The 57,334-nt window shown below is 59.2% G+C and carries 51 protein-coding genes and 1 tRNA gene (2 of these 52 cut by a window edge); 20 read left to right on the top strand and 32 right to left on the bottom strand.

The features are described 5' to 3' along the window. The 9 genes from QSJ36_RS10815 to QSJ36_RS10775 form a co-directional block, all read right to left on the bottom strand. Positions 1-850 carry the 5' portion of an ABC transporter permease subunit gene (locus QSJ36_RS10815; protein WP_253231779.1) on the bottom strand. 776 nt of this gene lie to the left of the window's left edge, so the window shows 850 of its 1,626 coding nt (coding positions 1-850); its start codon is at positions 848-850; its stop codon lies off the left edge, out of view. Then, on the bottom strand, positions 843-1,595 hold the full coding sequence (locus QSJ36_RS10810) for an ABC transporter ATP-binding protein (RefSeq protein ID WP_102728707.1): 753 nt from the start codon (positions 1,593-1,595) through the stop codon (positions 843-845). Before QSJ36_RS10810 ends, QSJ36_RS10815 begins: the two co-directional genes overlap by 8 nt. A gap of 54 nt (positions 1,596-1,649) precedes the next feature. After that, positions 1,650-2,741 carry a 2-aminoethylphosphonate--pyruvate transaminase gene (gene phnW, locus QSJ36_RS10805; protein ID WP_102728616.1) on the bottom strand — a complete coding sequence of 364 codons (1,092 nt, stop codon included), beginning with the start codon at positions 2,739-2,741 and terminating at the stop codon, positions 1,650-1,652. A 21-nt stretch (positions 2,742-2,762) separates the two neighbouring features. Next, on the bottom strand, positions 2,763-3,554 hold the full coding sequence (gene phnX / locus QSJ36_RS10800; RefSeq protein WP_022397882.1) for a phosphonoacetaldehyde hydrolase: 792 nt from the start codon (positions 3,552-3,554) through the stop codon (positions 2,763-2,765). A 136-nt stretch (positions 3,555-3,690) separates the two neighbouring features. Further along, a complete protein-coding gene (locus tag QSJ36_RS10795; RefSeq protein WP_285468657.1) occupies positions 3,691-4,956 on the bottom strand; it encodes a hypothetical protein in 1,266 nt (421 codons plus the stop codon). 193 nt (positions 4,957-5,149) lie between these two features. Further along, on the bottom strand, positions 5,150-6,580 hold the full coding sequence (locus QSJ36_RS10790) for a hypothetical protein (protein ID WP_285468656.1): 1,431 nt from the start codon (positions 6,578-6,580) through the stop codon (positions 5,150-5,152). 11 nt (positions 6,581-6,591) lie between these two features. Beyond that, positions 6,592-7,902 (bottom strand): 4Fe-4S binding protein, encoded by a 1,311-nt coding sequence (locus QSJ36_RS10785; RefSeq protein ID WP_285468655.1) that lies wholly within the window; start codon positions 7,900-7,902, stop codon positions 6,592-6,594. 288 nt (positions 7,903-8,190) lie between these two features. Then, on the bottom strand, positions 8,191-12,126 hold the full coding sequence (locus tag QSJ36_RS10780) for a TIM-barrel domain-containing protein (protein ID WP_345783938.1): 3,936 nt from the start codon (positions 12,124-12,126) through the stop codon (positions 8,191-8,193). A gap of 320 nt (positions 12,127-12,446) precedes the next feature. Beyond that, positions 12,447-12,523: transfer RNA gene (locus QSJ36_RS10775), tRNA-Met, on the bottom strand. A 351-nt stretch (positions 12,524-12,874) separates the two neighbouring features. Here QSJ36_RS10775 and raiA point away from each other — a divergent pair. Together raiA and QSJ36_RS10765 are read left to right on the top strand one after the other, a co-directional pair. Next, positions 12,875-13,468, top strand: a complete 594-nt coding sequence (gene raiA, locus QSJ36_RS10770) for a ribosome-associated translation inhibitor RaiA (RefSeq protein WP_022397875.1) — start codon at positions 12,875-12,877, stop codon at positions 13,466-13,468. A gap of 213 nt (positions 13,469-13,681) precedes the next feature. Next, positions 13,682-13,810 (top strand): hypothetical protein, encoded by a 129-nt coding sequence (locus QSJ36_RS10765; protein ID WP_012420041.1) that lies wholly within the window; start codon positions 13,682-13,684, stop codon positions 13,808-13,810. Positions 13,811-14,058: 248 nt separating this feature from the next. On the opposite strand, the gene QSJ36_RS10760 is transcribed toward QSJ36_RS10765, so the two are convergent. Next, positions 14,059-14,811, bottom strand: coding sequence for a hypothetical protein (locus QSJ36_RS10760; protein WP_146017931.1), 753 nt, complete (start codon positions 14,809-14,811; stop codon positions 14,059-14,061). A 131-nt stretch (positions 14,812-14,942) separates the two neighbouring features. Between QSJ36_RS10760 and QSJ36_RS10755 the strand changes: the two genes are divergently transcribed. The 5 genes from QSJ36_RS10755 (at position 14,943) to QSJ36_RS10735 (ending at position 19,928) form a co-directional block, all read left to right on the top strand. Continuing rightward, on the top strand, positions 14,943-16,553 hold the full coding sequence (locus tag QSJ36_RS10755) for an ABC-F family ATP-binding cassette domain-containing protein (RefSeq protein ID WP_102721317.1): 1,611 nt from the start codon (positions 14,943-14,945) through the stop codon (positions 16,551-16,553). Between the two features lie 67 nt (positions 16,554-16,620). Next, a complete protein-coding gene (locus QSJ36_RS10750) occupies positions 16,621-17,178 on the top strand; it encodes a hypothetical protein (protein WP_285468653.1) in 558 nt (185 codons plus the stop codon). A gap of 106 nt (positions 17,179-17,284) precedes the next feature. Continuing rightward, entirely contained in the window at positions 17,285-18,031 is a 747-nt protein-coding gene (gene fabG, locus QSJ36_RS10745; RefSeq protein WP_102721145.1) for a 3-oxoacyl-[acyl-carrier-protein] reductase, read from the top strand. A gap of 24 nt (positions 18,032-18,055) precedes the next feature. Next, positions 18,056-19,258 carry an SUMF1/EgtB/PvdO family nonheme iron enzyme gene (locus tag QSJ36_RS10740; protein WP_285468651.1) on the top strand — a complete coding sequence of 401 codons (1,203 nt, stop codon included), beginning with the start codon at positions 18,056-18,058 and terminating at the stop codon, positions 19,256-19,258. Between the two features lie 13 nt (positions 19,259-19,271). Then, on the top strand, positions 19,272-19,928 hold the full coding sequence (locus QSJ36_RS10735; RefSeq protein ID WP_102721144.1) for an N-acetyltransferase: 657 nt from the start codon (positions 19,272-19,274) through the stop codon (positions 19,926-19,928). Positions 19,929-20,070: 142 nt separating this feature from the next. Here the strand turns inward: QSJ36_RS10735 and QSJ36_RS10730 are convergent, their stop codons facing one another. Continuing rightward, positions 20,071-20,817, bottom strand: coding sequence for a PEP-CTERM sorting domain-containing protein (locus tag QSJ36_RS10730; protein WP_022397868.1), 747 nt, complete (start codon positions 20,815-20,817; stop codon positions 20,071-20,073). 300 nt (positions 20,818-21,117) lie between these two features. Here QSJ36_RS10730 and QSJ36_RS10725 point away from each other — a divergent pair, with 300 nt between their 5' ends. Next, positions 21,118-21,831, top strand: a complete 714-nt coding sequence (locus QSJ36_RS10725) for a PEP-CTERM sorting domain-containing protein (protein WP_285468650.1) — start codon at positions 21,118-21,120, stop codon at positions 21,829-21,831. A 425-nt stretch (positions 21,832-22,256) separates the two neighbouring features. Then, entirely contained in the window at positions 22,257-22,490 is a 234-nt protein-coding gene (locus tag QSJ36_RS10720; RefSeq protein WP_022395926.1) for a DUF1232 domain-containing protein, read from the top strand. A gap of 22 nt (positions 22,491-22,512) precedes the next feature. On the opposite strand, the gene QSJ36_RS10715 is transcribed toward QSJ36_RS10720, so the two are convergent. After that, on the bottom strand, positions 22,513-23,325 hold the full coding sequence (locus tag QSJ36_RS10715; protein ID WP_285468649.1) for a TatD family hydrolase: 813 nt from the start codon (positions 23,323-23,325) through the stop codon (positions 22,513-22,515). A gap of 5 nt (positions 23,326-23,330) precedes the next feature. Next, positions 23,331-23,603 (bottom strand): hypothetical protein, encoded by a 273-nt coding sequence (locus QSJ36_RS10710; RefSeq protein WP_022395924.1) that lies wholly within the window; start codon positions 23,601-23,603, stop codon positions 23,331-23,333. Positions 23,604-23,836: 233 nt separating this feature from the next. Here QSJ36_RS10710 and QSJ36_RS10705 point away from each other — a divergent pair, with 233 nt between their 5' ends. From QSJ36_RS10705 to QSJ36_RS10695, 3 genes are read left to right on the top strand one after another with little or no spacing between them, the layout of a single operon-like run. Beyond that, complete coding sequence (locus QSJ36_RS10705) at positions 23,837-24,505, top strand: succinate dehydrogenase cytochrome b subunit (protein WP_180973006.1); 669 nt, start codon at positions 23,837-23,839, stop codon at positions 24,503-24,505. Positions 24,506-24,526: 21 nt separating this feature from the next. Then, entirely contained in the window at positions 24,527-26,485 is a 1,959-nt protein-coding gene (locus tag QSJ36_RS10700) for a fumarate reductase/succinate dehydrogenase flavoprotein subunit (protein WP_022395922.1), read from the top strand. Between the two features lie 40 nt (positions 26,486-26,525). Further along, positions 26,526-27,293 (top strand): succinate dehydrogenase/fumarate reductase iron-sulfur subunit, encoded by a 768-nt coding sequence (locus QSJ36_RS10695; protein WP_022395921.1) that lies wholly within the window; start codon positions 26,526-26,528, stop codon positions 27,291-27,293. Positions 27,294-27,829: 536 nt separating this feature from the next. Here QSJ36_RS10695 and dtd read toward each other — a convergent pair. The 6 genes from dtd to QSJ36_RS10665 form a co-directional block, all read right to left on the bottom strand. After that, complete coding sequence (dtd, locus tag QSJ36_RS10690) at positions 27,830-28,282, bottom strand: D-aminoacyl-tRNA deacylase (protein WP_102728607.1); 453 nt, start codon at positions 28,280-28,282, stop codon at positions 27,830-27,832. Further along, a complete protein-coding gene (locus QSJ36_RS10685) occupies positions 28,279-29,055 on the bottom strand; it encodes a LysM domain-containing protein (protein WP_022396891.1) in 777 nt (258 codons plus the stop codon). The genes dtd and QSJ36_RS10685 overlap by 4 nt, the downstream gene beginning before the upstream one ends. Next, entirely contained in the window at positions 29,012-29,554 is a 543-nt protein-coding gene (locus tag QSJ36_RS10680) for a hypothetical protein (RefSeq protein ID WP_022396892.1), read from the bottom strand. Before QSJ36_RS10680 ends, QSJ36_RS10685 begins: the two co-directional genes overlap by 44 nt. A gap of 94 nt (positions 29,555-29,648) precedes the next feature. Next, a complete protein-coding gene (locus QSJ36_RS10675) occupies positions 29,649-29,891 on the bottom strand; it encodes an acyl carrier protein (protein WP_022396893.1) in 243 nt (80 codons plus the stop codon). 133 nt (positions 29,892-30,024) lie between these two features. Further along, positions 30,025-30,753: a type III pantothenate kinase gene (locus QSJ36_RS10670; protein ID WP_102721136.1), complete on the bottom strand. Its 729-nt coding sequence runs from the start codon at positions 30,751-30,753 to the stop codon at positions 30,025-30,027. 5 nt (positions 30,754-30,758) lie between these two features. Beyond that, entirely contained in the window at positions 30,759-31,886 is a 1,128-nt protein-coding gene (locus QSJ36_RS10665; RefSeq protein ID WP_285468648.1) for a glycosyltransferase, read from the bottom strand. 397 nt (positions 31,887-32,283) lie between these two features. On the opposite strand from QSJ36_RS10665, the gene fmt reads away from it, so the two are divergent. Then, positions 32,284-33,228: a methionyl-tRNA formyltransferase gene (gene fmt, locus QSJ36_RS10660; protein ID WP_022396896.1), complete on the top strand. Its 945-nt coding sequence runs from the start codon at positions 32,284-32,286 to the stop codon at positions 33,226-33,228. Next, the gene (locus tag QSJ36_RS10655) at positions 33,229-35,235 is read left to right on the top strand and encodes a UvrD-helicase domain-containing protein (RefSeq protein WP_022396897.1); all 2,007 of its coding nucleotides are present in this window, start codon (positions 33,229-33,231) and stop codon (positions 35,233-35,235) included. Positions 35,236-35,297: 62 nt separating this feature from the next. On the opposite strand, the gene QSJ36_RS10650 is transcribed toward QSJ36_RS10655, so the two are convergent. The 4 genes from QSJ36_RS10650 to QSJ36_RS10635 all read right to left on the bottom strand — a co-directional run bounded on the left by QSJ36_RS10650 (position 35,298) and on the right by QSJ36_RS10635 (position 41,554). Next, positions 35,298-35,984, bottom strand: coding sequence for a PEP-CTERM sorting domain-containing protein (locus QSJ36_RS10650; RefSeq protein WP_180973005.1), 687 nt, complete (start codon positions 35,982-35,984; stop codon positions 35,298-35,300). 477 nt (positions 35,985-36,461) lie between these two features. Next, positions 36,462-38,756: a sodium/solute symporter gene (locus tag QSJ36_RS10645; RefSeq protein ID WP_022396899.1), complete on the bottom strand. Its 2,295-nt coding sequence runs from the start codon at positions 38,754-38,756 to the stop codon at positions 36,462-36,464. 12 nt (positions 38,757-38,768) lie between these two features. Next, a complete protein-coding gene (gene galK, locus QSJ36_RS10640; RefSeq protein ID WP_215840622.1) occupies positions 38,769-39,947 on the bottom strand; it encodes a galactokinase in 1,179 nt (392 codons plus the stop codon). A 230-nt stretch (positions 39,948-40,177) separates the two neighbouring features. Then, a complete protein-coding gene (locus QSJ36_RS10635; RefSeq protein ID WP_102721131.1) occupies positions 40,178-41,554 on the bottom strand; it encodes a sugar transferase in 1,377 nt (458 codons plus the stop codon). 402 nt (positions 41,555-41,956) lie between these two features. On the opposite strand from QSJ36_RS10635, the gene QSJ36_RS10630 reads away from it, so the two are divergent. After that, on the top strand, positions 41,957-42,622 hold the full coding sequence (locus QSJ36_RS10630) for an RNA-binding protein (RefSeq protein ID WP_022396903.1): 666 nt from the start codon (positions 41,957-41,959) through the stop codon (positions 42,620-42,622). Positions 42,623-42,879: 257 nt separating this feature from the next. Here the strand turns inward: QSJ36_RS10630 and QSJ36_RS10625 are convergent, their stop codons facing one another. The 4 genes from QSJ36_RS10625 to QSJ36_RS10610 all read right to left on the bottom strand — a co-directional run bounded on the left by QSJ36_RS10625 (position 42,880) and on the right by QSJ36_RS10610 (position 47,923). Beyond that, complete coding sequence (locus QSJ36_RS10625; RefSeq protein WP_180973044.1) at positions 42,880-43,614, bottom strand: L,D-transpeptidase family protein; 735 nt, start codon at positions 43,612-43,614, stop codon at positions 42,880-42,882. A gap of 81 nt (positions 43,615-43,695) precedes the next feature. Further along, a complete protein-coding gene (locus QSJ36_RS10620; RefSeq protein WP_146019374.1) occupies positions 43,696-45,591 on the bottom strand; it encodes a hypothetical protein in 1,896 nt (631 codons plus the stop codon). A 17-nt stretch (positions 45,592-45,608) separates the two neighbouring features. Further along, entirely contained in the window at positions 45,609-46,040 is a 432-nt protein-coding gene (locus QSJ36_RS10615; protein WP_285468647.1) for a hypothetical protein, read from the bottom strand. Between the two features lie 53 nt (positions 46,041-46,093). Then, positions 46,094-47,923, bottom strand: a complete 1,830-nt coding sequence (locus QSJ36_RS10610; RefSeq protein WP_022396907.1) for an ATP-binding cassette domain-containing protein — start codon at positions 47,921-47,923, stop codon at positions 46,094-46,096. A gap of 132 nt (positions 47,924-48,055) precedes the next feature. On the opposite strand from QSJ36_RS10610, the gene QSJ36_RS10605 reads away from it, so the two are divergent. Beyond that, positions 48,056-49,717, top strand: a complete 1,662-nt coding sequence (locus QSJ36_RS10605; protein WP_285468646.1) for a hypothetical protein — start codon at positions 48,056-48,058, stop codon at positions 49,715-49,717. 52 nt (positions 49,718-49,769) lie between these two features. Beyond that, entirely contained in the window at positions 49,770-50,222 is a 453-nt protein-coding gene (locus tag QSJ36_RS10600) for a GNAT family N-acetyltransferase (RefSeq protein ID WP_180971116.1), read from the top strand. A gap of 15 nt (positions 50,223-50,237) precedes the next feature. On the opposite strand, the gene QSJ36_RS10595 is transcribed toward QSJ36_RS10600, so the two are convergent. From QSJ36_RS10595 to QSJ36_RS10585, 3 genes are all read right to left on the bottom strand, one after another. Further along, positions 50,238-50,474: a hypothetical protein gene (locus QSJ36_RS10595; protein WP_285468645.1), complete on the bottom strand. Its 237-nt coding sequence runs from the start codon at positions 50,472-50,474 to the stop codon at positions 50,238-50,240. 217 nt (positions 50,475-50,691) lie between these two features. Further along, the gene (locus tag QSJ36_RS10590) at positions 50,692-52,449 is read right to left on the bottom strand and encodes a 4Fe-4S dicluster domain-containing protein (RefSeq protein WP_285468644.1); all 1,758 of its coding nucleotides are present in this window, start codon (positions 52,447-52,449) and stop codon (positions 50,692-50,694) included. A gap of 69 nt (positions 52,450-52,518) precedes the next feature. Further along, positions 52,519-53,433 carry a DUF362 domain-containing protein gene (locus QSJ36_RS10585; RefSeq protein WP_022396912.1) on the bottom strand — a complete coding sequence of 305 codons (915 nt, stop codon included), beginning with the start codon at positions 53,431-53,433 and terminating at the stop codon, positions 52,519-52,521. Between the two features lie 164 nt (positions 53,434-53,597). On the opposite strand from QSJ36_RS10585, the gene QSJ36_RS10580 reads away from it, so the two are divergent. Then, positions 53,598-54,173, top strand: a complete 576-nt coding sequence (locus QSJ36_RS10580; RefSeq protein ID WP_102728599.1) for a class I SAM-dependent methyltransferase — start codon at positions 53,598-53,600, stop codon at positions 54,171-54,173. A gap of 59 nt (positions 54,174-54,232) precedes the next feature. Here the strand turns inward: QSJ36_RS10580 and QSJ36_RS10575 are convergent, their stop codons facing one another. Together QSJ36_RS10575 and QSJ36_RS10570 are read right to left on the bottom strand one after the other, a co-directional pair. After that, a complete protein-coding gene (locus QSJ36_RS10575) occupies positions 54,233-54,853 on the bottom strand; it encodes a non-canonical purine NTP pyrophosphatase (protein WP_285468643.1) in 621 nt (206 codons plus the stop codon). Between the two features lie 38 nt (positions 54,854-54,891). Then, positions 54,892-55,653, bottom strand: a complete 762-nt coding sequence (locus QSJ36_RS10570; RefSeq protein WP_022396915.1) for an exodeoxyribonuclease III — start codon at positions 55,651-55,653, stop codon at positions 54,892-54,894. Positions 55,654-55,907: 254 nt separating this feature from the next. On the opposite strand from QSJ36_RS10570, the gene nusA reads away from it, so the two are divergent. After that, entirely contained in the window at positions 55,908-57,203 is a 1,296-nt protein-coding gene (gene nusA / locus QSJ36_RS10565; RefSeq protein WP_022396916.1) for a transcription termination factor NusA, read from the top strand. A 42-nt stretch (positions 57,204-57,245) separates the two neighbouring features. Then, positions 57,246-57,334: the 5' end (the start) of a translation initiation factor IF-2 gene (infB, locus tag QSJ36_RS10560; protein ID WP_022396917.1), read on the top strand. The gene runs 1,969 nt beyond the window's last position; 89 of the gene's 2,058 nt are visible here — the first part of the coding sequence; the start codon lies at positions 57,246-57,248; its stop codon lies beyond the right edge, outside the window.

Below are 57,334 nucleotides of genomic sequence, written 5' to 3'. Positions count from 1 at the left end.
GGCGGCTTTTGACGATGTCCTGGCGGCAAATCCTGTTGTACCGGAAATTGTACCGTTCCAGGTAATTGATCAGCAGGATGCTGATGATGGACGGCAGCAGCATGGAAACGGCGACCGCCGCGCCGCCGCCGAAGTTCGGGATGGCCCCCAGCATTTCATTGTACAAATGGATGGCCACCACGTCAAAACTGCCTCCGATGGAGGCGGGAATGCCGAAGTCCGTAAAACTCAGCGTGAACGACTGGATCAGCGCCGCCCCCAGCGTACCCACCAGCGGCCTCACGGCCGTTCCCAGGAAGGTGCGAACGGGGCCGTCCCCCATCACCTTGGAAACGATGACGAAGTTCTTGTCTACATACTTGAAGGTGTTGTTAATCAGCAGGAAGGCGACCGGCAGCGTGTAAATGGTGTAGCCCAGCAGCATTCCCTGGAACCCGTAAATGTCCAGCACCTGGAACCCCAGCAGCCGCGTCAGCAGCCCTTCCCTGCCGAAGGAATAGATGATGACGAAGCCGTACGTGATGGTGGGCAGGAACATGGGCGCCACCGTCATTCCCGCGATGAACTTGCGGAACAAGGGCGGCAGTCCCGTATTGTTCACGGCATACGCCAGGAAAAAGGCCAGCGCGGTGGTCAGCGCCGCGGAAATCCCGGAAATCAGAAAACTGTTCCGGAAGGATTCCAGGAATGCCGGGCTGGCCAGCATGGCCGTATAATTCCCCAGGCCGGATTCCCCGCCTACCAGGAAGGACTTGCCCAGCAGCAGCGCCATGGGCAGGACCAGGAAGACGGAGAACACCAGGGCAACCGCCCAGAACACGCCCCGGATTTCTATCTGGGTTTTATGCATAGGAACCCTCAAAGAGGGAAAGAATGTTATTCCTCTTGATCTCCAGCTGGTTCAGGATGAACTGCTTCACAAAGCTGTTGCTGGGGCTGGAAATGATTTCCCGCGGCGTGGAATACTGGGAAATGCCTCCTTCGTTCAGGATCAGCACCCGGTCGGACAGGGTAAGGGCCTCCTCCGGGTCATGCGTCACGATGATCGTGGTCAGGTTGTACTCCCGGGCAATCGTCTTGATGCGGGACTTGATGGACTCCTTGATGACGCCGTCCAGGGCGCTCAGAGGTTCGTCCAACAGCAGGATGCGGGGCTTCATCACCAGCGTGCGGGCCAGGGCCACGCGCTGCTTCTGGCCGCCGGAAAGCTGGTCGATGCGCTTGTCCAGATGTTCGCTCAGGCCCAGCAGCTCCACCAGCTCCCGCACCTCACGGGGGGAGCTGACCCCCGGCTTGTTCTTCAGGCCGTACGTGATGTTCCGATAGGCGTTCAGGTTGGGGAACAGGGCATAATCCTGGAACACGATGTTGAAGCCGCGCCGCTGCATGGGCGTGCCGCTCACGTCCTCCCCGTCAAAAAGGATCTGGCCGCCGTCCAGTTCCGCCAGCCCCAGGATGACGTTCAGCAGCGTAGTCTTTCCGCTGCCGGACGGCCCCAGGATGGAGACGATTTCCCCTTTCCCGATGTCCAGGCTGATGCCGTTCAGAATGGGAACTCCGTTATAGACTTTCTTGATGTTTTTCAACTGTAGCATGGTAACCTCCTGGCCGCCGCAGCGGCCCGCTGGCATTGATGGATGGGAAGGGAACTACTTGTTCCGGCGGATATCCGCCACGGCCTCCGCCAGGCGGCGGAAATCGTCCGGGAACACGTCCCCGATATTGCCGATGCGGAAGGTAGGGGCTTCCGAAATCTTGCCGGGGTAAATGACGAATCCCCGTTCCTTCAAGGCCTCATAAAACTTCTGGAAATCAAAATCCTCCTCCGGGTACAGGAAGGACGTGATGATGGGGGACTGGAGTTCGTCCGGCAGCAGGGTCCGGAACCCGCTCCGGCGCATCCCCTCCACCAGCGCCGCATGGTTTTCCCGGTACCGGTCATGGCGCGCTTCCACGCCGCCCTCATCTTCCAGCTCCTTCACGGCCTGGAAGAAGGCGCGCACCACATGCGTGGGAGAGGTAAAGCGCCACTTGCCATGGCCCTTCTCCATCTCCGCCCACTGGTCATACAAATCCAGGGACAGGGAGCGGGAGACCCCCTCGCACCGGGACAGGAAGGAGCGTCTGGCAATGACGAAGCCGAAACCCGGAACGCCCTGGATGCACTTGTTCGCGCTGCTGACCAGGAAGTCGATTCCCAGCTTGCGGATGTCAATGGGAATGCCGCCGAAGCTGCTCATGGCGTCCACGATGAACGTCAGGCCGCGACCGCGGATCGCCCTGGCGACGGCCTCCACCGGATTCAGAATGCCGGTGGTGGTCTCGCAGTGCACCATGGCCAGGTGGGTGATGTCCGGGTGTTCCTCCAGCGCGCGCCGCACGGCCTCCGGCGTCACGGGCGCCGTCTCCTTCAGGGAAACGAGGACGTGATTCAGGCCATGGCGGCGGGCGATGTCCCCCATGCGCTTGCCGTACGCACCGTTGGCGACGATCAGCAGCTTGTCCTGCGGCCTGACGGCGCAGCTCAGCGTGGCTTCCACGGCATAGGTGCCGCTGCCCTGTAAAAGAACGGTGGTGTATTCGCCGTCCAGCCCCGCCAGCTTCAAAAGCTGTTCCCGGATGACGGTGACCACGCCCTCGTTGTAATCCTTGTCCCAGGTGCACCAGTCCTGAAGCATGGCCTGGCGGACGGATTCGGAAGTGCTCAGCGGGCCGGGGGTAAGAAGAAGGTAATTTCTCATGGTTAATGGATGGTTGAAAGGCTAGCGGTTCATGGAGGCGTTGATCTCCTCAATGCAGGCGGGCAGTTCACGAATGGAATCCAGCACGTAATGCGCTCCCGCGTCCAGCATGCGGCGGCGCACTTCCTCCTTCATTCTGTTCAATTCTGCGGCGGGCATGGCCTCATATTCCTCCTCGCTCAGGCCCAGTTCATTGCTGCCCGTGATGATGCCCACGGTGTGCACTTTCGCACTCAATCCTTCCCGGATATCCGCCATCGTATCGCCCACCTTCACCACCTGGTCCACGGAGGGGATCTCCAGGTCAATCATGTTCCGGTAAACCATGTACGGCGCGGGACGGCCCGCGGGAACTTCATCCGGCGTCACCAGGTTGTCCACCACATAACCCCGGGCGGCAGCCCCGGGACGCACAATGTCCATCATCTCCGCCGTGTAGCCCGTGGTGGACCCGACTTTGATGCCCCGGGCCTTCAGCCCCTCCAGCGTTTCCACCACGCCGGGAATGGGTGTGGTGAAATCCTTCAGGGAGGCGAACAGGTGCGTTTCAAACCCGGCGTAAAGCTCCCGCACGTCGGCCTCATTCCAGGAACGGCCATACTTCCGTTCAAACTGTTCGCGAACCGGATCCATTTCCAGAATGGCGCGGATGTGGTCCACTTTCAGCAACCCCATGGGTTCCCGCGCCTGCCTGTAGGTGATATCCAGGCCCTTTTCCCTGAACACGCTCAAAAAAACGTTCAAAGGGGCGAAACAGCCGAAGTCCACGGCCGTACCGGCCCAATCCATGATGATGCAACTGACTTTATTCATAATCTGTAATGTCTGGTCGTTGAAGGAGCAGCAGCGGCGGCTTTCCTCCGGGAACAGAGCCAACCTAAAACCTTCCCCGCCGCCGGACAAGAGCCGCCTGGTTGCAATGTTGTCACATAAACGGCGCCGGACACGGTCAGAAATTCGTGTACGCGCCGCAGATAAACGTCCACCCCGTAAACCCGGCGGAACGGCCTCCGCGGGAATGCCCGTACTCCGCCATCGTCATGATCTTCAGCCGCGCGGGATCGTCCCGGTACACAAAGAAATTCAACCCGGCGGCCACGGCCTGGTAGCAATCCACGCGGTTCCCTCCCCTTTCCGCCAGGGAGGCATAGCGCTTGTTCGGCTTCACGGCGTCCGGACCGAATGCGAGCTGGTAGCGGGCGACCGCCTGCACATGCCCCGTCAGGTTGAGGGACGGCATGACGGTCAGCCCCGCCAGGCCGGACGGAGCTATCACGCCGCCGGAGGAATACTCCCGCAGCCGGGAGGCCCAGACCGCCTGGGCCATCAGCTCAAATGCGCCCTGCTTTCCGTAATAATACAGCGCCAGCACGTTCCGCGCCCCGGTGCCCGTGTAATTGCCGTCGTAGGGGCGGTCCTTCATGTCCCCCCAATTGTAAATCCAGTCGCAGTACAGCCGCCCTTCCTTCAGCAGCAGGCCGTCCGCGCGCGCGGACAGGCCCAGGCTCATGTTCACGGACTCCCAAGTGCCCCAGGTTCCGCGGCTCCTCTCGTCCGTGTTGGACCACAGGCCCGCGTAATACCCCAGCGGCTCCTTCTTTTCGTCATTATAGCTCCAGACGCCGAAGGAACTGTCGCTGACCAGCATGTTTTCCACGGCGGAAATCTCCGGCAGCTTATACTTGGAACTGGAAATGCGGTTCTCCGCCAGAATGACGGGAAGCACCTTCCCCGCACCCACAACAGCGCCCGGCAGGGAATATTCCAAATGGGCCTCATAAAGGTTGCCGCGGGTCATTTTGTGGTTGTTCCAGCGTCCGCCCTTGTAATAGCCCAGACTGTCCACGCCGCCCATGTTCCAGATATTAGCCACTTTCAGGTCCCGGAGCACCCTGGCGTTCCAGCCCAGCCTCAGCCGCCGCCATTCCTCCGTGCGCCCGTGGGAGCCGGGGTACGTCCCGGAACCGCTGGGGGACACGGCCGCCGCCTGGTACTGGGCCCGCAGGGACACGTTGAACTCCTGAAGCCACGGATTCTCGCCATTCCTGTACAAATGCACGTTGCCGGGACGGGCTCCGTAGCTTTGCGCCCAGAGTCCGGACAGGGAGGACACGCCGCCCGCCGTTCCGTTCCAGGAGGAAAAACCTTCCGCGCCACACGCAAAGCCGACGGCGCAGCCAAAACAGACGGCATAGAAAAAAGAGGCCAGGGACATGATTCCCCACCATATCCGTTCCGGAACCCGCCTGAACCATTTTCAGGTCAAAAAATCGCCACACAACAACATACCGGAAAAAGGAAAAACGCGGCTTTCATCTTCGCGCCTCCTGATGCATGCCCATGAAAAAACAGGGAGGTCCCGGCGCGCCCCCTGAAGCTTCCCGTGGAATTCACGGACGGTGCAGCCGTCACGGCTCTGTCTCTCCGGAAAGCAGGCGGTCAAAGACCCACTCCCCGAACGTCCACTCCTCATTCTCCCCTTTGGCAAGGGCGAACTGCCGGAAGAGTTCCCGGAACAGCTCCCTCACTTCGCCAAGGGGAACGGCGCGGCGCAGCAGGAACGCCGTCCTGTCGCCCTGGGCGCGCCCTCCGGCAAAAACATCGTAAACGCCCTCGCTGCGGCCCACCATGGCCAGCTCCGCAAACAGGGGGCGGGAGCAGCCGTTGGGACAGCCGGAAACCCGGAACACCACGGGTTCGTCATCCAGCCCGAATTCATGCAGAATTTCTTCCAGCCATCCGTTGAGCTCCCGGTGGACCAGGGAAGAAGCGGCGCGGGCGCGGCGGCAGCCCGGCAAGCCGCGGCAGGAGCAGGATTCAATGGAGAGCGGGGGAAAATGCCTGGACCCGCGCAGCAGTACCTTGATGCGTTCCGCCACGCACCTGTCCGCCGGATGAAGCCTCAAATTGCCCCGCGGCGTGATGCGCACCGGAGAAGTCAAAAAAGGGACCACGCGCCGCCATGCCGACGCCACGGCATATTCCGGCGTATCCTCCAGACTGCCGGAAGGGAGCGCCACCAGCAGCCCGTTATAGAAATCATTGCGGCTCCACTCCCCGGAAGAGGAAAACTCAGGTTGCTCCCCCTCTCCCGGGTACAAGCCGGCGTTTTTCAATTCATTCAGAACCCAGTCCAGGCTGCGGGAGGCGAACAGCGACTTCAATCTCCTCTTGCGCGGATTGTCCGGTTCCCCGAACTGTTCATTCAGGGCCGTCAGCACCCCCGCCGCCTTCACGGCCTCCGGCAGGGAATACCGCCCCAGCCAGGATGCCGCCCGCGGCGCCAGGGCCGCACTGCCCCCCTGAATGCCGCCCCCGCCTCCGGCAAACAAATGCACGCCGCCCTCCGGATGGCCGCCCTTGGGAACCACAAAGCCCAGGTCACAGGAAAACAGCCCGAATTCATGGTGCGGAGCCTCTTCCAGACAAATACGGGCGCGCTTGTGCAGGGCGGAAAAACGTTCTTCAGGCTGCGGGTCCGAGGAAAAAAGACGTTCGCGGTTTTTGCGTATTTCATACGCGGGGAAGGAAACGGGAGCGGAAAACCTGTTCAACTTTCCGGCGAACTCCAGCCATGCGTCCCGGTTTTCCCCCCAGCAGAGGGAGGAACCTACATCCACGGCCTGTTCCGTATAGGGAACCAGGCGGGAAAGCTTTTCCGCCAGGGCAATGCCCTTCTCCACGCATTCCCGCTCATCCACCCCGTCCAGAGGAATGGACAGGGTGGAAAAGGAAACAAGGCGGCATCCCCCGTCCACGGCGTCCAGAACGGCCTGCCACTGGGCGGGTTTCATCCATCCTCCGCAAAACGGATATTCCAGGGTGTAGGTATTTCTCATGATGAATAAAATCAGACTCGCGCCGTCGCCAGGAACACCACGTGCATGACGGAAACCAGCGTTACAAAATACATGTCCGCCCGCGCGGACGGCACAGAGGAGAAGGGACCGGCCATGCCGAGGCCCAGAGCGCCGTGGGAACACCGGGAAATGCAGTCCCGGCAAAGGGTGCAGCGCCTGGAAATGCGGCAGGCCCCGCCCTCGCGCGAGATGGCGAGGTCACGGCAGGCGGCGGCGCACTGCATGCACCCGGTGCACGTCTCCTTCACGCGCATGCGCCAGGGGGACAGCCTGCCCAGCAAACCGGCGGCCAGCCCCATGGGGCAAAACCTGCTGCAATATTCCCTCACGCCGCCCGCGGCGCTCATTCTCCAGGCCAGGGGAGCCAGGAAAGCCGCGGCAAGCGCAACCGCCAGGGCGTATTCCACCGGGAGTCCCCACAGGGACAGGAGCAGCGGCGTTCCCACCGCTGCGGCGAGGGCCGCCCATCTCCAGTCCCGGAGGCCCTTGCCTCCCTTCACCGGACGCCCCTTTCTGCGGGAGGAGGCGGCGGACAGGCAGTCCCACACCCCGAAGTAGCACAGATGGCTGCACCACGCGCTCCCGGCCAGAAGGACGGATACGCTGAACAGCGCCAGCATGAAGATGCCTTCTCCCCGGTAAACCGGGCCGGAAATCATCATGAACGGCACGGGAACATGCAGCCTGCCCGTCATCAGCAGGGAGGAAGCCACCGTCACGCCCAGCAGAAACTGAAGAAAAAACACGGAGGCGAATACGGTCCACATCAGCCGCCGCCTGCGGGGAGACGCCTGCGGATTCAGCAGCCCCTCCGCACAATAGCCTCCCCACCAGGCCAGAAGAAGAATCACGAATCCGTTGACGCCCTGCCACGGCAGAACACGCTCTCCCAGCAGCAGGCGGAAAGGGGCCAGCGCATCCAGCAGAAACAGAAATAGCACGGAGGCGGAAAACACGCGGCTGCGCGCCAGCTCCGGAACAGGCAAATCCTTCTCCCCGCGCCTGCGCCACAGGATGGCCGCCGCATGAAGCAGCAGTACGCCCGCCAGAATGGCGGCCAGCCGCAGAAACGGCAGTCCCTCCATCATCCGCAGCCTGGCCAGATGCCAGGTTTCCGCCCCCCAGAAAAGCAGGGAGGCCAGCAGCAGGAACGTGACGCTCCTGCGGAGCCAGCCGCGCCGGGAAAACGAAAGCGCCGCCAGCCCCATGCACAAAATGACGCCCGCATGCATCCCGCCGCGCAAAAAATGGGCGGCCGTCATCAGAAAGCAGAACAAGGAGATGAGTCCGGGGCCGGTCATGGCATCGTGGGCGCCTGTCTGGCACCCCCAACATAAGTGAAAAGACCGGGCGCTCCAGAAAAAAACGGTTCATCCGCCCGTGAAGGGAGCCTCATTGCGTCACCCCTCCGCCGGAACAGCAACGCAGGGAAATCTTTCCCCTCCGCCGCTCCGTCCGGAAGCCTCCGGAACATGCGGAAGGGCGCCGTTCCACGGCGGCGAAAGCCGCGGGGGCGCCCTGCCGGAAACGGCGGCCTCCATGCGTGGACGCTGTCCAGCCGCGCATGGAGCCGCATCAGGATGTTAAAATTACAATTTCCTGGTGTTCAGCTTTTTATCCACCACCATGCCGTCCGTGAGCTTCGGCTGGAACTTCACGTCGCGACGGGCCTTGAACTTCAGCACAAACAGCTCGGAGGTTCCCTCCACAGGTTCCTTGTCCCCGATATTGACGAAGGTGGGATACAGGGCCTTGGTTCCGTTCGTATGAAGCCTGTCGTTCGTCAGGTTCTCCATCTTCTTCATGTTCTTAACCTCCACGCCCACGAATTCCAAATCCTTGGGATCGTACGGGAGGGCAAAGCTCAGGGCATTCACCAGCCGGAGGTTCCGGCCCTTCACGGTCACCTTGACGGCGTCTCCCTTGGCGTACCTCTTCTTATCGGCGCTGAGCAGGAGCTTTCCGTCCAAGCGGGCTTTCTTCTTTGCCTCCTCGGCGGCTTTCTTCTTCTCGCCGTCCCCTTCCTTCTTATCCCCTTCCTCGTCCTTCCTGGCGGCTTCTTCCTGCGGCTGGTCGGCTTCGTCTTCCAGCTGGGTGGCTACCACAGAAATATCGTAAGCGTCAATAAGGCCATTCTTGTTGATGTCTCCGTTGCTGATGTAGCCTTCAAAGTCGGAATCGCCCTTCCGCAGGCCCGTGTAGTTGATGTAGGAGGTCAGGTCGTTCCGGTCGATCTTGCCGTCATTGTTGATGTCGCCCGGCAGATAGCTTTCCGTGCCCGGCACCTTGAAGACGTAGATTTCCCTGCCGGAGCCGTAGTCGCCCACGCCTTCCGTGACATTCAGCTTGATGTAGCGCGCCGTGGGGGCGTCCTTGAAGTTGAAGATCTTCACGTCGCCATTCTTGTCCCACTGGAACGTTCCGGCCTTCGTCCAGTTTTCCCGGTCCATGCTGTAGGAAACGGAGCCCTTCAGGAGCGTTCCGTTGCCGCCGTCCTCACGCGGAACGTAATGGAACTTCTCAAGCTTGTTGATGGTCTTCAGGTCCAGAACCAGGTCAAACGGCACGGCCTTCTCGTTGTACTTCGTGTGCCACGCGTCCTTTTCCTTGAAGTCAAAGAGCTTCGTCAGGGAATTGCCCTGGTTCTCCACGCTCGTTTCACCTTCGATTCCCGGAATGGCGAACTCAAGCGGGTTGGCCTTGGTCTTCGCGCTGATGGCCGTCCAGGCGGAATGGCCGTCCTTGTTGACGGCGCGTACATTGAAGGAATAGGGCGTTTCCGCCTCCAAATCCTCAAACAGGAACTCCGTCCCCTTGATGGTGGTATACAGCATTCCGCCGAATTCGATTTCATAAAAATCAGCGTTCGGAACAGCATCCCATGAAGGAGTCAAGGTATATGCGGCCGCGTTTTCCTCCGTCACCCTGGCATTAGCGGGAGCGGTCAGGGCACCGGAAGAGACACGGTATTTTTCCGCGGGTTCAAAGCGGAAGCCTTCCACGGAAAGCACGGTGGGGACAGCCGTAATATCCGCCGGGGCCAGCTTCACCAGCAGCTGCGGGTTTTTGGCAATCACCTTCTTCTCAAAATCGCTTCCCTTGGTCGCAAACCTGTTCAGGTTGGGAGTCTGGTCATAGAAATACACGTTCTCCCGGGACTTGAAATCCTCCATGGAATTCGCTTCCGCCAGGTTGACGCTGTTTTCCCCGACTTTGGCGGAAACGCTGGACGGCTTCTGCGTCACATTGATGCGGAACTCCGTGGCCTTCTTCTTCTGGAAGCCGTTGAAATCCCCCACCGCCGGATGAACGGTGACGGTCACGTTGTTCTTGTCGTCCGCCCGGGATTCAACCAGGGTGCGGACACCCTTGCCGGCCCTGTATTCCTCCGTCACGCCGTCGTCGTCATACGCGGTGAAGGAAGTGCTGCCGTGCGGGTAAAGCTCGTAAATGCGCAGGTTAGGATTGATTTCCGAGACATTGTTGCTCGGATTGGCCATGGGAATGATCGCGCCGTTCTTGACAAACACGGGCAGTTTCCACAGGGGAGCGTCAACGTCATTGTAAATCTTGCCGCCTTCATACAAATCCCCGGTGAAATAATCGATCCATTGTCCTTCCGGCAGGTAAATGCCGTGGCGCACGTCATTCCCCTCCTTGTCCGCCCTGGTTTCCTGGTAAACGGGCGCCACCAGAAAATAGGGGCCGTACAGGAACTGGTACTGCGTGGCCTTCCCCAACGTGTAGGGATTGGGGTATTCCAGGAACATGGCCCGGATCATGGGCAGGCCGGAAACGGATTCCTCCGCGATGCTGTAGGCGTACGGAAGCAATTCCGACTTGAGCTTGAGGTACCACCGGTTGATGGAGGTATAGGGTTCCCCGAAGGCGTGGGGATACTTTTCATTGGCTCCCCAGCCGTCCATGTTCAGCTCCATGGGAGTGAAGGTCTTCCACTGGAAATCGCGGACGTTCACCAGCGGATTCTTCCCGCCGAAAATGCCGTCCATATCCGAACAGATGTTGGGCTGGCCGGAGAGGCCGGAGCCGATGTAGGTGGGAATATGGAAACGGATGTACTCCCAGACGCCGCCCGTCTGGTCGCCCGACCAGATGCCGGCATAACGCTGGGTTCCGGCCCAGCCGTCCAGGGAAATGATGAACGGTCGGCTGTTGTTACCGTAATAGGTCATGATCTGGGCCACGTCCGTAATGCCGTTCAGGCCGAAGGAATAGCCGGCGCCCACCCAGGCGACGTCCGTCTTCAGCACGCGCACTCCGGCGTCCCTCACCTCCTTCACGATGTCGCGCTGGAGCAGGGCGCTGATTTCCGGCTTGGGATGCAGGTCGGACTGGGTCCACAGGCCTATTTCCACGCCGTTCTTCCTGGCGTAGTCCGCCAGGCTCTTCAAATTCGCGATATTGCCGTCCAGGGTATCCGTCTGGCCGTAACCGGCTCCGTAGCCATCGTTCGGCAGGAGCCATCCCAGCGGCATGTCATGGGCCTTGTAGCGGTCCACCACGGCGCGGCCGGAAAACTGGTAATTGTTCAACTCCCCGTTCAGGGATTCCTTAATGCCTCCGTTATCCTTCTGGCTTTCCTTGTACCGTTTTCCGTCCTCAAACAGGATGCCCTTCTCGTCTTCCTTCCAGTAATCCCGGTTGTAGGCGTTCAGGTGGCCCTGGTAAAAGGCGAACTTGGGCAGCAGGACGGGGGCGCCGGTAAGCTGGTAGAAATCCCCCAGCAGGCTGACGGGCCCGTCGTTGACCATGAAAAAGACGTCCAGGTAATTTTCATCATGCGAAAGGCTGACCAGGTTCTTCTCCCTGGAGCCGAAATCATACTGGCCCTTCTTGAAGGTATGCCACATGACGCCGTAGCCGCCGGTGGACCAGTAGAAGGGAGTGGGGGAAGCCACGCCGCCATCCGTCCAGCTGTTCTGGTTCTCAATGGAAATCACCTTCCCCTTGTGGGAAAAACGGCCGTTCTGCACGCCGCCGCCGTAAAAATATTCATCCGGCTTCGCTTTCAGGGAAAAGCTGGTCCTGCCCTTTTCAAAAAGGACGGGGGCCGCCTGTTCCACCACCACGGAATTGTCCTTCAGGTTGATGATCTTGAGAAGAGAGGTCTTTTTGTCTATTTCAATCCTGATCTTCCCTGTGGTGATGGTGACCACATCTCCCTGCTGGTCCACGTCCAGGCGGGAAACCGGCTTCCGGGGATTGTCCGCCAGGATGCGGGCTTCCGGCTCCGCCTTGGGGTCGCGGATAATGCCGCCCTTGTCATCCCGGAAAATCCGGAAAACGTTGTCCCCGTAAAAATCGAATGTCATCCGGTGGTTCTTGCCAAGCAGCACTTCCACGGCGGCAGGGTTGATTTTCCTGGCGCCTTCAACGGGCTGGACCTGTTGTTCCGGGGTCAGTTCTCCCGATGCGGCAACGGCGAGACCGGAGAAGGAAAAAGACAATCCGAAAGCCAGCAGGACGGACTTCCGGAACATGCCATGGTCAATTGAGTTTCCCATTATTGTAGTGTTTTATATTATTCAGCCGGAGCGGCGCCACGGAAGGGATGCAAACGATCGTTTCCGGCCGGGCAACGGGCCGTTTTCCTTCGTCATGCCGTCCAGTGGCGCAGATTATCTTGCTGCACCATACCCTTTGTCCGTAATCGCCACAAGGCCAAAGACGGCAGTAACGGCGCACCATTGCTCCACACGGCCATAAAATACCCGTTCACCGCCACTTCCCTTTCAAGGATGACCTTCTTAAAAGAATTACTTCCGCCCCATGGCGCAGGGGCACGAAAAAGCCCTGCAAGCTTTTGACTTGCAGGGCTTTCAAATGGTTACGGGAGCAGGATTTGAACCTGCGACCTTCAGGTTATGAGCCTGACGAGCTACCTGGCTGCTCCATCCCGCGATTTAAAGAGCATCCGTAAAGGAGTGCGGAATTGTTATAACCTACTTCCGCAGCATGTCAAGTACTTTCAAATAAAAATTTTCATGGCTGCGACCGTATGACAGAGGTCCGGAAACGCTTTCCGGGGGCGGCGGAAGGGAAAGGAAAAACGCAGGCCCCTTCCGGCGGCTTGGCTCACAACAGGTAGGAGAGTTGCCCGGCCCCGGCATGAGGGAACAAGAGCGGAAAAATCCCCTTCCCCGCACACGGAAAAAAAGAAAGGATTCCTCGACAAACATTGTCAAATCTGTATATCTTGAAAGGTGCGGACTGGGTTCCGCGCATTAACATCAACTAGAAAGAGGTACGACAATGCAAAAGGTAAACGTAAACACACCCATTACGATCACGGGGCGCCACGTGGAAGTCACAGACGCGATTCGGGAATTCGTAACGAAAAAGATTGAGGGGATCCGCCTGGACTTCCCACGCATTATGGAGGTTAAAGTATTGCTTGATGTGCAACGCGACCGCAAGATTTCCCAGGTGATTCTGTTCTGCTCGGACCACATCACCATTGACGCTTCCACGGAAGGGACGGACATGTACGCCTGCATCGACGAAACGATCACCAAAATCATGCGCCGCATGCGCAAGCACAAGACGCGCCTGATGAAAAATTTCCGCCCCCATCACCAGGAAACCATCCGCAAGCTGGATGAAACGGTATATGACGATTCCGTACTGGATTACCCCGGAGATTCCAAGGAAGACCCGGAACCCCTCCTCATTCACAGAGAAAGCTACAATCTCAAGAAGCTTTACAAGGAGGAAGCCATCATGGAACTGGAACTTTCCGACAAGCCCTTCGTGCTCTACAGGAATGCGCGACGCGACGTGCTCCAGATCGTGTACCGGAGGCCGGACGGGGACTACTCCATTATTGAACTAGGCACCAGCCTGTGACCGTAAAAAACGGTTTTGAAACAAACCGTTTTCCATAACGCATCAAAAAGAGCAGGACTCCTGAAACCGGGGGTCCTGCTCTTTTCTGTAATGCCGTGACATGGAACAAGAAAATCTCTTGATTTCTACTTGCCACCATTTACATTGGTCCCAGCAAACCTCCGTGGATGCGGAGGTTCCAGTAGTTAACAAACACTGTATTTAATTCGAATTATGAAGAACATCGCTATCCTCGCCATCGCCGGCGCCGCTTGCCTGGTCGCTTCTTGCTCCCAGCAGCAGCAGCAACAGCAAACCACCGCTCCTGCTCCCGCTCCGGTTGTGCAGGCCAAGGGCAAGTAAGTTTGCAGCAGGGCCTCGCCCTGCAACATTAGCAAATCATCCAATTAATCCGCACTCGGTGTACGCACTGAGTGCGTTTTTATTTGCCCGGAACCCGGTTTTCAGCCGTCATTTGCCGGTTCACCGGGATTTACCTTAAAAACGGCGGACGGCGTAGCAAACGCAGGCATTCCCCGCACATGCAGGCGTCACCCGCCATCAAGCAGGGACGTGCACAAGCTCCGGCCTCGTTAAACGGCCTTTTACATTCAGGCAGCCTTGGAAGCTCCGCCGCCGGAAGCGCCAGCTTCTTTATGGGCAGCAGCGGAACCGCTTGCCTTCGCCTCCTCCTGCTGACCGGACTGGAACATCCTCTGGATCAGCAGGGGGCGTTTCCTGGCCCATCCGGGCCAGACCAGGTGATGGTCCATTCCGTAGGAATGCCCTTCAGGAAAGGCCTTGGACACGAACGGTTCCCGCCAGTCCTCCTCCCATTTGCCCCCTTCCCGGTCCTTCTGGGTCAGCACCACCAGATGCCCGCAGTTCTTCCAGGCGTCCAGGACGATGGAACCCTGCAATCCCCCTCCGGCGGCGTTCACGTACACGCAGCTGTGCTCCCTGCCCGTTCCATGGTCGCGGATGGTCAGCCCCACACGGAAAAACTTCACGGGGCGGCGGCGCATGTCACGGTACAAATCCTGCTGCACCTGCCAGCAGAGCCCCCTGTCGCGCAGGTTGGAATTGACCAGGATGTTGTTCAGCCAGCCGAACAGCACAATCCTGTTATTCCGGGCAATCGCCGCGGACTGGACTACCGCCGTGTCCGCCAGCCACTTGGCTTCCGCCCTGGCGGCGGGAAGAGCGGCCTTCTCCGGCGGCAGCAGCCCCAGAAAAGCATTCGCCAATCCGGACATCTGCTGCTGCACGTAAGGTCTCTGTATATAATCCTCAGCCGGAGGAGTGCAGCAGGAACTCCATCCGCACAGGAGGGCGGCAGCAAGCAAAAGCCTGAATGTCTGCATGGTCGGCATGGCGCGCCAAGGCTAGCAGATTACGCGTAAAAATCCAGTAAAGCTTTCAAAAATGACCGTCCCTGCCCTGACGGCTCTTGCCTTCCCCCTCCCTCCCCGGTAGAATGCCGCCCCTCTTCACCATGCTGACGATCAAAAACCTCACGAAATCCCACGCCGGACGCACCCTGTTCCGGGAAACGGAAATGACCATTAACTGGGGGGAACGGGTTGCCCTGGTAGGCCCCAACGGCGCGGGCAAGTCCACCCTGTTCCGCATGATTCTGGGAGAAGATACGCCGGACGAAGGCTCTATCAACATGGATGAATACGCCATGGTGGGCTATCTTCCGCAGGAAGCCAGCGAACCGAAGGATGAAACCGTGCTGGAAATAGCCATGGGCATCACGCCGGAAATGGAACGCGCCATCCACGTCATCCGGACGGCGGAAAACGCCAACAAGACGGATACGCCGGAGTATGCGGAGGCCATTGACACCTTTAACGCCGCCAACGGCTACCAGCTGGAACCCAAGGCCAAGAAAATCCTCAAGGGGCTGGCCTTCCGGGAAAGCGACTTCCACCGCCCCGCGCGGGAAATGTCCGGCGGCTGGATCATGCGCGCGTACCTGGCCAAACTGCTCGTCCTGGAACCGGACCTCCTGATGCTGGACGAACCCACCAACCACCTGGACCTCCTTTCCCTGCTGTGGCTCCAGCGCTACCTGAAAAACTACCCCGGCGCCATCCTGATGATTTCCCACGACCGGGATTTCATGGACGAACTGGTGGAAAGCGTGTACGACATCGACAACGAGGAACTGGTGGAATACCGCGGCAACTACTCGGATTTCCTGAAACAAAGGGACATGCGCTTTGAACAGCTTCAGGCCGCCTACCGCAACCAGCAGAAGGAAATCGCGCACATCCAGGAATTCATCGACCGCTTCCGCTCCATCAACTCCAAGGCCGGGCAGGTCCAGAGCCGCATCAAGCAACTGGAAAAGATGAAGCTCATCCAAAAACCCGTGGCACGCAGGAAGGTGTTCAAATTCAACTTTCCCCAGCCTCCGCGCAGCACCCAGAAGGTCATTGAGCTGGAAAAAATCTGCCAGTCCTACGGCGACCACAAGGTTTATGAAAACCTGGACCTGCTGGTGGAACGGGGAGAACGCACCGTGCTGGTGGGCCCCAACGGCGCGGGCAAGTCCACCCTGCTGAAAATCCTGGCGGGCATCATCCCCATTGACTCGGGAAAACGCACTCCCGGCACCACCACGCGCATCGGCTACTTCTCCCAGGCACGCACGGAAAACCTGAATACGGAAAACACCGTCCTGGAGGAAATCATGAAGTGCAACGCTGAAATCCGGGAGGAGGAGGCCCGATCCATCCTGGGCTCCTTCCTGTTCCGGAGGCTGGATGTGGAAAAACGCGTCAGCGTGCTTTCCGGCGGAGAAAAATCACGGCTCAGCCTGGTCAAGTTCCTGGTGGACCCGCCCAACCTCCTGCTGATGGACGAACCGACCACCCACCTGGACCTCCTGTCCGTGGAAGCCCTGGTGCAGGCCCTGAAACATTATGAGGGGACCCTGGTCTTCATCTCCCACGACGTGCACTTCATCCGCTCCCTGGCGGAAAAAACCCTGCACGTGAACCGGGGAACCATCACCACTTATGCGGGCGGGTACGATTATTACCTGGAAAAGTCAGGCATTCTGGACGACGAAAAAGGCGGCATCACGGCGGAATAACCGTCCTCCCCTTTTCAGCTTCCCTTTTCTCCTTGCCTTGGGTTTCATCCTGCCTTAGAAAGACAGGATGAAGACTTTCCTTGTCCCCGTCCTGGCCTCCGCCCTGATGGCCGGAGTTCCGCTCGCCTTTGGTGAAACGGCCGCCCCGGCGGCTTCACCCGCGCCGGCAGCCCCGGCGGAAAAAACTCCGTCCGCGGATTCCCTCCTCAACCAGGCCTTTTCCGTGGCCATTGACGTCCAGCAGACGCTGGCGGCAGTACAGGACAAGGAAAGCGGGGACAAGGCCGTCAAGAAATTGCAAGGCATTCAGAAGGACATTCAGCGTCTCATGAGCTTCCGGGAGAAATTGAGCGATGCGGAAAAGGAAAAAATGGACGCTCTGTCAGAAAAAATGGAGGAACGGATGGACATGCTGAGCGAACGCTGTGAAAAGGAAGGCCAGCGGCTGCTGGAAGCCCGCTATTACGGCTCCGCCGCCCTGAAGGACATCCTGGAAAACTCGGATGAATTCAGCGATCTCGTCGAGCCGGATGAAGATGTGGCGGAACCGGAGGAGGACAATACGCCAGCCACAGCCGGAAACGTTCTTTCTCCCAACCCTGAAGACCTCCTCCCGCCGAATTGACCGGAAAAAGATGCCCATACAGGAAAAGCCGTGGAGAACAACCGCCCTTTCCCGCTTCCATTTCAAGCTTGCCGGAACCGTGAAAAACGGGTTTACTGTGGGCAGCATGCAAAAGTTAGCAGGTAAAACAGCCATCGTTACCGGGGCAGGCCGCGGCATCGGCAATGCCATCGCCCGCCGCTTCGCTTCAGAAGGAGCCAAAGTCATCCTGATCAGCCGCAGCCCGTCAAGCTGTGGAGGAGCCGCAGAAGAGATTAACAAGGAATTCCCGGACTCCTGCAAGGCCTATCCCTGCGACGTGGCGGATTACGCCGCCGTTCAGGAAACCGTCTCCGCCATCCTGAAGGACTTCCCGCAGATCGACATTCTGGTGAACAACGCCGGCATTACCCGTGACTCCCTGATGCTTCGCATGAAGGAGGAAGACTGGGACGCCGTCATGGATACCAACCTGAAAAGCGCGTTCAATACGGTGAAAGCCCTGCAGCGCGTGCTGATGAAGTCCCCTGCCGGACGCATCATTAACATGAGTTCCGTTATCGGCCTCGTGGGCAACATCGGGCAGGCCAACTACGCCGCCTCCAAGGCGGGCCTCATCGGTTTCACTAAATCCCTGGCCCTGGAATTCGCCCCGCGCAAGGTGACGTGCAACGCCATTGCCCCCGGCTTCATTTCCACGGAAATGTCCAACGCCATTCCGGACAACCTCAAGGAAGAAATCGTCAAGAAAATTCCCCTGAAGGAACAGGGCTCCGTGGAAGACATCGCCGCCCTGACGGCCTTCCTCGCCTCTGACGATGCCCGTTACATCACCGGACAGGTCATCGCCTGTGACGGGGGCATGACGATGTAAGGCTTTCCCGGTCTTCACCATCCCATGCGCGGCATTTTCCTTGTTTCCTGCTTTCTGGGAGGAAGCGCCCTGCTGGCCGGGTGCCGGGACGACGGCTCCCCCCGCCCGGCCACGGAGGATGCCGCGCGCATTACCGGCGCGCGCCAGTGGGGAGAGAGCCGCTCCGCACTGCAAAAACGGGAGCTGGACCGCGCCGCCGGACCCGCCCTCCCTATTCCGGACGATCTGCCCGCCAGGGAGCTGGTCGGCACCACACGCCAAATCCACCAGCTCATTGAAGCCTCCGGGATCCCCTCACGTTTTGAATCCTATACGGAAGCGGTGCCCGCAGCGGGGGCATCCCTGCGCATGGCCGCCATTCCCGGCGGAACCTTTCTCATGGGGAGCCCTGCGGAGGAGCCGGGCCGCAAGCCGGACGAAGGCCCGCGGCATGAAGTGAACGTCTCTCCGTTCTGGATCTCGGAAACGGAAATTCCCTGGGAGCTCTATACGGCCTTCATGGAAAATGGACGTCCGCGCGCCAAGGACGGCCAGCTTCTGGAGGAACAGCCGGACGATGAACTGTGGGACTCCGTCACGCAGCCCACAGCCCCCTACACCGCCATGAACCTGGGCATGGGCCACGGCTATGAACACGGCCTGCCGGCCATCTCCATGTCCCATCACGCCGCCAGCAAATTCTGCGAATGGCTGAGCGCCCAGACCGGGCATTACTACCGCCTGCCGACGGAAGCGGAATGGGAATACGCCTGTCGTGCCGGGAACCCCGGAGCCTACTCTTACGGAAACGGGGAGGAAGCCCTGGACCAGTACGCCTGGTACTGGGACAATTCCAACGACCGCTACCAAAAAACAGGCTCCAAAAAGCCGAATAAGTGGGGCCTCCGGGACATGCACGGAAACGTGGCGGAATGGGTTCTGGATTCCTACCTTCCGGATGCCTACGGCAAGCGGGACGGCCAGCCCGCCAAAGACCCCCTGGTCATCGAGCCCAAGGCTCCCCACGTCGTTCGCGGCGGCTCCTGGGAAGACGATCCGGACCGCCTGCGGAGCGCCGCGCGCCGCGCCAGCTCCCCCGCCTGGAACCGGCAGGATCCCCAGAACCCCAAAAGCATCTGGTACCTGACGGACGGCGGCATGATCGGCTTCCGCGTGGTACGCCCCATGAACATTCCGGACGTCATCACCATGCACCGCCTCTGGAACTTCTCCAAGGGAGAGCCGTGAAGAGAGACCTTCTATGACCATCAAATTAAGAACGGAACAGCCCGCAGACTATGCCGAAACGGAACATGTCACGCGGGAAGCGTTCTGGAACCATTATTCCCCCGGCTGCAATGAGCATTACCTGCTCCATATCATGCGCGGCAGCCCCTCCTTCATCCCGGAACTGGATGTGGTCGCCGTCCACGGCGGCCGCATTGTCGGGAACATCGTTTATGCAAAATCCGTCATCAGGACAGATGACGGGAAGGAATGCGAGGTGCTGGGCATGGGGCCCATTTCCGTTCTTCCGGAATACCAGCGCCGGGGAATTGGACGGCAAATGATCGAACATACCAAAATGAAGGCCCGTGAAATGGGGTTCCGGGCCATTCTGCTGTACGGCGACCCGGACTACTATTCACGCCACGGGTTCGTGGCCGCGGAAACGCTGGGCATCAGAACGGCGGATGACATGTACGCGGCAGCCCTCCAGGTCTGCGAACTGCAGGAAGAGGCCTTATCCGGCATGAAAGGCCGTTACGTGGAAGCTGCCGTGTATGATCTTGATGAAAAGTGCGCCGCCGAATTTGACCTGCATTTTCCGGCAAAGGAGATGGTCTCCGGAACTCCGTCGCAAAAGCGCTTTGAGAAAATTGCCGCCATGCGGAGAAAAGCGGATACGGGAACCTGAAACCGGAAATCCTTGCACCCTCCGGATGTCATGAATCCCGCATCCGGATACGTTACATTCGCAGCCCTTTTTTCCAGGGGTAAAAAATAAGGGCCGTTCCATGAGAACAGCCCTTATCCGTCAAAAGCCTGTCATCAAGGGCTCAGGCCCTGCGGCGGCGCATCATCAGGGCAGCCAGCCCCAGCAGGCTCAGCGTGGCCGTAGCGGGTTCCGGAACCACTTCCCCGCGGATCTCCGTAAAAATGGGGGATAATTGAGCGAAGGTATTGGTTCCATTGGCTCCTGTAATGACAATGGAATCATCGGGCGCTCCCGCGCTGTCATGATGGCCGCGAATGCCGGGAGCAGTCAATCCGTTGCTGATGGTTACCGTATCTCCATCCGTGGAAGAAGTAGGCGCGCCTGTCCCTCCCGCAGCATACAAGTACGTTTTTGACGTATCTCCGTTGATCATGTCCATCACGGCCTGGCTTACGGTCAGGTAGCGGTACGTCGTGCCGGCGTCAAGAATCAGGGAAGAACCGTCCACAGCTGAGAAATTGAACGTCAGATTGACCCCGTTGCCGGAGGTTCCCATATTGGTGCTCAGGCCGATGACCGAATTGTCGGAAGCGTTCAGCACCAGAAAACCGTAAGTGACGTTAGCGCCCGTATTGCCGCTGGGCCCGCGCAGAGTAAAACTGTCCAGCCGGATATCTCCGGACAGGGAGGCGGGAGAGCCGGAACCAGAGACGGGGGCCAGGGCGGAAGAATCCAGCCCCAGATAGAACCCATGAATGGTACTGTTGTAATTGTCTGCTCCAGGAGTGTAATAATTAAAAACAGTCGCGGCTTCTGAGGAAACGGCGAAGGTTCCAAGTGCGGCTAAAATTGTTAGTGTTTTCTTCATGTCTATTGTCCTGTTCCTTTTAGGCTTTGTAGCGGATTTGGAATCCGGATTTGGAATCCGCAAACAATTAAAAATATTAAAGGTTAATATATTGCATTCATAATTCGTTGGAAATAATGATTTTTTGATGCCTCTGGTTCTTTTATTAACGTGGTGGAGCGGTCTTTGTTATTCATTGATTTCCCTATTGCTTTGGTCTCTTTTTCATACTTGCCGGATTCCAAATCCGTTATTTAGTTATTTACGCAGAAGCCCTGCTTGTGCATGCGCATGCGTACCGTTCACCCCAGAACATTGATCATGAAGAAAATACTATACGCCTTAATGCTTGCAGCCGGCATGAGCCTGAGCGCCACCGCGGCGACCACGCTTCTGGACAGCTCCATCGTAGGGTATTCCGACTTCGCCTCCCGTCTGGCGGATTTCGGCACCCGGAAGGATTCCGTTGCCATCACGACCGATGGCGGCAATCTGGTGTTGTCCGGCACGACCTTTAGCCAGCCCGTTCCCGGGGGAAGCACGCGCAATAACATGACCGTGACCATGGTTCTGGATCTGTCCAAAATCAACACTCCGGAAGCCTATACCGCCCTGTTTAACGCCAAGGGAGGAAGTACCAGCTGGGGTGCGGGCCTGAATACGGACCGTACTCTCCAGGGATTATGGGACAATGCCGCATACAGCGGCGGCCCTACCACCTCCGCTCTGGGCACGGAAGGCACCCTGACCATTTCCGTGGTCACCGGGGAACTCGGCACCCGCATCTACCTGGGCGACAGTGCCACGTACCATACTGCCAGCGGCCTGAAATTCGGCAGCGTGGATATCACCCAGATTCTGATGGACGCGGGACTGGCTGACGCCGTTGAACAGCTCTACGTTCATGACTCCGCTCTTTCCCAGGAGCAGATCGGCCAGTTGATGAGTGAAATCGCCAGCGTTCCGGAACCCGCAACGGCAACCCTGGGCCTGCTGGGACTGGCTGCGCTGATGATGCGCCGCCGCAGGGCATAAAACCGCACTGGTTCTCCGTTTTTCTTTCAGGGCTGCCTCGCGACTCCGTGAGGCGGCCCTTTCTGCATCCGCACAACGCGCCTACTCTACCGGAGGCAGATACTTCTTCCTTCCCTCCCCTGAAAAACGATGTTCAAGGCAGCCTCCGGCTGAAACGCTTCACGGGGCGTCCGCGTCACCCCACCTTACGCACAAATCCTTTTCCCCCACGCCGGAACAGCCGGAACCGGATACGGAAAAAACCGTCTTCCCTCTGCGGGCGGCGCGCCTCATCCTTGCAGCCGTCCTACCCCTGCGCAGACCGGCCATTCAGGCTCTGCCGGGAGCAGCACACCCCCACGTTCCGGGAAGGGCGCCTGTTTCAAGCTGCTCCTTCCGCCTGAAAGGGGGAAACGTTTTTAACCTGCATACCCCACATCCTGATCATGAATCTCCAGAAACAGCAATTGCTCCTGCGCCTTTTCCGGTATTTCAAAAGCAAAAAAGGAGAACCGCGGTTTTTCAACAAGCGGAATATATGGCTGCTCGCCATTGCCGCCGCCTACATCCTGACTCCTGACGAATTCCTGTTTGACGGAATCGGCAAGCTGGGTCTCCTGGATGACGCCGCAGTCATCCTGGGAGCCGTCTTCACCGTCTTCTTTCCGGACGGGGACTAGCGGCCCGCGGCCAGGGATGCGGCTAGACGGACGATACCTTCCGGAACTTCGGGGACTGTCCCATGAACGCCTCCGGATTGCCTAAAAGAAGCTTCTCCGCCTCCTGCCGGGAAAAACCGCGCTTGTAAAGCTCGCAGACCAGGGCCGTAAGCGCCAGGGGGTCGGAATCTCCCCAGTCCGCCGCGGAATTGGCCCAGACGCGATCCATTCCGTACAGCTCCAGAATATCCGCCGCCCGCTTGGGGTTCAGCTTGCTGGTGGGGTAAAGGGTCAGCCCGGCCCAGTAGCCGGCCTCCTTCACCAGCGGGAAGGTGTGCTCCTCGCAATGGTCCACCAGCACCCGGCCGGGGTCCAGCTCCGGACGGTTTTTCAGGGCGGAAAGAATCATTCTGGTCCCTTTCAGCTTGTCTTCCAGATGGGGGGTGTGAATCAGGACAAGCTGGTTCAGGCGTATTGCCATGTCCAGATGCTCTTCAAAAATAGTCATTTCATGGGAGGTATTCCGGTTCAGCCCGATCTCCCCGATGCCGAGGACATTCGGACGGTCAATGAATTCCGGGATGAGCTTCATCACTTCCCGGGCAAAGGCCACGTCCTGCGCCTCCTTGGGGTTGATGCACAGCCACGTGTAATGGTCCATGCCGAACTTGGCCGCCCTGGCCGGTTCGCATTCCGTAAGCTGCACGAAGTAATCCCGGAAACCGTCCGCGGAGGAACGGTCATAGCCGGCCCAGAACGCCGGTTCTCCTACCGCCAGGCAGCCTGCCTGCGCCATGGCCCGGTATTCGTCCGTGGTGCGGCACACCATGTGTATATGAGGTTCTATGAAAGCCATGATTCTTATTTGCTGAAATTCGGGGCTCCGCAGGCCGCCTTGGCGGCGGCGGTTTCCGGCACGGCGTCATCCCGGTAGGAAAGGGCTTCCAGAATGGCCCGGACGCGCCCGGCGCCGGAGGCGGACAGGAGGGGGAGCGCTTCCATCAGGGCGCGGTAGCGGAAATCCGCCTCCCCTTCCCCCCGGTCCACCCGGTCCAGAAACGCGGCTATATCCAGCACCCCGGCGCGCGCCGCCGCAAAATCGGCGTCCAATACCTCTTTTTTACTCCTTTTCATACGCAGACGATACGCCCATGCGGAAAGCCTCGTCAAGCCGGAACAGGTAACAAAATTATAACTATTCCAAACTAGTGAACTGCAACGTCTTTTCACGTCTTTTCAAAAATCCAAAAAGCGCCGGGAATTCAAGAAGAGGCTTGCCATCCGGGTTTGAACCGGGCATCCTGTGGAGACGCATTTATTTCATTAGAGCGCCTATGAATGCACTAGTAAAAACCATATGTACATTCGTGACATCCTCCATCGGCCGCAAAATCATTGTGGCTCTGACGGGGTTATGTTTGGTCTTGTTCCTCGCGGGACACCTGGCAGGCAACCTTCTTATCTTCGGAGGCCCTGAATGGATCAACACCTACGCCCACGGCCTGCACTCCATGCCGGAAGCAGCCCTCTGGGGCATCCGCGCGGGGCTTGCGGTGATCTTCATCATCCACATCTGGCTGACCATCCAGCTGAAGCTGGAAAACCACGCCGCCCGCGAACCCTACGTGTTCAAGAACACGATCAAGGCAACGCTCTCCTCCCGCTACATGATCTACACCGGCCTGACTATCCTGGTGTTCCTGATCTACCACCTGTACCAGTACACCCTGCGCGTGGGCTACGATCCCGCCCAGTACACCGCCTTCATTTCCGACGGCAAGGTGGAAACCTTTGACGTGTACAAGATGATCGTGGCCGGATTCTCCAACGTATGGTGCTCCGCCTTCTACATCCTGGCCATCCTGATGCTGTTCAGCCACCTGCGCCACGGCGTGCAGTCCATCTTCCAGACGGTGGGCGCTGATTCCCGCAAAATCCGGCCCTTCTACAACTTTGTCGCCATCGCCTACGGCGCAGTGATCTGCCTGGGCTTCATTTCCGTGCCGGTCTCGGTTCTTCTGGGTATCATCAAATAACCATCAACTCCTCTCAAAGTCATGATTAATTTTCCCGTAAGCGACTGGATGCCGGATGCCAAGATTCCTTCCGGCCCGATTCAGGACAAATGGTCCAAGTACAAGCTTGAGTCCAAACTGATCAACCCGAACAACAAGCGCAAGTACACCGTGCTCGTGGTAGGGTCCGGCCTGGCCGGCGCCTCCGCCGCCGCCACGCTTGCCGAGCTTGGCTACAACGTCAAGTGCTTCTGCTACCAGGACAGCCCCCGCCGCGCCCACTCCATTGCGGCCCAGGGCGGCATCAACGCGGCCAAGAACTACCAGAACGACGGCGACTCCGTCTACCGCCTGTTCTATGACACCGTGAAGGGCGGCGACTTCCGCGCCCGTGAAGCCAACGTCTACCGCCTGGCGGAAGTTTCCTCCAACATCATTGACCAGTGCGTGGCCCAGGGCGTTCCCTTCGGCCGTGAATACGGCGGCCTGCTGGACAACCGCTCCTTCGGCGGCGCCCAGCTCAAGCGCACCTTCTACGCACGCGGCCAGACGGGCCAGCAGCTCCTGCTGGGCGCCTACCAGGCCCTGGAAAAGGAAGTGGCCAAGGGACACATTGAAATGTTCTCCCGCCATGAAATGATGGACCTGGTGCTGGTGGACGGCGAAGCCAGGGGCATCGTCACCCGCAACCTGATCACCGGTGAAATCCAGTCCTACGCAGGGGACACCGTCCTGCTCTGCACGGGTGGCTACGGCAACGTCTTCTTCCTGTCCACCAACGCGATGGGCTGCAACGTCACCGCCGCCTACAAGGCCTACAAGCGCGGCGCCTTCTTCGCCAACCCCTGCTTCACGCAAATCCACCCCACCTGCATTCCGGTCAAGGGCGACTACCAGTCCAAGCTAACGCTGATGTCGGAATCCCTCCGCAACAGCGGCCGCATCTGGGTGCCCAAGTCCCGTGAAACCGCGGAAAAAATCCGCAAGAAGGAAATCAAGCCTTCCGACGTTCCCGAAGAAGAACGCGACTACTACCTGGAACGCAAGTATCCCTCCTTCGGCAACCTGGCTCCGCGCGACATTTCCTCCCGCGCCGCCAAGGAAGCCTGCGACGACGGCCGCGGCGTGGCCATCACCGGCAAGGGCGTCTTCCTGGACTTTGCGGATGAAATCAAGCGCATGGGCCGCGAATGGATTGACGGCCAGTACGGCAACCTGTTCGACATGTACGAGGAAATCACGGACGACGACCCCCATGAAACGCCCATGATGATCTATCCCGCCTCCCACTACACGATGGGCGGCCTGTGGGTGGACTACAACCTCATGTCCAGCGTGAAGGGGCTGCACGTCCTCGGTGAAGCCAACTTCTCCGACCACGGCGCCAACCGCCTGGGCGCTTCCGCCCTGATGCAGGGCCTGTCCGACGGCTACTTCGTCATTCCCGCCACGCTGCCCGCCTACCTCACGACCATCAAGCCCGGCTCCGTCACCACCGCCTCCCCGGAATTCAAGGCCGCGGAAGACGAAGTGAAGGAACGCATCAACAAGCTCCTGAACGTGAAGGGCACCAAGACGGTGGACTCCTTCCACCGGGAACTGGGCCTCATCATGTGGGAAGACTGCGGCATGGCCCGTACGGAAGAAAGCCTCATGAACGCCATCGAACGCATTCCCCAGCTCCGCAAGGAATTCTGGGAAAACGTGCGTGTGACCGGAACGGCGGACGGCATCAATGCGGAACTGGAAAAAGCCTGCCGCGTGGCGGACTTCCTGGAATTCGCCCAGCTGCTCTGCTATGACGCCCTGAACCGCCAGGAATCCTGCGGCGCCCACTTCCGCGTGGAATACCAGCTGCCGGACGGCGAAGCCAAGCGCAACGACGAAGAATACGCCTACGTGGCCGCCTGGGAATACACCGGCGTGGACAGCCTGCCCATTCTTCACAAGGAACCGCTGACCTTCGAGAACGTGCACCTTGCCATCCGCAGCTACAAGTAAAGATAGCCAATACATTAACACTTAAAAGAAAGATTATAACATGGCTAAAACACTCAATCTCACTCTCAAGGTCTGGCGCCAGGAAAACCGTGAAGCCAAGGGCCGCATTGAGACCTATGCCGCCAAGGATATTCCGGTGGACGCCTCCTTCCTGGAAATGCTGGACATCGTCAATGAAGGCCTGGTCAAGGAAGGCAAGGATCCGATCCACTTTGACCACGACTGCCGGGAAGGCATCTGCGGCATGTGCTCCCTGACCATCAACGGCATTCCCCACGGCCCGGAACGCCAGGTAACCACCTGCCAGCTTCACATGCGCAAGTTCAAGGACGGCGATACCATCTGGATCGAACCCTTCCGCGCGAAAGCCTTCCCGATCCTGCGGGACCTGATGGTGGACCGCTCCGCCCTGGACCGCATCATCGCCTCCGGCGGCTACATCGACGTGCGCACCGGCTCCGCGCCGAACGCCAACAACATCGCCGTGGAAAAAGTGAAGGCGGAAGCCGCCTTTGATGCCGCCGCCTGCATCGGCTGCGGCGCCTGCGTGGCCTCCTGCAAAAATGCCTCTGCCATGCTGTTCACGTCCGCCAAGATCGCCCACCTCAATCTGCTCCCGCAGGGCCAGCCGGAACGCACCAAGCGCGTCCTGGCCATGATGAAGCAGATGGAAGCGGAAGGCTTCGGCAACTGCACGAACCAGTATGAATGTGAAGCCGCCTGCCCGAAGGGCATCAGCGTGGACAACATTGCCCGCCTCAACCGCGACTTCATCGTGGCCAACACCAAGGAAGGCCTCGCCTACTAAGGCGGGCCCCCTTTTCAAAACGTTAATCAGAACTCCCGGCGGCGCTCGTGCCCGCCGGGAGTTTTTTATTGCTCCGGGAAACGCCGCAAACCTGCGCAACAGACAGAAACCGGGGCAAGTGAAGCATTCCCGCTTTCCGCAAGACGGCGCTGCAACCAACCATAAATGGACGGAAGAATAGGCCCTTAAATGGCTGAAAAGATCAGGAAGGGGAAAGAAAAGGGTGAAGTGTCCCCAATGGAACAAATGCCCCTTTCAATTATTCAAGACGGCCCCTTTCAGGCATTTATTTCTTCAATTGCCCCGTGGCCCTTCCATTCCGGAGCGGAAGCCTGTATTTTCAAGCTTCTTCAACCAATTTCAACCCTTTTCAAGTATTCATGGCTGGTCATAGCGCGCCTTATACGCGCCAAACGCAAAAGCGGTACGGCTTCCCTTTATTGGCCCTGTCACTTCCGGATGGAGGCAGTCCCCATTCCGCAAGGCCGCTCCACTCTCCACTCTCCACTCTCCACTCTCCACTCTCACCCCTCCCGTCACTCCCTGTTACGGGAATCCATGAAAATGGTCACCGGACCGTCGTTGACCAGGGAAACCTGCATATCCGCGCCGAATTCGCCGCTTTCCACCCTGCCTTCCAGCAAGGACGCCAGTTCCCTCTTGAACAGTTCATACAGGGGAACGGCCTGCTCCGGCCTTGCGGCGCGGATGAAGGAGGGCCTGTTGCCCTTCCTGGTGGAGGCGTGCAGCGTAAACTGGCTCACCACCAGGGCACTCCCCCCCATTTCCTTCACGGAAAGATTCATCTTCCCCTCCGCATCGGAAAAAATACGCATGTCCGCCGCCTTTTTGGCAAGCCAGCGCACATCCTCTTCCGTATCCGCCTCTTCAATGCCCGCCAGAATCATCAGTCCCGGACCCGTGCTTCCCGCACAGACGCCGCCGATGTGCACGGCAGCCTCCGTGACGCGTTGAATGACCAGCCTCACTGCGCCGCTCCCTTCTCCCTCAGAATGGTCACCTTCGTGCCCGCACGGGTCAGCATGGCCAGCTCATTGCAGTCCTGCCGGCTCAAATAAAAGCCCGGTGAACGGGGAGCTCCGCGGGAAACGTCAATGACATAGCCCCCCGCCGCCAGCACCAGCGTTTTGTCCGCAGAGGGAAACTGCTTGCTGTAAATGGAAACAGGGGCCTGCTCGTCCTTGACGGACGTCTCCAAATTCTTTTTTCCTCCGTCCTTCATGGAGAGAATGGGATAGCCCTTCACAAAATTCGTCCCGTCGTACAGGCAGACTTCCTTCTCCGGCACGTTCACCACTACATGAAAATCCAGGGGACGGTACTTGAGCACATCCCCCGCGTGCAGAACGGGAATGTCCATCAGGCCGTTGAGGTGCATCACCATGGCCTGGGAGCAGTCCAGCTTCCTGACCATGCGTATCCAGGAATCCCCTCTCCGTACGGTGTATTTCTTCACATCCGGCCCGTTGGGGTCCAGCAATTGCCGGATGCGCAGGCTGCCGATGAGATCCTTCGCTTCCCTCCCCACCACGCCGCCCTGCTCCACCAGGGGCTGCAACAGCTCCAGAGCCTGCGGCAGGCTCCCCCGGTCCATCAGGCGCCGGGCTTCCGCCAGGGCTTCCGGACGGCGCGGCCAGAGGGAATAGTTCTCCCCGTCCGCAAAAACTCCCTGGGCGCAGCAGGCCGCCGCCAGAAGGCTAAAGAAGACCCTTGCGCTTGAAGTCAAAGATATTGATCTCATGGGATTTTTGTATCATTTCCACGGTGAATTTCAAGAGGGAGACCTCCCATGCGTCATCCACCCCTTCAATGAGGGCCATGAACGTATCCTCTCCGTTGCGCACCTGGTCCAGCAGACGGCCGCGCACGGCATCAAGGGGTTCATGCAGAATTTCCTCATTCACTTCCGACCTCTTGAACCTGAAGCCGTATTCCAGCAGCGTCAAAAAGCCCGGTCCGTTCTTGGAAAGCCAGTCAAAGAAGCGCTTGGCCTCTCCGGAAAAGCCCTCCGTACTGACTTCATTGTAAACGGAAGGGCGTATGATCTTCGGCTTTTCCGCCTCCACCCAGCCGCTGCGCACGCGCACCACGCCCGCTTCATCCATCAGCTCGCTGAGGAGAAGGAAATTGAACCTGGTATCGCCAAAGGTATCAATGCGGCGGTCCGGTTCATAAACCACCCGGGTCATTTCCGCCGCATAGCGGATATCGTCACGGGAGAAGGAGGGCAGATCACTCATGGAAGAAGAAGCCGGGAGCTTTCCATGAAAAAGCGGCTTCCTTGCCTTGGACAGGGAAGCCGCTTTTGTAATAAAGGATTTTTAGCAGTTCAACTTAACCCTGAACCTTTTCGATGTAAGCAACGACATCGGCAACGGACTGAAGCTTTTCAGCTTCTTCGTCGGGTACTTCGATGTCAAAGTTTTCTTCGAAAGCCATCACGAGTTCAACGGTATCCAGCGAATCAGCACCGAGATCCTCGATGAATTTCGCATCAGCAGTCACTTTATCGGATTCAACGCCAAGTTGCTCAACGATGATACTTCTTACTTTTTCTTCGATGCTGTTGTCAGACATGATATTTATTGTTAAGGTTCATGGATACTACATGGGGTATACGCAATTTGCAACACCTATTTATGAGTTTTTACGTGTCATCCGGCCCCCTCGCCGGAAGTAACAAGCTCCCGGCCAGGCCGTTGCCCGTTCTTCAAAGATTAAGCACGGCAGCTATCCGCAAACCGTTCAGCGTAATATCCGGGTCCACATGGTCGATGCGCTCCACGCCCCTGGCGATCAGCGCGGCGTCCCCGCCCGTAGCCACCACGGCCGGGCGCGTGCCCAGCTCCTCCTCCAGGCGGGCCAGGATTTCCTTCACCAGCCCCCGGTAGCCGTACACGGCGCCGGACTGCATTGCCTCCACCGTGCTGGTTCCGATGGCATGGGCGGGCTCCTGCGGGTCGATGGCGGGAAGAAGGGCGGTATTGCGCTCCAGGTAATCCCCCATGCTGGCAAGCCCTGGAGCAATGACGCCGCCCAGATAGGTGCATTGGGGGCCGATCACGTCAAAGGTCACCGCAGTGCCGAAGTCCACCACGACGCACGGGCAGCCGTAATAGGCCGCGGCGCCCACGGCGTTCGCCAGCCTGTCGGCTCCTATCTGGCGCGGGTGGGGGTAGTCGATGCCCACGCCCAGCCGGGAATCGCAGGAAAGGAAATGGCACGGCTTGCCTATCCAGTTTTTCAGCACCTCCCCCACGCGCGGCACCACGGAGCACACCACGGCGGCATCGTAATGGACGCCGGCCAGCACTTCATCCAGCCGTTCCTCGCTCACCTCCCGGGTGGGAATCATGTACCGTTCCGGCAGCAGGGCGTCCGGCGCAGAAAGCACGAACTTGGTGCGCGTATTGGAATTGTCGATCAGCAGATAAGTCACGGAAATCAGTTAGTACGTTCCTCCGCCAGTTTCAAGACCAAATCCGCTATTTTGCCGCTTCCCCCGGTCATCTCCGCCTTCACCAAATTTTCATGCATGCGCCTCCACGGCGCACCGCCTTCCTCCACCATCTCCCGCAAGGCGGCAGCCAGGGCGCGGGCGTCCGGCACATGGCGGCCGCCGCCCAGTTTTTCCAGCAGGCGGGCGTTGCCCTCCTCCTGGCCCGGAAGAAGAAAGTTTACCAGCATGGGCCGTGCAGACGCCAGCACCTCGTGCACGGTGGCCCCTCCCGCTTTCCCAACCACCACATGGCTGGCGGCGAGATAGGAGGGCACGCGGCGCGTCCAGCCGCGCACGGCCAGCCTATGCCCGTATCTGGCGCGCAAATCCCGGATATGGGGGTAAATGCGCCTGAACCGGCGCCCCAGGATGCAGGTGACGCATATGGAGGGGTCCGCCTCCAGCATGGCCTCCAGCTCCGCGCGCGCATGCCGTGCGGAACGCTGGGCAAAATAAAGCACCCGGAACGGCTCGCCCGCCTTCCAGGAAACGGGGCGCTCCCGCGCCAGCGCCCCCAGGCCGGGATTGACGGGGAATCCCGTGACGCGCACCCTGTCCGGAGGAAGCCCCTTCTCCACCATGATTTCCCGCGTCCAGGGGTCCGTCACGGCCCACAGGGGGGACTCCGAACACAGCCAGGACTTATTGATGACGAAGGAATCCGTCACAACGGTCAAGTACGGCACCGCGTTCCCCGTGCGGGACGCCAGGGAATCCAGCATGTAGGGATACACCATGTACGTGCAGACCACGGCGTCCGGCTTCCAATCCCGCAGCAACCGTTCCAGAAAACGCTCCACGGGAGCGAGCCCCTTGACGGGTTTTTCCGCCAGGTTGCGCTTGTCGCTCACCTCGTACATCAGCTTCCAGAGGCGGGGCAGGCGGGAAATAATCCACAGGTAGGCGGCGCGCGTCAGGCGGAACATCCGGGGCATCGCCTCCGCGCACAGGTCCGTCACGCGGACTTCCGCGCGCCCTGCGAGGGCATCCCGCACACCCCTGGCGGCGGAATTGTGCCCTTCCCCGTATCCCGCAGTCACGATCAGAATTCGCGGCAGCCTTCTCTTCTCCATGGGACAGGATATACCAGTATTCCAGTCAATCGGAAAGAACTTCTTGCAGGAAGACGGGCACGCCCGCAGAGCTTCTTCCGGCAGATCCGGCGCAGCGCCTGCCTTGACGGCAGGGGCCGGAAGAGCCTTGTTCCCGGCGGGGCAGCCAGCGGGAAACACGGAAAAACACCTTCCCGCGGACTGCGTGAAAACGCCCTGCCGGGAATGAAGGCCTCCCGGCCTTCATCATTGGATCCAATCCGGAATGAATCGAAGAGGTTTTGTCTGCAAGGGCCGAAAGGCCCCTGCGGCCCGCGGACGGAAAAGGACCGCAAAACAGCATTTGCACACCATTATTCCCCTCCCGAATCCGGATTTAACATTGACCTGCGCAGGCCGTCAGGGCAAGCTTTCAGCCATGCGCATCGTCTTCATGGGCACAGGCGACATTGCCATTCCCGCCTTCCGCAGCCTGGTCCGTAACTCGGACCTGGTAGGCCTGGTCACGCAGCCTGACCGCCCCGTCGGCAGGCACCAGGTGCTTACGGCTCCCGCTATCAAGAACATTGCCAGAGAAGCGGGCATTCCCGTGCTCCAGCCGCACTCCCTGCGGACTCCGGACGCGCTGATCAACCTTAAAAGGCTGAATCCGGACCTGATCGCGGTCATGGCGTACGGGCAGATCCTGAGCCAGGAAGTGATTGACATGGCACCCATGGGCTGCATCAACGCCCATGCCTCCCTGCTGCCGCGCCACCGCGGAGCGGCCTGCATCCAGTCCGCCATCAAGTCCGGCGATTCCGAGACGGGAATCACCATCATGCACATCGTCAAAAAGCTGGACGCCGGGGACATCATCGCCCAGATCAGCACCCCGCTGGAAGGCACGGAAACCGGCGGCTCCCTGCACGACAAGCTGGCCCAGATGACGCCGGACGTATTGCTCCCAGCCATCCACGCCATTGAAAAGGGAACCGCCACACGCGTCCCCCAGAAGGAATTCCTGGCGACGTACGCTCCCAAGCTCCTGCGTGCGGACGGAAAGATTGACTGGACGCGCCCCGCAGAGGAAATCGGACGCATGATCCGGGCGTATGACCCGTGGCCCGGCACCTTCACCAATTACTGGAACCGCAAGAAGCGTATCCGCAACATGAAAATCTTCCCCGGCTTCTCCATCGTTCCGGAGGCGGAAGGGAAACCGGGCCAGGTGCTTTCCGCCGGAGAACAGGGGCTGCTGATCGCCTGCGGAAGCGGCGGCCTGCTGGTGACGAACGTCCAGCTTGAAGGAAGTACGCGCATGAACATCTCCCAGCTCATCGCCGGCCACCCGAATTTGAAAGACATCCATTTTGACGTGTAAATGGCCAAGTCCTTTTCCATGGAGAGCCTGAACGCGGCCCAGAGGAAGGCCGTACAGACCCTGCAGGGGCCCGTGCTGATCCTGGCCGGGGCCGGAACGGGCAAGACGCGCACCGTCACCTGCCGCATCGCCCACATGGTGGACCGCGGCATCAGCCCTAAAAGCATCCTGGCCGTGACGTTCACGAACAAGGCCGCCCTGGAAATGAGGGAGCGCGTAGGCCAGATGGTGGAACGGAAGGCGGCGCGCCAGATCATGGTGAGCACCTTCCATTCCCTCTGCGTGCGCATCCTGCGGGAGGACATAGGCCGGCTGGGGTACAAGACCAATTTCACCATTTACAGCGGTTCCGAGCAGAGCGGACTGATCCGGCGCCTGATCGTACGCCACGGCGGCATCACGGAAAAAATCACCCCCAAGGACGTGCTGTCCGCCATGAGCCGGATGAAGAATAGCGGCCTGGGCCTGGATTCCATTGAAGACAACCTGACGGCCAACATCGCCGCCTCCTACCAGCGGGAGCTTCAGGCGCAGAATTCCGTGGATTTTGACGACCTGCTGATTCTGGCGGACAAGCTGCTGAAGGAGCACCGGGACGTCAGGGAGGCGTGGCAGCAGCGCTTCCGCTATATCACCGTGGATGAGTTCCAGGATACCAACAGCCTCCAGATGAGCCTGCTGGGACATTTGGTGGGTCCCGCGCACAACGTCTGCGTGGTGGGCGACGACGACCAGTCCATCTACGGCTGGCGCGGCGCCCAGATCAGCAACATCCTGGAGTTCGAACGCTTTTTCCCAAACCCCGCCGTCATCAAGCTGGAGGAGAATTACCGCTGCACCGCCCCCATCCTGGACGCGGCCAACGCCCTGATCCGCCACAACCTGGGCCGGAGGGACAAGACGCTGCGCGCCCACAAGGGCGGCGGAGAAGCAGTGAGGCTGATTTCCATGCCCGGAGACGCGGAGGAAGCGGAGTTCATCATCACGGACATTGAAAACGTCCGCAGGCAGGAGGAGCGCCCCTGGGAGGATTTCGCCATCCTGTTCCGGGCCAACACCCAGAGCCGCATTATTGAACAAACGCTCCGGGAGCACAAGATTCCCTACCGCATGGTGGGGGCGCAGAGCTTCTTTGACCGCAAGGAGGTGAAGGACCTCATTTCCTACCTGGCGACCATCGAAAACCCGCAGGCTGACGAATACCTGCTGCGCATCCTCAATACGCCCCCGCGCGGCATCAGCGAGCTGACCAGCCACCTGGCCATCGACTGGAGCCGGGAACACGGCAACAGCGTATGGGCCGCCCTGCAGGACGACGAATTCCTGGCCACACTCTCCACCCGCGCCCGCAACAGCGTGCTGGAGTTCAACGACCTGATTGCCAGATACATCGACCTTTTCCAGGATAAGGAGACCGATTTTGGAGACGCCCTGGAACAGCTCATTGAAGAAACCGGATTCAGCGAGTACGTCACGCGCCTGTGCAAGACGGAGGCAGAAATCCAGAAGCGGCTGGTATCCATCGGGGACGTGAAAGCCTCCCTCCGCAACTTCTGGCAGCCCGGAAAAACCCTCCGGGATTATCTGGCCCAGGTCACTCTGGACAAGGAGGACAATGACGACGACGTGGAGAACAAGCCCGGCGTGTGCCTGATTACCATGCACGCCGCCAAGGGGCTGGAATTCCCGGTGGTGTACCTCGTGGGGCTGGAAGAAGGCATCCTGCCCCACAAGCGTTCCCTGGAAGACGGCAACTGTGACGAAGAACGCCGCCTGCTTTACGTGGGCATCACGCGCGCCCAGGAAAAGCTCATGCTGACCTATTGCGCCACGCGCCTGCGCTACGGGGACCGCATGCCCTGCCAGCGTTCCTCCTTCCTGAGTGAAATTCCTCCCCACCTGATGGATTATTCCAAATGGGAGGATCTCATGAATGCGGAAGCGACGGAAGAGGAGTCCGGAAACTTTTTCGACTCCCTCCGCAGCATGCTTCTGGAAGATGAATAAAAGGCAGCCGGGTGTTTCACCGGCTGCCTTTAAACCATGAGTTATTTTTTACCGGGACAGGTTTAACGGGAACGGCGGCGGCGCATCAGCAGGGCTGCCAGTCCAAAAAGGCTGAGGGAAGCCGTGGCCGGTTCCGGAACAGCCAGGCTCGGCATTCCGTCCCTGACTGCCAGGGCGGACATTCCGTAGTCGCCGGCCAGGGAAAGCAGGCTGTCGGAGAAGTCCATCGTGACCGAAGAGCTGGGATTGAAAGAAGAATTGGTTTCAAACTGCCAGGTCAGCATGAACGTACCGCTGGAAAGCAGGGTAGCCAGGCTGCCGCCGCTGATGTGAAGCAGATCCACTACCTGCCCGTTGGAGCCGGCCAGATAGATATTCTTGACGTTGATACCAGTACCGGTCAGGTTCACGGGGCTGTTCGTTCCCCACGTGGCCACATTTGCCAAGCCGCTTATGGTGAACACGGAAGACATCGTATAGGAACTATTGGCCTGAAATCCGGTGACGCTAACGTCACCGGGGGCGACGAGGCCTCCCACCCCAAGAACCAGGGTCTCATTCCACCCGCGGGTGGTCTTGGCGGCATCCAGGTCATAGCCGTAAGCCTGCTTCCACATGTTCAGGCCGCCGGTCCCGATCGTGTGCGTACCGTACATGTTGCTGTTGGTAGCCTGCACTCCTCCGAGCAGACCGCCGGAGATGTTATACGTAACCTGAATCGCGGACGCCGTACCGTCCGTAGCTTTCATGGAATTGCCGGTCGTGCGGTTGCCACTTGTCATTGTACCGCTTGCCAAATTCCACGGAGCGGAATAGGTGTTCGAACTTTCGCCGAACGAAACCATTGTCGTTTTCCCCCATCCCGGTGCGGAGCACAGGAGAGCAAGGAGCGACATTATACATAAACGCATTTTCATATCATCAACAGAGATGGAGTTTTTCCGTTTGCTTATATCCTGTTGACGTCTTTCCTTTGATTGACGATCAACAAGGGATTTGACTCGAACCCGCCTCCCAGGTTCACACGATAGATGAAAAAAAAGTCCCATTTTTTCAATTTCATACGCAATTCGTTTAGATACAACAAGAAAGCATTTGTCATCCGTTTTGACATCCTTTTCCGCTCCAAGGGCTTCAGGGCAGGTTCATCCTCCTTTCCGGGCACAAAAAATCCCCCCGGTCCGGACCGGAGGGATTGAAAAACACAGGCTTAACGCCCCTGCCCGTTACCAGAAGATGATGTACAGGGCAACCGTCGCGGCAATCACGAACCAGCCGAATATCTTGGCGCGTGAAGAGGACTGGAGGGCCACCACGCCTCTATCGGGCAGCACGATGGACTGTCCGCCGCGGGCGGCGTTCACTGCCGTGAAGATGAAGCCGATGATCACCACCGTAATAAAGCACACGGCCATGCGGTTCAGGAAGGCCATTTCCGGCTGCCATATCTTCAAGGCTCCGTACAGGAGGGCATTGATGACAATACCCAGCCAGCCGAAGATGCGCGGGCACTTGGGCACGAAGAAGCCGAAGAGGAACACGCACAGGGCGCCAGGACTCAGGAAGCCCTGGAATTCCTGGATGAAGTTGAAGATTCCTCCGAAAGCCGGGCTGTCCAGGAACGGCGCAATGCACAGCGCAATCACGGCGCACACCAGCAGGCCGATCTTGCCAACAGTAACAAGCTCCGTGGGCTTCGCGTTCCTGCGCAGCTTGTTGTAAATGTCCATCGTAAAGATGGTGGAGGCGGAGTTCAGCATGGACGCCAGGGAAGACACCACCGCGCCGAAGAGTGCGGCAAGCACAAACCACGTCCAGCCCGTGCCGGGCAGCAGCTTCCTGATCAGCGTGCCGAAGGCGGAGTCATAGTCAAAGCCCACCAGGGTATCCGTCAGATAATAGTTGTCCGAGTTGTCTACGGCCGGCTTGATGATCTTGCTGTTAAGCGAGGCGATCTTTTCCACGAACGGAGCGCGTTCCGCCAGAGTAGTCTGGTCATTGGCGGCATCCGCCTTCAGATCGGCGCAGGCCTGTTTCAATTCGGCCATGACCTCGCCGCCAACCTTCATCACTTCCGCATTATGCAGGGCGTGGGCGCAGCCTTCTTCCACGTTTTCCACCAGGAAGCTGTCCGTAAGCTTGTAGATGACGGGACGGCCCTTGACGGCCTCGGGATTTTCCGCCTTGCGGATTTCCGCCGCATACTTCACTTCTGCCTGTTCCTTCAGGTCATTGCGGTACAGGTTGTAGGCCAGAATGCCGGGAACCACCACCACAAACGGAATGATGAGCTTGAGGAACGCGGCGAACACGATGCCCATCTGGCCTTCCGCCAGGGACTTGGAAGCCAGCGTACGCTGCATGATGTACTGGTTCAGGCCCCAGTAGAAGAAGTTGGGAATCCAGAGACCCAGGCAAAGGGCCGTCCACGGGATTTCCGCATCGTCAGCAGGGCGGATCATGTGGAGCTTGCCGCCCACGGTATTCACGCCGCTGGCCGCATCGCCGGAGTTGAGTTCAAAGAAGCGCGTCACCCCGTGCCAGAGGCTGTCCGAGGGATTTCCCAGGGAAGCGACCGTTGCGCCGGAATTGGCGGCGGCAGACTGCACCAGATGGTTCGGGTCCGCACCGCTCAGCGCCATCAGGGCAAAATATGCCACCACGCCGCCGCCTACAATCAGGGCGGCGCCCCAGAACAGGTCCGTCCAGGCGCAGGCTTTCAAACCGCCCACGAACACGTATACCGTAGCACAGAAGGCAATGATGATGCAGCCCACGGTGATGTTGCCGAAGTCAATGCCCATGGCAGTGTACCCCGTAAAGAACACGGAGATAACCTTGGCGCCGGCGTAAATCACGCCCGCAGTCGGCACGCCCACCAGAATCAGCAGCGTAGCAATGGCCATGAGGGAACGCGCCAGCGTATTATAGCGGTATTCCAGGAATTCGGGAATGGTGTATACACCGCCCTTCAGCAGCTTGGGAAGGAAGCAGAAGGCCACGACTACCAGCGTGATGGCGGCCAGCCATTCATACCCGGCGATCGCCATGCCAACCCAGTTGGCGGCCTTGCCGGACATCCCCACAAACTGTTCCGTGGAAATGTTGGCGGCGATCAGGGAGAAGCCTACCAGCCACCAGGTCAGGCCGCGGCCGGCCAGGAAGTAGTCTGAAGCGCCTTTGGTCTTCTTTTCTTCCTCCGTTTCCTCAGGATCACGGCTTTTCCAGATGCCCAGGGCGATTACGCCCACCACAACCACACAGAACAGGATGACTTCCGTTATGGAAAGGGGGGCTGTCTTGGGTTCAGCGGAGGCTTCCGGAGCTGTCTGGGAGGCGACGGCGGCGGGGGCCGCCGGCTGAAGTTCCGCAGCCGGCTGTGCTTCCGCAGCGGGGGTCACGGCCGGAGCGGCCAGGGCGGGCTGCGCATCAGCCGCCGGTGCGGGCACGGAGCCCTCCTGGGCGGAAACGCCCCACGTCATCAGGGCCAGAGCCCCGAATATGGTTGCTAGTGTTCTCATAATCAGTATGGATTAAGCTTGGTACAGGACACGGGCGCCTTCTCCGGCACAGGTCACAAGGTAAGTGGTTTCAATGCCCGTTTCCTGACAGTAGCCGTCCAGAAGCTCGCGGGCCACCTTGTCCACGTCTTCCGTCTTCACCAGGGCCACGATGCACCCGCCGAAGCCGCCGCCCGTCATGCGCGCGCCGTAAATGGAGGATGCGGAAGGAATGCGGTCGCAGAGGGAAACCAGGGTATCCACTTCCGCGCAGGAAACTTCATAATCGTCACGCAGGGAGGCGTGGCTGCCGCGCATGGCTACGCCGGCTTCATCCCAGTCGCCGCGGGCAAGGGCGTTCGCAAAGGCGTTTACGCGGGCGTTTTCACCAATGACGTGGCGGGCGCGGCGGTAGCGCACGTCGCCAAGCTGTTCCTTGAAGGATTCCAGCAGCTCCAGCGTGGCTTCCCGCAGGGAGGGCACGCCCATGATGGCGGAGGCTTCCTCGCACTGCTTGCGGCGCTGGCCGTAGGCTCCGTCCGCCAGGGAGTGCTTCACGGCGCTGTCCAGCACCAGCACGGAGACGGACTCGTTGTTCATCGGCACCAGTTCATATTCCAGCGTGGCGCAGTCCAGCTTGAGGGCCATGCCCTTCTTTCCGTTGGCGGAAATAAACTGGTCCATGATGCCGCAGGGAACGTTCACGAATTCATGTTCCACGGCCTGGCCGATCAAGGCCACTTCCTTGGGATCAATTTCAACCCCGGCGAAGGCGGCAAGCGCCGTGCAGACGGAAACTTCAAGAGCGGCGCTGGAGGAAAGGCCGCCGCCGCGGGGCACGTTGCTGTCAATCAGCATGTCCACCGGCCCGATTTCTATGCCGCGCCTGTGCAGGTTGGCCAGGACGCCGCGGACGTAGTTGGACCAGAACGGATCGCCGGGAACCAGGGCGTCCTCCACCGCAATTTCATGGATCTGGTCGCCCAGGGAGCCGCAGAAGCGGTGCTTGCCCACGGGGGAGGGAGCCACAGCCACAACACAGTGGTTATCAAGCGCCATGGGCATCACAAAGCCATTATTATAATCCGTGTGCTCACCGATGAGGTTCACACGCCCCGGCGCCGCAGCCACGTGAGTCGGCTCCTGACCGAAATACTCGATGAAATACGGAGTCACCGTTTCTTTAGAGATTTCTCGCTGAACTAAATCCATAGTGGGCTGATTCTGCCCCATCCCTTTCCGCACCTCAAGGTTAAAGTCTCCGCCCCACAACAATTTTCTTCATTTTCAACCAAATATTCCAAGCACCCGTTGCCAGCCGTCCGCATTCCTTTCAAAAACGGGCCTGCACCGGCCTGCCACGAGGCGCCAGCCCCCTCCAAATCCCGTTGCAAACGACGGCCTCCGGCCTGCATTTCAGGGATGCGGGGAAAGGCGGAGCGTCACTTCGCCCCGCGGGCGAACAGCACCGCCGGGACAGTTTTCAGGAGCAGTTTGACATCCAGCCACAGGGACCAGTTGTCAATGTACTCCATGTCCAGCTCCACCAGTTTTTCAAATTCCCGGATGTTGCTGCGCCCGGCTATCTGCCAGTACCCCGTCACCCCGGGCAAAACGCTCAGCCTGCGGCGGTGGGCGTCACTGGTAAAGGCCTCCGTCTCATAAACGGGGAGCGGCCGCGGCCCCACCAGGCTCATTTCCCCTTTCAGCACGTTGATGAGCTGGGGAAGTTCGTCTATGCTGAATTTGCGCAGGAAGCGGCCGAAGGGGAAGATGCGAGGGTCATGCTCCAGTTTGAAGATGGGGCCGTTCATGTCGTTGCCGTAACTGGCCTTCACCTCATCCAGCCTCTTGTCCGCATCCCGGTACATGGTGCGGAATTTCCACATGCCGAATTCCCGGCCATACAGGCCGGAACGCTTCTGGCGGTAGAAGACGGGACCGCGGTCAGACAGCTTGATGCCTACGGCCGCCAGCACCCACAGGGGGAACGTGCCCACCAGAAGCAGGAGCGCGCCCACCCAGTCCAGTATCTTTTTCAACTGCCAGGAGGTGGTGTAGGGAATGGGGGTGGACTTGTACACCAGCATTCTGGTTCCTCCCAGCACGCCAAAATAGGTTTTATGCACGTCGGGCATGCTCACTACCATGCTCGCGTAAAAATCCACTCCCATCTTGCCGCACAGCTCCACCAGGCACCGCGCCACGGCGGAGTCCACCTCCTCCGGAAGAAACACCACCTTGCTGATGCAGCCCTTGATCAGCAAATTCCTGACCTCCGCGCGGTCCACCTCTTCCGGAGCCATCACCAGCAGTTCATCCTTGAAGTCCACATGGTCGCTTTCCAGCATCTTGCGGAACTCCTTCACATGGTCCGGAATGCCCACCACCAGCGTGGGGGCCTCCTCCACCAGCCTCTTTTCCGCCCGGAACCGGCTGATGCGCAGCCAGAGGGCGCCCAGGAACGTGAGCAGATAGGCCAGGGTCTGGACAATAATGTTCGCGGAAAAGGGAACAAAGTACTTCCACGTCACTACGCTCAACACCACAAAACAGGCGTACGCCATGACAAACCGCCGGATGCTTCCGCCCAGCGTCATGCACCGGTAGTAAACGCCCAGCTGGTCACAGCAGACATACAGCAGCAGGGACATCGTCAGCGGCGTCAGCACCAGCGTGCGCAGCCGCCACGGTTCCGGAGCCACCCCCATCCATTGCCACGAAACGAACCCGACAACGAAGAAGATGACGAATGCGAGGATGGAAACGACAATTTTATTGATCCCGTAGGTAGTACGGTCTGCATTTTGAATCAGCATCGAGAGAGAGTGTAAGTTAGTCGGCACTTAAAGTGCGCTGTCCCGGTCTTTTTGTCAAGTTGCATGCTCACCCTGCCGCTTTCCGCCCGGAATAATGCGCCCTTCCGGACGGTCTTCCTGTCTCCGGACGGGCGGAAAGCCCAAAATGACGGTATACCGGCTTGCAAGAATCCGGCTCCCTGTGCATTGGTATACGCGTCAATCGACCGGACTGGTACCGCACCTAGCCTGATCGCCCCCCTATCAGACCACGCATGGACCGTTGATCGGGGCACGGGGCATCCTTACTCCTGGCTTTTCTCATGGTAGCGGAACGTCCTGGCGATTTTCCGGATGGAACTTACTGCGTACAGCGATAAATCCGGCATGACACCAACATAATCATCAACTTAGAATATAAGTATGTCACAGCACAACACACAGGGAAGACAGGGCCAGGGAGCCCGTCGCCGCTATAACAAGGGCGGACGCTCCTATGGCAATGACCGCCGGGATTCCAGCGGCTACCGTCCCAAGTATAAAAAAGAAGCACCTGCCAAACTCTCCTTGTGGCAGCGTTTCCTGGGCCTCTTCGGCATCCGCCCGGCCAAGAACAACAAACCCGCCGCCAGGGATAAAGCCGCCGCCAAAACCAATACCCGCGTGGCCCGCAACAGGCAAGAGCGCGTTTCCGCTCCCAAGCAGCCCGTCTCCAACCGCAGGCTTTACGTGGGCAACCTTTCCTATGAAGCGACGGAAAGCGACCTTGAAGACGTATTCAAGGGCATCGGGGAAGTCAGCTCCGTGGAAATCATTTACAACCCCCGCACCCACAAGTCCAAGGGCTATGCCTTTGTGGAAATGAAGAAGATGGAAGATGCCGTCCGTTCCGTGGACATCCTCCACAACCAGCCCTTCATGGGCAGGAACCTGCTGGTCAGCGGCGCCAATGAACGCCAGGAACAGTCCCGGCAGCCCCGCGAAACCCGCGAGCCCCAGGAAGAACAGGTTTCCATGGAGGAAGTGAAGGAAACCTCCACTCCCCTGCTCCAGCCGGAAGCTTCCGCTCCCCAGGCCCAGGAACAATAACCGTTTTATCATGCAGAAGCCGGCCTTTGGAAAAAGGCCGGCTTCTTGCGTTTACAGGACGACGCGTTTTATCCCTCTTTCACAAAATCCTCTTTCGCCCTCCGCCTTCTCTTTCCGGAAAACCTTCGGCCTCGCCCCGGTCAAAAACGTGCAAAACCATGCAGCCCACACGCTTGCGCCTATGCCGCCACGGACTGGAAAAACTTGAAGCCCCGTGTCCCCTTCCCGGCGACGGAATGAGAAAAGGACCATGACCGTCACGGCAATCCCCAGGCTCCGCGCAGGCGCAGGTATTCCTTGGCGGGCAACAGGATGTAAAGGGGATGCCGGGAGGGGTCCAGCCATGCGATCATGGCTCTCAAATTTTCCTCGCTCATGGCGGTGCACCCCGCCGTGGGAGCTCCCCCATCCCTGCGCCAGATATGGAAGAAGATGGAGGAACCGGCCCCCGGCACGGGTTTTTCCCGTCCGGATGCGGCATTATGCCGGATGAACAGTTTCAGGCTGTGGGCGTAATCGTTCAGCTTCATCTGCTGCTTGAACTCCCACGGCGTGACGGGGTCATGCTTCAGCACGAAGTGCTGGTTGTACAGCGGAGAAGCGGGATCATCCACCCACATGTCCCGCGGCGTGATGCGGCGGTACGGCATGGAACGCTTCTTCTGCGGAACGGGAACGGTGCCATACACGCCCCCCAGCTCAAAGATGCCGGCGGGAGAGCGCAAGTCCCCCTCCTTCTTCACCGGACCGCCGGAGGGAGGCATGCTGACGCCCCTGCCCCACACCAGACCGGCCTTTCCCAGACGCGCCGGAAACGGACCTTTCACCATCACCCAGCCGCGCGGCCCCTTCTCCAGAAGGCTCAATTGCACATGGGAGCTGTTCCAGCCGTCCGCGGAACCCACAATCACCTGGCTGCAATCCGCGGGAAGAGCCGCGGCCGAAAAACAGAACGCCGCCAGCATGCACAAACACAGGTATACTGCCTTCATGGGCCGTAGCATAACGGCGCCGTTCCGGAAAAAAAGCAAATACTCCGTCTCCGCAGCCGCACCGCTGAACGGAAAACTTCCCTAGTTCAGCGGAAGAACCTCGTTCAACAGGGATTCGATGCCTTCCTTGGCAAAGCGGGAATACAGGTACAGCTTTTTGGCCTCCATGTACTTGCCCAGGGCGGAACCCACTTCTCCCGCGTTCCTGCACTTTTCCGCATCATTCAGCAGGTTCACCAGGGTACTCGCCTTCGTCGTCAGGTCCAGATACTGGGCGTTCAATTCCTGGTCATTGATGAACAGCTCCTGGTCCTTGGAACGGAGCTGCTGGAGTTCCTCCCAGGCGCCGTACACGTCCTGCATGGCTTCGCGCTGGCGCGCCGCGCCCAGAGCCCGTTCAATAACGGCCATCTTGCCAAGGTCCTCCACAAACTGCTTCTGGAGTTCCGGATCATCCTTCACCAGAACGGCGAATTCATGCTGGTTGTCAAAGATGCGGCGGTAATTCTTATTCTTGTGGAAGCGCTTGAAGTCCTCCAGCGCGTGGGACTGCTGACCGGCGGCCATCATGGCGTTCCGCAGCGGAAGAAGGCGGGGGTTCTTGGGCCAGATTTCAATGGCGCTCTTCAGGCATTCCTCCAGCTTGGCCCGGTCACCTCTGGCGAGGGCTTCCTGGCCCTGGGCGATATAGGCGTCACTGGCGAACACGGCGGCGCTGATGGCGGATTCCGCACGGCCCGTGCTGAAATCCCGGGAGGTCTTCTTGAGGTTTTCCACCAGGGTGAGGGCTTCCTCGTAATCCTTGCCGTTCATCAGCTCAAACAGCTTCTCCACGTCCCGCTTGAAGGCGTACAGCTTCTGCTTCTTTTCATACGGGAACGTGTTCACGGCGGGCATGAACTCCCCGATCAGCAGCGCCTCATTCAATCGTTCCAGGGCATCCACGTAATGATGGGAATCAACCAGGTTGTTCACGGCCTTCATGTGGCGGTCGGAATCACGGGCCAGCTCCCGGGAAAGGTTGTCCAGAATGGCGACGGTGGGCGGGGTGCCCAGCGTGCCGCTGAACATCTTGGCGGCGTCCGAATTCTTGTCCAGCCGCAGCTTGGTATCCCCGTCATTGAACAGGCGGCTGTAAATGCCGCAGCCTATGGAAACATGGTCAAAGCGCCGCTGAGCGAATAACTGAACCAGCGTGGACTGGAAAACGATCTTCGCTTCCGTCACCGTCAGCACCTGTTCACTCTCCAGCTTCAACTTGCGGGCCTCCATTTCCACCATGCGCTTTTCCAGGTACTTGTAGCGTGGGTTGTTCTTGGCCGGATTATTGGCAGAAGTGCCCTTTTTCCCGCCCTTCTGGTTGGAGGGAGAGCCGGAGCTGGTGGTCACGCCGCTCTCCATGAGGCTCATTTTCTGGGCATTGCTGCGTATTTCCCTCTCCATCGCTTCAAGCATCTTCCCTTTGTTCTTTCCATTGCTCTTGGCCTGCCATGCGGTGTAGATAGCCTGGCAGAGGGCATCGGAAACGCCACCGTCCAGCGGATTGCTGGAGGCGGCGGTCAGCAGATCCACCACCTGCCGCACCACGTTGTCCGCCATCAGCTTTTCCTTGCGCATGGAAAGCGTCTCATGAAGCTTTTCAAAAATCTTCTGGTATTCCTTCGCATCCTCCGTGCTTTCCTCCGGCTGGCTCAGGTACTTATTGAAGCGCGCCTCAATTTCCCGGAAACTGCCCATGTTCAGCGTTGTTCCGTTGATGGTCACGGTGCCGTCCTGGGGATTCAAGAAAGGAATTTCATTGCCGTACAGGGACTTGGCATCTCCCTGCCGGGAAGGCTGGTAGGCATTCGGCTGCGCGGCAGGCGGGGAGGAAGGGGGCGCGGCAGGCGCACCGCCGCCGGAAGCGGGGGGATTGTACATCATCTGCCCCAATGCGGGAACCGCGCAGGCCAGGGTCAGGAGAAAACAGCTTTTCATGGGGCGGGGAAGGTTGTTCATTTAGGCTGAATGGATGTGGCTACGCATACGCCGCGCACCTTCGGATTGACGTCTTCCACCCGGAACTCTATTCTGTATTGCTGGTCCCGGTTGATGTTCAGTCCGTTCCTGGCTTCCGCAGAAACACAGACGGGAATAATGTACTCACGACCGGAAGCGTCCCTGTACAAAAAGGAAATCAGCTCGGACTCGCCGCGCGGAAAACGGTCGATCACCGTTCCGTCCAGCGCATAGTTGTTATTGGAAAGCTGGGAGGCGTTCGCCGCCAGGATATCCAGCGGAATATCCGACCCCGCCTGCGGCTTCTCCCTGGCACGGAACACGACAAACCCCACGATGACGGCCAGCACAAGAACAGCCGCGCTGGCCATCAGCATCGGCGTGGATGATGAGGAACTCTTCTTTTTTGCTGCACGTCGTCTCGCCATAACTTTTGATGGAAAAAGTATATAACGAACTCCGTGCAAGTGCACGCATTAAATTACAGCTCCCAGCGCGAGCGGCGGATTCCCGCGTAGGAAGCCGCGATGCCGCAGGCAACATGCACGCCCAGAACAATGTAACAGGTCAGCGCGGGCGTCAGGTCCGTATCCAGCACATTCTTGACGGCGTTGTACACGTCCGATTTCAGGGCGGAGATGCTGCCGGACCACGCCCAGTATGCGGAAATGAAGGGCCGTATGAAGCCCTCCACCTGTTCCGGAAGGGCCAGCACCGCTCCGGAAAGGGGAAGCTGGAAGCCCACCAGGTAAATGCTCAGAAGGGAGGCCTGGTCCGCACTCCGGGCCAGGGAGGAAATGCCCAGGCATACAAAGGTCATGGCGGCATCCGCCAGAATCAGGAACAGCAGGTGCGTCAGGCCCCCGCCGCGGTCCCAGAAGAAGTCCACAAAGGCGAACATCCAGACGGACTGCACCAGCACCAGAACGCTCAAGTAGGCCAGCTTGCTCCCCAGGTACGCGGAGGGCCTCATTCCCGCGTATTTCTCCTTTTCCATGATGGCCCGTTCTCCGGCCACCTCCCGGGCGGCGTTGTTGGAACCCATCAGGCCCAGCAGAATCACCTCAAACATGATGATGCCGGAGACGGCGGAACCCGTCTTCATATTCAACTGCTGGGCTTCCATGTCCTTCTGGATGGTCTGGACGTCCTGCGTGGCGGAAAGGCCCACGATCTGCCCGGTCCCCTTGTCCGTGAACATGGCTACCAGCACCGGGAACAGCAGCACCATCACCAGTTGAAGAACCAACTGGGAACGGTCGCGGAAAAAGATGCGCCAGCGCCGTCCCAGCAGGCAGAAGAACTGCGTGAAGAATCCCGGAACTTCCGGAATGGCTTCCGCCGCGGCCTCCGGGGAATTCCCGTTCCCTTCCGCAGGCGCAGTTTCCCCGGAATCGCTCCGCACGGCGTCCCCCTTTTCCGTTCCGGGTTCCTCGGGAGCCTTCTCCGCCTCCACGTTGCTGCGGACGGCATCAGGGTCCGGCAATTCTCCGGAAAGAATCTTCTTCTCCCTTTCCTGTTCCAGGCGGGAATAATAGGAATCCCGGTGCTTGCCCCACGAACGGCACCAGGAGGGGCCTTCACGGTCCTGAAGCTTCGGATAAATCTCTTCCAGCGAGGAAACGCCGAAGTAATGCAGCATCGTCTTCGGAGAACCGTGATAGGCCACGCAGCCCTGGTGCATGACCAGGATGGAATCATACATGTCCAGGTGGGAAAGGCTGTGCGTGACGGAAATGACGATGCGGCCTTCCGAACGGGAGATTTCATGCAGGAGGTCCACAATATCGTGCTCGGACCTCGGGTCCAGGCCGGACGTCACCTCATCGCAAATCAGCAGGCGCGGATTGGACACCAGCTCCATGGCCAGCGCCAGGCGGCGCTTCTGGCCGCCGGAAAGAATCTTCACATCCCGGTCCGCAATCCCCTCCATCCCCGTTACCTCCAGGGCATTGTCAATGCTGTCGTCCAAATCGTCCACGGAATCGAACCGGCAGCGGAGCCTGGCGGCGCTCTCCACGTTCTCATCCACGCTCAACTGGTCATAGGCAATGCTGAACTGGGGAACGAACCCGATTTCCGACGGCTCGAAGTCCTCTTCCGCCAAATCATGGCCGTTCCAGAAAAAACGTCCGTCCGTTTCCGCAATCATGCCCGCAATCGCCTTTAACAAGGTGGTCTTTCCACAACCGGAAGGGCCAACAACAGCCATAAAATGCCCGCGAGGCACATTAAAACTAACATTGTCCAATAATTTCAAAGGACCATCCGGTGTTTCTATTTCATATGTAATGCCGTCCGCCTGCAACATGGTTCTTTTACTCTAGCGTATCAACTTCCGCATCATCAAGGAAAATCGGGCATCAGTGTTTTATCTTGCCGTAAACGAAGAATATGTTATTCAAAAACTTTCCCTTTAAGGCATTTCCCCAATTAAAATCAAATGGTTTTCCCCCGCATTCTTGCTTTAGCCGCCTTTCTGGCCCCCCTGGCGGCCGCCGCCCGGCCTCCATCCGCGGACCAACCCCGTTTTACCGCCGTCCTGGATGATTGGCGCATTTCCTATATGGACGAACCCGGCCATGTCCATCTCGGAATCTCCATCATGCTGCAAGGCAAAGGAACCTTCGTCATTCCTTCTTCCGGGGAAGGGCAGCTCACGCGCCTAGTCATGCAGGATTCCACCGGAAAAGAAATACCCTGCAATCCCTATCAGCCATGGGGAACGCCCGGCAAGCTCAATCCTTCCCATGTCATCGGGTCCCACTCATCATCCTCTCCCGGTTCACCCTACAAAACCCTGCAATTCTCCTGCGGATTCAGGGAGCTTCCGGCCCCTCAATCGGAATGGCTGCGCATCCGCGGGACCTGGACCGTCCAGTTCTGCCCGGAACCGCAGCGGCTGATGCTGAAGCAAACGGTCAAACCGGCGGAAGAACCCCAGACTTTTTATCTGGACCTTCCGGAACCGAACGTCCGGGAGGACAGCGACATCGCCCGGGCCGATTCCGCCAGCAACACTGCTTCCATTCAGCTGAAAACCAACGAAGAGCGGACCACCCTCTCCTGCGAGGCGGAATTCCCCTCTTCCGCTTCCATTCAAGGCTTTGCCATTCTGGATTCCTCCGGACTCCCCATACCGGGCCTGCGGCGCGCCCATACGCCGGAAATCACAGAACATAAAGATGGTAAAACCAGCATTTCCTGCCTGTATGAAATGGAAGAAGGAGCGGGAAAACCATCCCCTTCCCTTCCCCGTGAATTGAATCTCGGCGTCGTTTACCTTCCCCGCAAACATTCACTGGATGTTCCCATTGACCTGGCCGTGAACCCTTCCCCCTCTCCGCCTTCCATTCCCCGGGAAGCGGTGAACAACCATGAATCCGGCCTCTCCGCACAACCGTCACCGGTTCTTCAGGTAAAATTATACAATTGGGGTTTCCATAAAGAAGGCCATGAACCCGTCTTTCTCGGCATTTACATTCATACGGATAAAAACCACGCCCTGCTTAATGATATGGAACAGCAGGGCGCCAGTTACATCAACCTTTCCACCCCCGGCGGAAAAACAGCCGTTCACTGCCGGGTTCATCCCCCCACATGGGGCACTTCCACCTACAATATGCTCTTTTTCCCTCTTCCCCGTTCACTGCCTCCCGGCGACAAGGGATGGCTGCTGACCGGGGAGCTCCGCGTGCCGGCCGGAGAGGTCCGGACAACTCCGGCCCGGACGATTTCCGCAGAACCGGGCAAACAATGGGCGATCGACGTTCCGGGGGCATCCGGAGATTATCCTCCCTTCCAGGTTCAGGCCACCCTCCTCAGCATCAAGCCCTCAGCAAAGGAATTCCGGGCCACCTTCAAGTTGAAGGGTCACCATGGAAATCCGCATTTCAGCGGCTTCCATGTGGAAGGGGGCATGCAGATCATGTCCAACAAGGACCCGGAGGATGAAACCGCGCAGCTCATCACCTATTCCTTTCCGCACTCTCCCGCTACTTTAAGCTGCTGTGTAAAATACATCGGCCGCCCAACCGTCATACGCCACCCCCTGAACATGCGCATCGGGCTGGGAGGCATCGTCCCGGACCCTCCGGAAAAATGACATTCCGCTTTTTTTCATGGCTTCCGTCCTGCTACGGAACCATGATGGAGGCATGATCCGGCAAGCGTCCCGGGAAGATTTTCCGGCAATCCTGAAGCTTCAATTACTCGCCTTCGGAGAAGTGGCGGAGCGGCTTGGACTCGCCAGCATACCGCCTCTGGAACAAACCCTGGAACATTTGCGGGAAGAGGCGCGGAACAGCGTCTTCTTCAAGTATACGGAAAACAGCCGCATCGTCGGCTCCGTCAGGGGCTGTCTGGACGGCAAAAACGTCTGCCATGTCGGCAAGCTGGTTGTGGACCCGGCCCGCCGGAACAGGGGAATCGGCCAGCAACTCATGCTTGCCCTGGAAGAACACTTCCGCGGACAGGCAGCCGCCTACCTTCTGTTCACTTCGGCAGATACTCCTGAAACCCTGTATCTGTACCTCAAACTGGGCTATACGGAACTGTACCGGAAAGAGGCCGGAGGGATGACCACGGTGTTTCTGGAAAAGAAGGCGTGAAGGCACCGGAAGCCCTCATTCCATCAGCTTCCACACAGCCAGCCGGGTGATGGAGCCTATCAGCAGAAGAGCCGCCGCAATCAGGAAGGGAGACCATCCCAGCGCCCCCGCAGCCAGCAGAAACGCCACGGCGCACACCAATAGAAAAGCATTGATGAACCGCGTCAGGCTCCATTCCTCCGGATAGAGGGGCGATAGGCTGAAGGCATCCGCCAGCCTGTCCATCACGAATTCAAGAATTTCACTTTCCATCCATTCCCACATAGACTTAACTTTTTTACCGCAATTTGACCATCAATGATTTACCTGCACATGCAAGTAAAAGAATGGTCGGAGTTTTTCATGATGAAAGGGTTTTTCAAGGGCCCGGAGGCCCTTGTTCCCGGCAGCGCGAGCATCAGGCAACACAGGGGAATGGGGCCGCCCATTGCGTGGACAAAACAGGCATCCCGGCCTTCACGGACCCTATTCAGAACGGGAAGTCCGCATCGCCCACCGGGTCCACGGCCTTTTCCTCAAACTTCTTCACGGCTTTCTGCTGGGGATTCACGGCGCGGACGACGAGCGCGCGGGGCGGCATTTCCCGGCGCTTTTTGAACTCGCACTTTTCCTCGCACAGGTTGCAGGTATTCAGGCGCGCGCGTTCCTCAGGCCGTTCCGTGGTGACGGGGCAGGCATGTTCGCACGCGCCGCAGCCGATGCACAGGGAGGGGTCCAGCCTGGGCAGGCGGTGTTCCTGGCCGTCCCGCCCGATGTAGGGCACCGTATAAAGGGCCTTGGTGGGGCAATGCTCCGTACAGGCGCCGCAGTCCATGTCCTCCCGGGCAACCAGGCAGCGGCAGACGTAAAACCGGGCTACGGCGATGCGCGTGGTATCCTTCGTAATTTCCGCGGTATCCCTCTCCGCAGTAATGGGCAGCCTGCGAATGGCTCCTGTGGGGCAGACTTCCGCGCAGCGGTGGCAGTCGTACAGACAATACTTGGTGGAAAAATCCATCCGGGGCTTCATGAACCCTTTCAGCCCAAGCTGCAAATAGGCGGGCTGGAGCACATGGGTAGGACAGTTGGCAATGCACATCTGGCAGCCGGTGCAAACATCCAGAAAACGTTCCAGGGAACCGGCTCCGGGAGGAAGAACGCACTGGGTGGGGTCCAGCCTCTGGGCGGCGTCGCCCCGGCATCCGGAAAGAGCCGCCGTAGCCAGGCCCGCCGCCGTAGCCCCCAGGAACTGGCGACGGGAGCTCCCGGCAATGAAGGGAACCGCGGCAGAAGAAGCGGGAGCGGGCGCCGGAGCGGTTTTTTTCTTCCTGGCGGGAATCAGGCGGCGGGTTTTGGCAAACCAGCGGTAGCGTATCCCCCCCTCGCTGCACGAACGCACGCAGTCGTAGCATGCTACACAGCGGGAGGCGTCTATTTTGTATTCCTTGAGGTTCAGGCACTGGGCCTTGCATGATTTGACGCATTTGCCGCATTTCTTGCAGGAGGCGGGATCAAAGCCCAGCCGGAAGAGGGAAACGCGGGAAAGCAGCCCCAGCAGAGTACCGACGGGGCATACCGTATTGCAGTACAACCGCCCTTTCCAGGCGCTCATGGCGACCACCAGGCCGAGCATGCCGGCAGAAGCCAGCAGAGCCGGGAGAGCCACGGGAAAATAATTCATCCGGACCAGGTCCGCGGAAGAACTGTCAGCCGCCAGCAGGTTATTGCTCCAGATGGCGGCAGGCCACGCCAGCACATACATGATGCGCCCGAAAATGCTGTACGGGTCCAGCCAGTTCAGGGAGAGTCCGGCCAGTCCCGTCACGCAGCAGGCGGCCAGCAAAACCAGAACCACATACCGCACCCACGGCACGGGGCGCGCAAACTTCAAGAAGCGCTTCGGCGCAATCCAGCGGCGGATTCTGAAAACGATGTCCTGGAGAATCCCCAGCGGACAGAGGAAGGAGCAGTACACCCTCCCGAACAGCAGCGTAAGCAGCAGCAGAACCGCCAGAATCACGGCGGAAACGGCCACCCCGTCCAGAGCCCCGAGCACGGATGGAATGAATTGCCACTGAGCCAGGGAAAAGGAGTCTTCCATGCCCTCTCCGCCGCCCGTCATGTTCGGCACGTTCCACGCGGGGATATGGTGCAGGAAAGCGTACGCAATCCCGAGGAAGAAGATGACGGCCACCGTCACGCGGAGCCACTTCAGCGGACTGACGAAAAAGGCTTTGATGACTGACATATTTATTTTAAACCCGCCGGAGGCGGAAAGTTGGCCCCCTTCGCGTCATCCGCAGGAGGGGGCGCCGCGTCAGGCCATGCTGATGCGGCGGATATTGAGCTTGGAAAGGTCGGCGGTGCCCAGCCCCATTTCTTCCCCAAGCTGCACGTGGCGGATCTTTCCGGCCTTGTTCAGCAGGGCCGCGCCTGCGGCGTCAATGGCTACGATGTCACGGGAAGCCAGAAGGGTTTTGCGCTCCACCAGGTCATTCGTGTCCTTCCCCACGGGGCCGTTGCGCACCATGGGCATGTAGGCGTCCAGCACGCACAGGTCCGGCTTGCGGAAATACACGGCGTCCGCGATGCACTGGTGCAGGTCGTTCTTATGCATGGCTCCACGGTCCCAGACGGTGCCCATCACGTTTTTCATGCAGGCGGTCATCTCGGAACCGCTGTGGTGCTTGAGCGGGGGGCAGGTGATATAAACGTCCGCTTCCAGCACGGCCTTGTGCACCTTGGCGGAGGTGAATTTTTTGGCCTTCGGGTTTTCCGTCTGCACGTACTGCCCTTCATTGCCGCCGTCCACCATCACGCCCCCGGCTTTTTCCACGGCCTCTTTCACGCCGCTGCCTTCATAGGCGCCGTTGTGGCAGCAGTGGTCGAACACCCTGACTTCCTTCGCCCCCGCCTGCTTGCACAGCTCCACCAGCGTGGCGACGGTTTCAGGATGGGTGTTGGAGCCGAATTCCGGAGCCTTGTTCCAGCCGATGTTGGGCTTGATCACGACGGTCTGGCCCGGCTTGACGAATGCCTTCATGCCTCCCAGCGTATCCACGGCCTTCCTGACCATTTCCGCACGGGTTCCGTTGCGGACGGCCACCAGGTCCGGAATGCCGGAAGCTGCCGAAGCTCCGGCCTCCTGGGCGAACAGGGAATCCATGTCCGATATGGCTGCCAGCGCCCCTACGGCGGCAGTCCCTTTTAGAAAAGTGCGTCTGTCAGTCATCTTCGTTGCAAAGTCAGTGGTTTATCCCCGCATGCAAAGGCATGTACAAGGTTTTATGCCTCTTCCTAACATACGCCTTGCTGAAAAACAACCTGTCATCATTCCTGCACGGGAATTTTTACAAACGAATTGTCATACAGGGGCGGCTCCTATAAAACCCGGTCATGAAATGTTCCCTGCTCAGCCGTCCCATGACCTGCACGCATGACTGGATCAGCCGCGTCGTCCTGCCCGGGGATACGGTCGTGGACGCCACGGCAGGCAACGGACACGACACGGTTTTCCTGGCCCGTCTGGCCGGCCCTTCCGGCCAGGTGCACGCCTTTGACGTGCAGGAGGAAGCCATTCGCGCCACCAGGGAGCGTCTGGAGAAAGAAGGGCTGCTCACCTCCGCCGTCCACCTCCATCTGGCCAGCCATGACCGCCTGGCGGAACTGGTCACCGGTCCCGTGAAGGCCGTCGTCTTCAACCTGGGCTACCTGCCGGGCGGGGATAAAAAAACGATCACCAGAACGGGCTGCACCCTGGCGGCGCTGGAACAGGCCGCCGCCCTCATTGCCCCGAACGGCCTTCTCAGCGTCATGTGCTATCCCGGCCACGAAGGCGGGGATGCGGAAGCGGAAGCCGTGGAGGATTTCCTTTCCCGCCTGCCGCACCATTCCTGGCGCACCGGCAAATACCAGCTCCTGAATACCGGAACTCCGGCCCCCTTCCAGATCTGCGCGTTCAGGCTGGACTGACCTTCCCCGTAAAAATACGGGAACAAGGCCAGTTCACCATCAAATGCCCGGAAAAACCATCAGTCCCGGCATTCCTTCATCCATTCCACCACCTGCGCCAGAGCCCGGGCGCGGTGCGACATGGAATTCTTCACCTCCATGGGAAGCTGGGCAAAACTCAGTTCATGGCCTTCCGGGACAAACAGCGGATCATAGCCGAACCCCCCTTCCCCGGCCGGTTTCGTCAGCATGTGGCCTTCCACGGAACCGGAAAACTCCGCCAGCACGCTGCCATTCCTGGCAAGCACCATCACGCAGCGGAACCGTGCGGAGGGCTTGTCCCCCGGCTTGACTCCGGCGCGCCGCAGTTCCTCCATCATACGGAGGTTGTTCCGCGCGTGGTTCCCTTCCTCCCCGCCGAAGGAGGAGGACCAGACGCCGGGACGGCCGTCCAGCACATCCACCTCCAGCCCGGAATCATCCGCCAGCAGGACGCCGGGAATGCACCTGGAGGCGGAAAGCGCCTTGAGCGTGGCGTTCTCCGTAAACGTGACTCCCGTTTCATCCACGGGCGGAGCCTGGGGGTAGTCGGCAAGGTCCTTCACTTCCCATTCTCCGGCCAGCATGGCGCGGATTTCCCCGGTCTTGTGGGCGTTGCGCGTGGCAACCACCAGCAGAGGCAATTCTTGTTCCATCATCATGAATTTTTTGCAGTTGAAAACCGTATGGAAGACCGCGTTCAGCAGTCAATTTCCAGGCTGACGGGACAATGGTCGGACCCCGTCACGTCCGGATGGATGGCGGCGCCCTTCACCCTGGGAGCCAGCGGATTGGAAACGCAGAAGTAGTCAATGCGCCATCCGACGTTCCGGGCGCGGGCGCCTGCGCGGTAGGACCACCAGCTGTACCAGCCCGGTTCCTCCGGATGCAGGGCGCGGAAGGTATCCGTGAACCCGGCCTCAAGCAGCAGCGTGAACCCGGCGCGCTCCTGGTCGCTGAACCCGGCGGAAAAACGGTTCTCCCTGGGGCGGGCGATGTCGATCTCCTCATGGGCTACATTCAAATCCCCGCAGAAGACGACCGGCTTGGTTTCCGCCAAGGCCGCCACATACTTGCGGAACGCAGCATCCCACTGTTCTCGGTACGGGAGGCGCACCAGCTCGTTCTGGGAATTGGGGGTATAGCAGTTGACCAGGTAAAACTGTTCAAACTCCATCGTGCACACGCGCCCCTCCCGGTCATGCTCCGGCCAGCCGATTCCGGTGGACGTGGAAAGGGGCTGCACACGGCTGAGGATCAGCACGCCGGAATAACCGGCCTTCTCCGCCGGATTCCAGAGCTGGTGCGGCCAGGAGGAAATCCACAGGTCATTCACCTGTTCTGGACGCGCCTTGATCTCCTGAAGGCAGAGGACGTCCGGCTCCAGCGCCTCCACGGCGTCCCCCATTCCCTTGCCGAGGATCGCCCGCAATCCGTTCACATTCCATGAGACGAGTTTCATGCACGCATACTTCCCGTTTTTGCCGGCTCCGTCAAGCCCTCAAACACCCCCGCCCCGCACCCTTCCAGGGGACCGCTGAAAACCCTTCTTCCGGAATCATCCCCAGTCTTTTGCATGCCGCATAGAACAAGCGTTTTTTCTTGCCAGGACCGCCCCCTCATGCTTACTTAGATAGGCAAACACCCCGAGAGACACTCGAGAGTGGGTCTGTCGACCCGCTCTTTTTTGTCTATCCATCACACTCCTCCACACTCATGACAAACGATATCAAAGCTTTAATTGACTACTACGAGAGGGAAAAAGGGCTCTCCCGTGAAAAAATTCTTCTCGCTCTGGAATCCGCTTTTCTCTCCGCCTACCGCAAGATGGTTCCCGGCTCCGGCAGCATCAACTACCTGAGGGCTGAAATCAACGTGGACAAGGGGAAGGTGCGCATCTTTGCGGATCTGGAAGTGGTGCCGGATGAAGAATACTCCGACAAGTTCAACCAAATCCCCCTCTCCCTGGCCGTCAAGCTGGACCGGAACGCCGTCCTGCACGACCTGCTGCCCACCAACATCACGCCGAAGGGCTTTGGCCGCATCGCGGTACAGACTGCCCGCCAGACCATGCTCCAGAAGCTGCTGGATGCGGAAAAGGAAATGCTTTACGACGAGTTCAAGGACCGCGCCGGCGATCTGGTGACGGGCACCATCCGCCGCTTTGAAAAGGGGGACATCTTTGTGGACCTCGGCAAATTCGAGGGCGTCATGACCTCCCGCGAACGCGTGCCGAATGAAGACTACAGCGTCGGCGACCGCATGCGCTTCTACGTGGTGGAAGTGCGCACGGAAGCCCGCGGACCGGAAGTCATCCTCTCCCGCAGCCATCCGAATCTGGTGCGCCGCCTCTTTGAATCGGAAGTGGTGGAAATAGGCGACCAGACCGTAGAAATCCACGGCATCGCCCGTGAAGCGGGCTACCGCACCAAGGTGGCCGTCATCAGCCATGACGACAAGGTGGACCCGGTGGGCGCATGCGTAGGCATGCGCGGAGCCCGCGTCAAAAACATTGTCCGGGAGCTCAACAACGAAAAAGTGGACATCCTGGAATGGACGGAGGACCCCGTCATCTTCGTCCGGGAGGCCCTCAGCCCCGTGGAACCGCGGGAAATCACCGTGGACGAGGAAGCCAAAAAAATCTTCGTCATCGTCCAGGACGACAAGGACCTCTCCAAGGCCATCGGCCGCAGGGGCCAGAACGCCCGCCTCACCTCCCGCCTGATGGGCTGGGACGTCCAGGTGCGCGTCTTTGACGTCCAGGAAGCGGAAAAACGCCAGAACCAGGCCGCGGCCGAGGAAGTGATGCGCCAATGCCAGGCCGCCGCAAAGACCCTCAGCGAACAACTGGAAATCCCGGAAGAAACCGCCATGGGCCTGGTGACCATGGGTGGGACGGACCTGGTGGCCCTCACCGGATTTGAAGCTTCCGACATCGCGGAAAGCATGGGCATTCCCGCAGAGGAAGCCGCCCAGATTCTGGACAAGGCCCGGGACCTCATCTCCCAATAACCGTTGAGCGCGGCGCTCAATATCTAACAAACTTAAATTAAGATGCCTAATAAACAAGAAGAGAACGAACCCAAAAAGGAAGTGTTGGATCTGATCGGCGGATCTCCCAAAAAGAAACGCGCACCCCAGCC

Origin of the sequence: Akkermansia sp. NBRC 115031, from assembly GCF_030268505.1 — a bacterium.
Taxonomy (GTDB): domain Bacteria; phylum Verrucomicrobiota; class Verrucomicrobiia; order Verrucomicrobiales; family Akkermansiaceae; genus Akkermansia; species Akkermansia massiliensis.
The sequence above is the reverse complement of the archived record's forward strand: the minus strand, read 5'-3'. Positions and strand labels throughout refer to the sequence as shown.

Coding starts and splice junctions, on each gene's coding strand:
- phnX (WP_022397882.1), bottom strand. CDS start 3,554: ATGAATAAAGTCAGTTGCATCATCATGGATTGGGCCGGTACGGCCGTG.
- nusA (WP_022396916.1), top strand. CDS start 55,908: ATGACAAACGATATCAAAGCTTTAATTGACTACTACGAGAGGGAAAAA.
- QSJ36_RS10700 (WP_022395922.1), top strand. CDS start 24,527: ATGATTAATTTTCCCGTAAGCGACTGGATGCCGGATGCCAAGATTCCT.
- QSJ36_RS10725 (WP_285468650.1), top strand. CDS start 21,118: ATGAAGAAAATACTATACGCCTTAATGCTTGCAGCCGGCATGAGCCTG.
- QSJ36_RS10585 (WP_022396912.1), bottom strand. CDS start 53,433: ATGACTGACAGACGCACTTTTCTAAAAGGGACTGCCGCCGTAGGGGCG.
- QSJ36_RS10765 (WP_012420041.1), top strand. CDS start 13,682: ATGAAGAACATCGCTATCCTCGCCATCGCCGGCGCCGCTTGCCTGGTC.
- QSJ36_RS10810 (WP_102728707.1), bottom strand. CDS start 1,595: ATGCTACAGTTGAAAAACATCAAGAAAGTCTATAACGGAGTTCCCATT.
- QSJ36_RS10655 (WP_022396897.1), top strand. CDS start 33,229: ATGGCCAAGTCCTTTTCCATGGAGAGCCTGAACGCGGCCCAGAGGAAG.
- QSJ36_RS10650 (WP_180973005.1), bottom strand. CDS start 35,984: ATGAAAGCTACGGACGGTACGGCGTCCGCGATTCAGGTTACGTATAAC.
- fabG (WP_102721145.1), top strand. CDS start 17,285: ATGCAAAAGTTAGCAGGTAAAACAGCCATCGTTACCGGGGCAGGCCGC.
- QSJ36_RS10780 (WP_345783938.1), bottom strand. CDS start 12,126: ATGGGAAACTCAATTGACCATGGCATGTTCCGGAAGTCCGTCCTGCTG.
- galK (WP_215840622.1), bottom strand. CDS start 39,947: ATGGATTTAGTTCAGCGAGAAATCTCTAAAGAAACGGTGACTCCGTAT.
- QSJ36_RS10675 (WP_022396893.1), bottom strand. CDS start 29,891: ATGTCTGACAACAGCATCGAAGAAAAAGTAAGAAGTATCATCGTTGAG.
- QSJ36_RS10570 (WP_022396915.1), bottom strand. CDS start 55,653: ATGAAACTCGTCTCATGGAATGTGAACGGATTGCGGGCGATCCTCGGC.
- QSJ36_RS10685 (WP_022396891.1), bottom strand. CDS start 29,055: ATGAGATCAATATCTTTGACTTCAAGCGCAAGGGTCTTCTTTAGCCTT.
- QSJ36_RS10665 (WP_285468648.1), bottom strand. CDS start 31,886: ATGGAGAAGAGAAGGCTGCCGCGAATTCTGATCGTGACTGCGGGATAC.
- QSJ36_RS10755 (WP_102721317.1), top strand. CDS start 14,943: ATGCTGACGATCAAAAACCTCACGAAATCCCACGCCGGACGCACCCTG.
- QSJ36_RS10740 (WP_285468651.1), top strand. CDS start 18,056: ATGCGCGGCATTTTCCTTGTTTCCTGCTTTCTGGGAGGAAGCGCCCTG.
- QSJ36_RS10605 (WP_285468646.1), top strand. CDS start 48,056: ATGGTTTTCCCCCGCATTCTTGCTTTAGCCGCCTTTCTGGCCCCCCTG.
- QSJ36_RS10645 (WP_022396899.1), bottom strand. CDS start 38,756: ATGAGAACACTAGCAACCATATTCGGGGCTCTGGCCCTGATGACGTGG.
- QSJ36_RS10580 (WP_102728599.1), top strand. CDS start 53,598: ATGAAATGTTCCCTGCTCAGCCGTCCCATGACCTGCACGCATGACTGG.
- fmt (WP_022396896.1), top strand. CDS start 32,284: ATGCGCATCGTCTTCATGGGCACAGGCGACATTGCCATTCCCGCCTTC.
- QSJ36_RS10735 (WP_102721144.1), top strand. CDS start 19,272: ATGACCATCAAATTAAGAACGGAACAGCCCGCAGACTATGCCGAAACG.
- QSJ36_RS10785 (WP_285468655.1), bottom strand. CDS start 7,902: ATGACCGGCCCCGGACTCATCTCCTTGTTCTGCTTTCTGATGACGGCC.
- QSJ36_RS10715 (WP_285468649.1), bottom strand. CDS start 23,325: ATGGCTTTCATAGAACCTCATATACACATGGTGTGCCGCACCACGGAC.
- QSJ36_RS10720 (WP_022395926.1), top strand. CDS start 22,257: ATGAATCTCCAGAAACAGCAATTGCTCCTGCGCCTTTTCCGGTATTTC.
- QSJ36_RS10600 (WP_180971116.1), top strand. CDS start 49,770: ATGATCCGGCAAGCGTCCCGGGAAGATTTTCCGGCAATCCTGAAGCTT.
- QSJ36_RS10590 (WP_285468644.1), bottom strand. CDS start 52,449: ATGTCAGTCATCAAAGCCTTTTTCGTCAGTCCGCTGAAGTGGCTCCGC.
- QSJ36_RS10575 (WP_285468643.1), bottom strand. CDS start 54,853: ATGATGATGGAACAAGAATTGCCTCTGCTGGTGGTTGCCACGCGCAAC.
- QSJ36_RS10630 (WP_022396903.1), top strand. CDS start 41,957: ATGTCACAGCACAACACACAGGGAAGACAGGGCCAGGGAGCCCGTCGC.
- QSJ36_RS10750 (WP_285468653.1), top strand. CDS start 16,621: ATGAAGACTTTCCTTGTCCCCGTCCTGGCCTCCGCCCTGATGGCCGGA.
- QSJ36_RS10680 (WP_022396892.1), bottom strand. CDS start 29,554: ATGAGTGATCTGCCCTCCTTCTCCCGTGACGATATCCGCTATGCGGCG.
- QSJ36_RS10625 (WP_180973044.1), bottom strand. CDS start 43,614: ATGAAGGCAGTATACCTGTGTTTGTGCATGCTGGCGGCGTTCTGTTTT.
- QSJ36_RS10635 (WP_102721131.1), bottom strand. CDS start 41,554: ATGCTGATTCAAAATGCAGACCGTACTACCTACGGGATCAATAAAATT.
- QSJ36_RS10695 (WP_022395921.1), top strand. CDS start 26,526: ATGGCTAAAACACTCAATCTCACTCTCAAGGTCTGGCGCCAGGAAAAC.
- QSJ36_RS10620 (WP_146019374.1), bottom strand. CDS start 45,591: ATGAAAAGCTGTTTTCTCCTGACCCTGGCCTGCGCGGTTCCCGCATTG.
- QSJ36_RS10610 (WP_022396907.1), bottom strand. CDS start 47,923: ATGTTGCAGGCGGACGGCATTACATATGAAATAGAAACACCGGATGGT.
- QSJ36_RS10615 (WP_285468647.1), bottom strand. CDS start 46,040: ATGGCGAGACGACGTGCAGCAAAAAAGAAGAGTTCCTCATCATCCACG.
- phnW (WP_102728616.1), bottom strand. CDS start 2,741: ATGAGAAATTACCTTCTTCTTACCCCCGGCCCGCTGAGCACTTCCGAA.
- QSJ36_RS10760 (WP_146017931.1), bottom strand. CDS start 14,811: ATGCAGACATTCAGGCTTTTGCTTGCTGCCGCCCTCCTGTGCGGATGG.
- QSJ36_RS10595 (WP_285468645.1), bottom strand. CDS start 50,474: ATGGAAAGTGAAATTCTTGAATTCGTGATGGACAGGCTGGCGGATGCC.
- raiA (WP_022397875.1), top strand. CDS start 12,875: ATGCAAAAGGTAAACGTAAACACACCCATTACGATCACGGGGCGCCAC.
- QSJ36_RS10795 (WP_285468657.1), bottom strand. CDS start 4,956: ATGTCCCTGGCCTCTTTTTTCTATGCCGTCTGTTTTGGCTGCGCCGTC.
- QSJ36_RS10730 (WP_022397868.1), bottom strand. CDS start 20,817: ATGAAGAAAACACTAACAATTTTAGCCGCACTTGGAACCTTCGCCGTT.
- QSJ36_RS10710 (WP_022395924.1), bottom strand. CDS start 23,603: ATGAAAAGGAGTAAAAAAGAGGTATTGGACGCCGATTTTGCGGCGGCG.
- QSJ36_RS10790 (WP_285468656.1), bottom strand. CDS start 6,580: ATGAGAAATACCTACACCCTGGAATATCCGTTTTGCGGAGGATGGATG.